Genomic DNA, 57,671 nt, shown 5'->3' with positions numbered 1-57,671 from the left:
GCACCCGGCTGCTGCGCGCCACCTACGTCGACAGCACCTCGACCACGGTCACCACCGTCGGGCTGCTCGTCACCTCGGGGGAGCCGGCGGCCATGGCCACGCTGAACCGGCGCTGGGCCGCCGAGCGGCTCGGTGAGCGCGCCGACCTGCTGCCCAGGCCGGTGGCCTTCCCCGGCACCGCCGCCGCCCGCTTCGGCGGGCACCAGCGCGGCAGCTGGGCGGTGCAGGTCTCGGCGGACCAGCCCTTCGTCGTCTACGCGGTGAGCGGCTTCGCCGACGGCCGCACCGTCGCGACCCCGCAGCCCGCCGACAGGGCCGAGGCCGCCGGCACCACCACCGCCGCCGCGCAGGCGGGGCTCGGCTTCGACGCCACCGGCCTCGCCTCCGCGGTCGACGACCGCGCCCACACCGCGGCCGAGAGCGCCCTCGGCCCCACCCCCGCCGCGAAGAAGCACTCATGACCTCCCCCCGCCGCGTGCACGGCCCCGGCCCCAGCGTCTCCGACGGCGCGACCGCCCCGATCCCCGCCCCCGCGCCCTCCGCGGCTTCGGCCCCCCGACCGTCCCGGGGCCGGGCCGGGCGTGCCGCGAGGCGGCTGCTGGCCGCGGCCGGCGCGGTGCTCGTCGCCGTCACGGGCGCGCCGCCCGCGCACGCGGACGCCGCGCGCAGTCTGGACTGGGCGCTGGGCGCGCTGCACGCGCAGCAGGCGTGGCGGACCACGCAGGGCGCGGGGGTGACCGTGGCGGTGCTCGACACCGGTGTCGACGCCACCCATCCGGACCTGACCGGCCAGGTGCTGGCCGGGAAGGACGAGGTGGGCTTCGGCGCCGAGCGCGGCGACTCGGCGTGGGCGCGGCACGGCACCGGGATGGCCGCGATCATCGCCGGGCACGGGCACGGACCGGGCGACGGCTCGGGCGTGCTCGGCATCGCGCCCAAGGCCAGGATCCTGCCGGTCCGGGTGATCCTGGAGGACAAGGACCCGCAGCGTGCGAAGGCCAGGACCAGCAGGGGCGACGCGCTGCCGGCCGGCATCCGCTGGGCGGTGGACCACGGCGCGGACGTCATCAACCTCTCGCTCGGCGACGACAGCGCGACCGCCGCGCCGGTCGCGGCCGAGGACGACGCGATCCAGTACGCGCTGGGCAAGGGCGTCGTGGTGGTCGCCTCCGCGGGCAACGGCGGCGACCAGGCCGACCGCTCCTCCTACCCGGCTGCCTACCCCGGCGTGATCGCGGTCGCCGCGGTGGACCGCTACGGGCGGCACGCGCCGTTCTCCACCAGCCGCTGGTACTCCTCGGTCGCCGCGCCCGGCGACGACGTGGTGATAGCCGACCCGAACCGCAAGTACTACACCGGCTGGGGCACCAGCGCGGCCTCCGCGTACGTCTCGGGGGCCGCCGCGCTGATCCGCTCCGCCTCTCCGCACCTGAGCCCGCTGCAGGTCAAGCAGGTCCTGCAGAGCACCACCCGGTTCAGGCCGCAGGGCGGCCGCAGCGACGACCTCGGCACCGGCATGATCGACCCCGCGGCGGCGCTCGCCGCGGCGCGCAGGCTCGCGCCCGGCCCGGTGGTCCCCGCGCCGGTGGCGTACCCGCAGCGCTTCTTCGCGCCGGGCCCGACGCCGGCCCCGCGGCCGCCGGACCGCGCCCAGGTGCTCGGCGACGGCGTGGCCGCGTGGTGCGCGGCGGCCGGCGGGCTGCTGGTGGTGCTCGCCGGGGTGCTGTGGTCCCGCTCCTTCCGCACCCGGGCGCCGCAGCCGCCGGCGGGCGCCCCGGCGGGCGGCGTGGACCGGGCGGATAGGGTTCCCGGGTGGCGCTGAAGAACATCCCCGACCCCGGTTTCTCCGACGACGACGGCTCCGCCGACCCGGCGCTCGCCGCCGCGCTCGACGGCTACGCGGCCCGGCGCGGACCCGCCACGGCGGCGGCCGTCGCCTCGGCCCTGCACGGCGCCCGGCTGCTGGTGCCGGTCGTCGCGGTCCTCGGCGAGGCCGAGACCGGCCCCGACGGGCTGCGCCGGGAGAAGAGCAGCGACATGGCCGTGCCGGTGATCGAGGCGCCGGACGGCCGCCGCGCGCTCCCCGCGTTCACCTCACTGGCGGCGCTCGCCCGGTGGCGGGCGGACGCCCGGCCGGTCGCGGTGCCGCTGCGCCAGGCGCTCCAGGCGGTCGCGCACGAGGGAGCCGACACGCTGCTGATCGACCTGGCAGGACCGGTGCCGTACGAGCTGACCGGCGCGGACCTGCGCGCCGCCGCCCTCGGCCCGGCGGGACGCGACCCGCTGGCCGACCCCGCGGTGCGCGCCGCGCTGCGGGACGCGCTCGCCGCGCAGCCGGGCGTGGTGCGCGCCCACCTGGGGCCGGGGCAGCAGGGGAGCGACGGCACGCTGGGCCTGGTGCTCGCGCCGGAGGCGGACGTGGCCGGCACCGGCGGCGCGGTCGCCGCGGCGCTGGCCGCCGACGAGGTGCTGCGGGCGGCGCTCGTCCAGGGCCTCGACCTGGCCCTGCTGCCGCCGGACGCCACCGTGCCGGGCGCGCCCTTCTTCTCCCGCTGAGCCTGCGCCCTTCTCCCGCTGAGCGCGGCACCGCGCACCGCCGCATGGCCGGACGCGGTTCGCCGCGCGGCCGGCGCGCCGGGAGACCGCCCGAGATGTGGGTCCCACCTGTGAGGCCCACAATACGAGGCAGGTGAAAGATCATTTCGTGGAGGTCCGGATGGACATGCGAACGATCACGGAGAACCGGACGGCCGCCGACCAGCGGGCGTTCGTCTGCGAATTCCTCGGCACGCTCGTGCTGGTCTTCTTCGCCGTCGGCGCGGCCGTGGTGTCGGGCCAGTACATCGGCACGCTCGGCATCGCGTTCGCCTTCGGCCTGGTGCTGCTGGCCGTCGCGTACGCCGTCGGCCCGATCTCGGGCAGCCACCTCAACCCGGCGGTCACCCTCGGCATGCTCGTCGCCCGGCGGATCACCGTGCGCACCGCCGTCGAGTACTGGATCGCGCAGGTGCTCGGCGGCATCGCGGGCGCCGCGCTGCTGCTGCTCGTCGCCAAGCAGGTCCCGGGGCTGCGGACGCACGGCGCCTTCGGCACCAACGGCTACGGCTACCGCTCCGCGGTCGGCGTCAACATCTTCGGCGCCTTCGTGGTCGAGGTGATCATGACCTTCCTGCTGGTCTTCGTCTACCTCGCGGTCACCCACCGGATCGCCGTGGTCGGCTTCGACGGGCTGCCCATCGGCATGGCCCTGGTGGTGATCCACCTGATCGGCGTGCCGCTCACCGGCACCGGCGTCAACCCGGCGCGCAGCCTGGCACCGGCGATCTTCGCGGGCAGTCCCGCGCTGACCCAGGTGTGGCTGTTCCTGGTGGCGCCGCTGGTCGGCGGCGCGCTGGCGGCGGTGGTGCACGAGGCGACGCACCCGGCGTTCGCCGCGGCCAGGGCGGCCCGCGCGGCCGCCGCCGAGATGGAGACGGCGGTGCGCGCCGACGGGCTCGGCGACCTGCGCGGCGGCGCCGCGCCGGGACCGGGCCGCGGCCCTCAGGCGTAGACGGGGCCGGTGAACTTCTCACCGGGGCCCTGGCCGGGCTCGTCCGGCACCACCGACGCCTCGCGGAAGGCGAGCTGGAGCGACTTGAGCCCGTCGCGCAGCGGCGCGGCGTGGAAGGAGCTGATCTCGGTGGCGCCGGCGGTCACCAGCCCGGCCAGCGCCTGGATGAGCTTGCGCGCCTCGTCGAGGTCCTTGTGCTGCGCGCCCTCCTCGGCCAGGCCCAGGTTCACCGCCGCCGCGCTCATCAGGTGGACGGCCACGGTGGTGATCACCTCGACGGCGGGCACGTCCGCGATGTCACGGGTCAGGTCGTCGAATCCGGGGGCGTGTCCGGGCTGCGGTGTCTCGCTCATGCGGGACACGATATGCCCCGTCCGGCCGATTACGGCCTTCGGGCAGCCGCTGGTATGCTGGGTGAACGACCGGTCGGACATCAGTGTGTCCGGCCAGCAAGTGGAGGCTCCTATCTCCCACCCGATCGGCCCGAGGGCCGACGGGTTCCGGTCAGACGGTACGCGTCAGCACCCCTGACGCCGAGCCGTCCGATGCGCCCCGCGGAATATCGCGGCGGTGCTCCCGGTTGTGAGGAGCCCCGCCTGTATCCCGTATGGGGCGTTTTCTGCGTTCCGGTACGGGGTCGGAGACGAAGACAGAGCGCGGCTGTCGGCCAGTCAGTCGCGTGGTGCAACCGAGGAGGCCCCATCAGCGCCGAGCCCCGCATCAACGACCGGATTCGCGTTCCCGAGGTGCGACTTGTCGGTCCCAGTGGCGAGCAGGTGGGCATTGTGCCGCTTGCGAAGGCACTGGAGCTTGCGCAGGAGTACGACCTCGACCTGGTCGAGGTCGCGGCGAACGCCCGTCCGCCCGTGTGCAAGCTCATGGACTACGGGAAGTTCAAGTACGAGTCGGCCATGAAGGCCCGTGAGGCGCGCAAGAACCAGGCGCACACGGTCATCAAGGAGATGAAGCTCCGGCCGAAGATCGACCCGCACGACTACGACACCAAAAAGGGTCACGTCGTCCGGTTCCTCAAGCAGGGCGACAAGGTCAAGATCACGATCATGTTCCGCGGACGCGAGCAGTCCCGGCCGGAGCTGGGCTACCGGCTGCTGCAGCGGCTCGCGGAGGACGTCCAGGACCTCGGCTTCATCGAGTCGAACCCGAAGCAGGACGGCCGGAACATGATCATGGTTCTCGGTCCGCACAAGAAGAAGACCGAGGCCATGGCCGAGGCCCGCGAGGCCCAGGCCGCCCGCAAGGCGGAGCGCCAGGGCGACGCGCACCACGACGTGGACGCCGACGACGCGACCGACGACGTCGCTGACGCGTCGGCCGACGACGCGGCGGTCGAGGCCCCGGCCGACGCCGGCTGAGACGAGAACATCCCGGAGCCCCCGGCTCCGGGTCGGTAATGCAGGACTGACGCCGTCCGTGCGCCCCCAGGGGTGTACGGGAGGGCCAGCGACGAGGAGACCACGGCGCCATGCCGAAGAACAAGACGCACAGCGGGACCAGCAAGCGCTTCAAGATCACCGGCTCCGGCAAGGTGCTGCGCGAGCGTGCCGGCAAGCGCCACCTGCTCGAGCACAAGCCGTCCAGCAAGACGCGCGCCCTGACCGGCACCGTCGAGGTGTCCCCGGCGGACGCCAAGAAGATCAAGAAGCTTCTCGGCAAGTGACCGACGCGCCCCCGCAGCGGGGCGCGCCGTCCGATCCGGGACCCATTCGCTTTCGGGCCGCGTGAACACACCCGCGGCCCCCGAGAAGGAGTTATCAAGTGGCACGCGTCAAGCGGGCAGTCAACGCCCACAAGAAGCGCCGGGCGATCCTCGAGCAGGCCAGCGGTTACCGCGGTCAGCGTTCGCGCCTTTACCGCAAGGCCAAGGAGCAGGTCACCCACTCCCTGGTCTACAACTACAACGACCGCAAGAAGCGCAAGGGCGACTTCCGTCAGCTGTGGATCCAGCGCATCAACGCCGCTGCCCGCGCCAACGGCATCACCTACAACCGCTTCATCCAGGGCCTGAAGGCCGCCAACGTCGAGGTCGACCGCAAGATCCTCGCCGAGCTGGCCGTCAACGACGCCAACGCTTTCGCGGCGCTCGTCGAGGTGGCGCAGAAGGCGCTGCCGTCCGACGTGAACGCCCCCAAGGCGGCGTGACGCCCGCGCTGTACGCAGCGCGTCTTCCCGGGCCCGCGGGTGGGTTTGTCCCCTGCGGGCCCGTGGCCTGTCCGGCGCCGGTGAGCGCGGCGCGGCGAGCACCGGGCCGCGCGCCGGCGCCGCCCACGAGCACCTCTGGAAGGTACGGATGCCCACCCCCGAGCTGACGTCGCTGCGGTCCGCGCGGGTCACCGCCGCGCACCGGCTGGCCAAGCGCAGCTTCCGCGGCAAGGAGCGCCGCTTCCTCGCCGAGGGCCCGCAGGCCGTACGGGAAGCGGTCGCGCACCCCGGCGGCCCGGCCGGCCGCACCCTGATCGAGCTGTACGCCACGCCCGAGGCGGCCGAGCGGCACGCCGGCCTGGTCGAGGCGGCCCGCGCCGCCGGCGCCCCGGTGCTCTCCGCCACGCCCGAGGTGATCGCGGAGATCTCCGACACCGTCACCCCGCAGGGCCTGGTCGGCGTCTGCCGCTTCCTCGACACCCCCTTCGACGCGGTGCTCGCCGCCCGCCCGCGGCTGGTCGCCGTCCTCGCCCACGTCCGCGACCCGGGCAACGCCGGCACCGTGCTGCGCTGCGCCGACGCCGCCGGGGCGGACGCCGTGGTGCTCACCGACGCCTCCGTCGACCTCTACAACCCCAAGGCGGTCCGCGCCTCCGCGGGCAGCCTCTTCCACCTGCCGGTGGCGACCGGCGTCCCGGTGGCCGACGCGGTCGCCGGACTGCGCGCCGCTGGCGTACGGGTACTGGCCGCCGACGGCGCGGGCGACCGCGACCTGGACGACGAGCTGGACCGCGGCGCCATGGGCGGCCCCAGCGCCTGGATCTTCGGCAACGAGGCGTGGGGCCTGCCCGAGGAGACCAGGGCGCTGGCCGACGCGGTGGTCCGCGTCCCCATCCACGGCAGGGCCGAGAGCCTCAACCTCGCCACCGCCGCCGCGGTGTGCCTCTACGCCTCCGCGCGGGCGCAGCGCGCGCCCGCAGGGTGCCGCAGCGTCACCTCCAGCTAGTAGGGTGGCGGCCCGGGCCCTGGAGGAGGGGGTGGCGGCCATGGACGTCATGCCGCAGCGAGGCACGCGCAGCACACGCACCGCGGCGCCCGCGCGCCCGGCCCCGCCGCCCGCCCACGACGCCGCCGACCCGTACGGCCTCGGCATCGACCCGGACGACCTGCCCGACGGCCTGGTGGTCGCCGACGAGCGCGGCCGGGTGATCTGCTTCAACGCCGCCGCCGCCCGGATCACCGCGACCCGCCCGGCCGACGCGCTCGGCGGCCCGCTGGAGCGGGCGCTGCCGCTGGAGGACCTGGAAGGCCGCCGCTGGTGGCAGCTCACCGACCCGTACGCGGGACTGGCCGTCCGCACCGGGCAGCCCGAGCGCAATCTGCTGCTGCCCGGCGGCCGCGAGGTGCTCGTCGCCGCCCGCTACGTGCGCGAGCGCCCCTGCGGCCCGCTGCGCCGGCTGGTCGTCACGCTGCGCGGCACCGAGGCCAGGCGGCGCACCGAGCGCAGCCACGCCGAGCTGATCGCCACCGTCGCCCACGAACTGCGCTCGCCGCTGACCTCCGTCAAGGGCTTCACCGCGACGCTGCTGGCCAAGTGGGAACGCTTCACCGAGGACCAGAAGAAGCTCATGCTGGAGACCGTCGACGCCGACGCCAACCGCGTCACCCGGCTGATCGCCGAGCTGCTCGACATCTCCCGGATCGACTCCGGCCGGCTGGAGGTGCGCCGCCAGCCGGTCGACATCGCCGCCGCGGTGCAGCGCCACGTGGACGGGCACGTGGCGGCGGGCCGCGACGCGACGCGCTTCCGGGTCGAGGTCGCGCACCCGCTGCCGGCGCTGTGGGCGGACCCCGACAAGGTGGACCAGATCCTCGGCAACCTGCTGGAAAACGCCGTGCGGCACGGCGACGGGACTGTCACCATCGAGGTGGCACCCGCCGCGGCCACCGGCGGCGACCGTACGACGGAGGGCACGGCAGTCACCGTGAGCGACGAAGGCCCCGGCATCCCCGAGGAGTCGATCGGCCGCGTGTTCACCCGCTTCTGGCGGGGCAGCAGACGCGGCGGCACCGGCCTGGGCCTGTACATCGTCAAGGGCATCGTCGAGGCGCACGGCGGGAGCATCACGGTCGGCCGCGCCCCCGGCGGCGGCGCCCAGTTCCGATTTATGCTGCCCGTCGGGGCACCCGCGTTCATGGCCTGAGCCGGCACCCGCCGCAAGGCCCCGCGGAGCAGCCACCCGGCGGGCGCACAGCCGGTCCCCACGGCGCAAGTAGACTCGGCCCTTGGCATGTGTCCGGTCGGGCAGAGCCTCACTCCCCAGCGGCGCAGCCCTGGGAGGCGCCCCCAGCAGCATCCAATCGGAACGGGAAGAGATGTCGGCACCGAACAAGTCGTACGACCCTGTGGAGGTCGAGGCGTTGCAGCCGGAGGAGATCGAGCGGATGCGCGACGAGGCGCTCGCCGCGATCGCCGCCGCCGGCGACCTCGAGGCGCTCGCCCACGCGAAGACCGCGCACAGCGGCGGCACCTCGCCGCTCGCGCTGGCCAACCGCGAGATCGGCGCGCTGCCCCCGCAGGCCAAGGCGGAGGCGGGCAAGCGGGTGGGCCAGGCCCGCGGCGCCGTCAACCAGGCGCTCGCCGCCCGGCAGGCCGAGCTGGAGGCCGAGCGCGACGCCCGGGTGCTCGTCGAGGAGGCGGTGGACGTCACCCTGCCCCACGACCGCGTCCCGGCCGGCGCCCGGCACCCGCTGTCCACGCTCTCCGACCGCATCGAGGACGTCTTCGTCGCGATGGGCTACGAGGTCGCCGAGGGCCCCGAGGTCGAGGCGGAGTGGTTCAACTTCGACGCGCTGAACATCTCCCGGGACAACCCGGTGCGCAGCGAGCAGGACACCTTCTTCGTCAGGGCCCCGTACGCCGCCGACGGCTCCGCCGACGGCCCGCAGGGCTCCGCCGAGGACAGCGGCCTGGTGCTGCGCACCCACACCTCCGGCGTGCAGATCCGCTCGCTGCTCAGCCGCGAGCTGCCGGTGTACGTCATCGCGCCCGGCCGGGTCTACCGCTCGGACGAACTGGACGCCACCCATACCCCGGTGTTCATGCAGGTCGAACTGCTCGCCGTGGACGAGGGCCTGACCATGGCGGACCTCAAGGGCACCCTCGACCACATGGTCGTCTCGCTCTTCGGCGAGGGCATGGAGACCCGGCTGCGGCCGAACCACTTCCCCTTCACCGAGCCGTCCGCCGAGATGGACATGCTCTGCTACGTCTGCCGCGGCGACTCCGTCGGCAACCCGGACCGCCCCTGCCGTACCTGCTCCTCCGAGGGCTGGATCGAGCTGGGCGGCTGCGGCATGGTCAACCCCAAGGTGCTGGTCGCCTGCGGCGTCGACCCCCAGAAGTACAGCGGCTTCGCGTTCGGCTTCGGCATCGAGCGGATGCTGATGTTCCGCCACAACGTCGAGGACATGCGAGACATCGTCGAGGGTGACGTGCGCTTCACCCTTCCGTTCGGGATGGAGATCTGATGCGGGTCCCGCTTTCTTGGCTGCGGGAGTACGTCGACCTGCCCGCCGGTGAGACCGGCCGCGACGTCCAGGCCAAGCTCGTTTCCGCCGGCCTGGAGGTCGAGACCGTCGAGCAGCTCGGCGCCGATCTGCAGGGCCCGCTCGTGGTCGGCGAGGTGCTGACCGTCGAGGAGCTCGAGGGGTTCAAGAAGCCCATCCGCTTCTGCACGGTCGACGTCGGCGACGCCAACGGAACCGGTGCGCCGCAGGAGATCGTCTGCGGCGCCCGCAACTTCGCGGTCGGCGACAAGGTCGTGGTGATCCTGCCCGGCGGCGTGCTGCCGGGCGACTTCCGCATCGCCGCCCGCAAGACCTACGGCAGGGTGTCGCACGGCATGATCTGCTCGGCCGCCGAGCTGGGCATGGGCGACGACCACGAGGGCATCATCGTGCTGCCCCCGGAGCACGAGGCCGGCACCGACGCGATCGGCCTGCTCGAACTCGTCGACGAGGTCCTCGACATCGCCGTCACCCCCGACCGCGGCTACTGCCTGTCGCTGCGCGGCGTGGCCCGCGAGACCGCCATCGCGTACGGGCTGCCGCTGAGCGACCCGGCGCTGATCGACGTGCCCGCGCCGAACTCCGCCGGCCACCCCGTGCGGATCGCCGACCCGGCCGGCTGCGACCGCTTCACCGCGCGCACCGTCACCGGCGTCAACCCCGAGGCGCGCTCGCCGATCTGGCTGCGGCGCCGGCTGCAGAAGGTCGGCATGCGGCCCATCTCGCTCCCCGTCGACATCACCAACTTCGTGATGTTCGAGATCGGGCAGCCGCTGCACGCCTACGACCGGGCCCGGCTCACCGGCCCGATCGGCGTGCGCCGCGCCGAGCCCGGCGAGAAGCTGACCACCCTGGACGACGTCGAGCGGGTGCTCGACGGCGAGGACCTGGTCATCACCGACGACTCCGGCACGATCGGCCTGGCCGGCGTGATGGGCGGCGCCCACACCGAGATCGCCGAGCACGGCGCCGACGCAGGCACCACCGAGATCGTCATCGAGGCCGCGCACTTCGCGCCGGTCGCCATCGCCCGCACCGCGCGCCGCCACAAGCTCGCCTCCGAGGCGTCCCGGCGGTTCGAGCGCGGCACCGACCCGCAGGCCACCTCGGCGGCCGCGCAGCGCGCCGTCGACCTGCTGGTGCTGCTGGCCGGCGGCACCGCGGAGCCCGGCGTCACCGAGGTGATCGCGCCGGCCGCGCCGCACACCATCGCGATGCCGGCGAACCACCCCGACACGGTGGCCGGCACCGAGTACGGCCGCGAGACCGTGGTCCGCCGCCTCCAGGAGATCGGCTGCGACGTCTACGGCTCCGACGAGCTGATCGTCACCGTGCCCAGCTGGCGCCCCGACCTGTCCGCGCCCAACGACCTCGCGGAGGAGGTCATCCGGCTGGAGGGCTACGAGAACCTGCCCTCCACGCTGCCGAGGCCGCCGGCCGGGCGGGGCCTGACCGAGTCGCAGAAGCTGCGCCGCAGGATCGGCCGCGCGCTGGCCGGCGCGGGATACACCGAGGCGCCGAGCTACCCCTTCCTCGCGGCGGAGGTCTTCGACCAGCTCGGGCTCGACGCGGACGACCCGCGGCGCCGCACCGTCGTCCTCGCCAACCCGCTGGACGACACCGAGCCGAATCTGCGCACCACGCTGCTGCCGGGGCTGCTCGCCACGCTCCGCCGCAACCACGGGCGCGGCACCCACGACCTCGCGCTCTTCGAGACCGGGCTGGTCTTCGGGCCGGCGGACCGGGCCGCGGTCCCGCCCCGGCTGCCGGTCGACCGCCGGCCCACCGACGAGGAGATCGCCACCCTCCAGGCCACGCTGCCGGTGCAGCCGCGGCACGTCGGCGTGGTCCTCGCGGGGGCCCGCGAGCGAGCCGGCTGGTGGGGGCAGGGCCGCGCGGCGACCTGGGCCGACGCGGTCGAGGCGGCGCGCGTCGTGGCCCGCGAGGCCGGCGTCGCACTGACCGTCCGCCAGGGCCGTCAGGCGCCCTTCCACCCCGGCCGCTGCGCGGAACTCGTCGCGGACGAGCAGGTCGTCGGCTACGCGGGCGAGCTGCACCCCCGGGTCACCAAGGCCCTCGGGGTGCCGGAGCGCAGCTGCGCGATGGAGCTGGACCTGGACGCCCTGGAGCGGATCGGCGGCGTCCGCGCCACCGGGCCGCGCGTCTCGACCTACCCGGTCGCGACCCAGGACGTCGCGCTCGTCGTCGACGCCGCGGTCCCGGCCGCGAAGGTCGAGCACGCCCTGCGCGACGGCGCGGGCGAACTGCTGGAGTCCCTGCGGCTGTTCGACATCTACACCGGCGCGCAGATCGGCGAGGGCCACAAGTCCCTGGCGTACGCGCTGCGCTTCCGTGCCGCCGACCGCACCCTCACCGCGGAGGAGGCCTCCGCGGCCCGCGACGCCGCGGTGTCGGCTGCCGCCGACGCCACCGGAGCCACCCTCCGCGGCGCCTGACCCCCCGGCGGCTCTCCGCCCCCCGGCAGGGGATGCGGAGAGCCGCCCCGGGCCGCGCCGGCACCCGCCGTCTACGCCGCCCCGGTCGCGGCGGCCCCGCCGCCGCAACGCCCACTGCGGCCGGCTTGCCGCTTGCCGGGGCACCGGCTGCGCCGGCCAGGTCGGGGGAGCCCGTAGCGGCCGGCCCGCGCCCCCCGCTGCGGCTGGCTTGCCGCTTGCCGGGGCACCGGCTGCGCCGGCCCGGTCGGGCAGGGCACGCAGCGGGCTGCCCGCGCTGCCCGTCGCGGCGGGCTTGCCCCGGCGGCTGCGGGGCACTGGCTGCGCCGCCGCAACGCCCACTGCGGTCGGCCCGCGCTCCTCGCCGCGCCGCCCCGGGCACGGGCGGCCCGCATTCCTCGCCGCGGCCGGCGTGCGCCCGTCGCAGCGGACATCGGCTGTGCCCGCCGCGCCGCGTCGCTCATGGCCTCGGGCCGGGGCGGGCCGCCACGCGGCGGAAGGTTCTCGCGCCTCGCACGCCCGGCCCGCGCGCCCGCCGGCTCCGCCCCGGTGGCCGGTCGCGGGGATCTGGGCGAGTGTGACCGCGAGTGCCGGGTACGCGTTCTTCTGGTCGTCCGAGGAGGAGTACGGACGTGGCTGATCAGGCAGCTGAGCACACATCCGCGGCGCGGCAGGCGACGCAGGAGCCGCCCGCGCGCGAGGGCGCGGCGCCGGCGGGACCGCAGGCGCCGCCTGCCGGCGGGGCGGGGGAGTCGCGGACACCGACCGTCATCGTGGACGGCCTGCACGTGGTGTACCGGATCTACGGCGCCGGCACCGGCCACGGAAACGCCACCTCGGCGCTGCGCCGCATGATGCTGCGCCAGGGCTCGCCGAGCGTCCACCTCGTGCACGCGGTGAAGGGCGTCACCTTCACGGCCTACCGCGGCGAGGCGATCGGCATCATCGGCTCGAACGGCTCGGGCAAGTCCACCCTGCTCAAGGCGATCGCCGGGCTGCTGCCCGCCGAGCAGGGCCAGGTCTACACCGACGGCCAGCCGTCGCTGCTCGGCGTGAACGCGGCGCTGATGAACGACCTGACCGGCGGGACGAACGTGGTGCTGGGCGGTCTGGCGATGGGCATGTCGCAGGAGGAGGTCACGGAGCGCTACCAGGGCATCGTGGACTTCTCGGGCATCAACGAGAAGGGCGACTTCATCTCGCTGCCGATGCGCACGTACTCCTCGGGCATGGCGGCCCGGCTGCGGTTCTCGATCGCGGCGGCGAAGAACCACGACGTGCTGATGATCGACGAGGCGCTCGCGACCGGCGACCGGGCGTTCCAGAAGCGCTCCGAGGAGCGCATCCGCGAGCTGCGCAAGGAGGCCGGCACGGTCTTCCTGGTCAGCCACAACAACAACTCCATCCGCGACACCTGCGACCGGGTGCTCTGGATCGAGAAGGGCGAGCTGCTGAGGGACGGCCCGACCGAGGACGTCGTCAGCGCCTACGAGGAGCACTGACCGCCGGCCCCGGCCGGCAGCAGCCGACCGGGGCCGGGGCCCGCCCTCAGTACGTGTAGAAGCCCGCGCCCGTCTTGCGGCCGAGCCGCCCCGCGTCCACCATCCGCTGGAGGATCGGCGGCGCCGCGTAGAGCGCCTCCTTGTACTCGCCGTACATCGAGTCGGCGATCGCCGCGACGGTGTCCAGCCCGATCAGGTCGGTGAGCTTGAGCGGGCCCATCGGGTGCGCGCAGCCCATCTCCATGCCGTTGTCGATGTCCTCACGGGTGGCGATCCCCGACTCGTACATCCGGATCGCCGAGAGCAGATACGGCACCAGCAGCGCGTTCACCACGAAGCCCGAGCGGTCCTGGGCGCGGATGGCGTGCTTGCCCAGCACCTCGCCGACCAGGTGCTCGGCCCGCTTGAGGGTGTCGCCCGCGGTGGTCAGCGCCGGGATCAGCTCGACCAGGCGCTGCACCGGCGCGGGGTTGAAGAAGTGGATGCCGAGCACGTGGTCGGGGCGCGAGGTGGCGACGGCGAGGCGGACCAGCGGGATGGAGGAGGTGTTGGACGCCAGGATCGCGTCCCGGCGGACCACCACCTGGTCGAGCACCCGGAAGATGTCCAGCTTGACCTGCTCGTTCTCCACCACGGCCTCGATCACCAGGTCCCGGTCGGCGAACTCGCCGAGGTCGGTGGTGAAGGTCAGCCGGCCCAGTGCCGCGTCCCGCTGCTCCCCGGTGATCTTGCCGCGCTCCGCGGCCTTGCCGAGGGAGTTCGTCAGCCGGGCGCGGCCCAGCTCCAGCGCCTCGCCGGAGGTCTCGGCGACCTTGACGTCGAGCCCGGCCCTGGCACACACCTCGGCGATGCCCGAACCCATCTGGCCCGCGCCGACCACTCCGACGTGCTGGATGTCACTCACGCTCAAGCCCCTCGCTGTTCCCGCACCGCTGGCCCGACTGCTCTTCGGCTACCGGACAGACGTTACCGCTGTCCGGTCCCGGGCCCCGCGCGGGGCGGTGCGGGAGTCCGCTCAGCCGGCGCCGCAGGCCGCGCCGTTGAGGGTGAAGGCCGTGGGCGCGGTGGCCGTGGCCGAGGACGAGCCGGTGAAGCCGACGTTCGCGGCGCCGCCGGCCGGGATGGAGGCGGCCCAGGCCGGCGCGGTGACGGTGACCGCGGTTCCGGTCTGGGTGAAGCCGCCGCTCCACAGCGAGGTGATCTTCTGGTCTCCGGCGAAGGTCCAGCCCAGCTTCCAGTCGCCCACCGCCGCCGTGCCGGTGTTCCTGATGTCGACCGACGCCTGGAAGCCTCCCGGCCACTGGTTGGTGATCGTGTAGGCGACCGTGCAGGAACCCGCCCCCGGCGGCGTGGTCGGAGGCGTCGTCGGCGGAGTGGTGGGCGGAGTGGTGGGCGGCGTCGTCGGGGGAGTGGTCGGCGGGGTCGTGCCGCCGCCGGAGTCCGAGGTGTCGCCGTAGACGATGCCGCGCCCGTTGGTGCCGACGTACACCCGGCCGAAGACCCGCGGGTCGCCGGTGATCGCGCCGCCGGTCCAGCCGTACCGGTGCGCGTCGTCGTTGATCCGCACCCAGCTCGTGCCCGCGTCGGTGGACCGGTAGATGCCGCGCACGCCGCCGATCCTCGCGCTGGTGAAGAGCGTCTGGTACGCGGCGCCCGGCGCGGCCTTGCCGAAGCCGATGTTGTCCGCCTCCTGCACGGCGGCGGACCTGGTGAAGGACGCACCGGAGTTCGTGGAGTGCCACAGGCCGTACGTGCTGCCGGCGCCGCCGGCCAGCCAGACGTCTCCCGCGGAGCCCGGCAGCGCCTTGAACGAGACCGTCCCGGAGGCGGGCAGACCGGTCGCCGCGGTGGCCGTGAAGGACGCGCCGCCGTCGGAGCTGACGTAGAACCTCCCGGCCGCGAAGGCGTAGAACCGCTTCGGGTCGACCCGGTCCGAGCCGATCACCGCGCCGGACGGGATGCCGCTGGAGGCGGTCCACGAACCGCCGAAGCCCACCGCGTACTGGACGCCGGTCCCGGCCGGGCTCCACAGGAAGCGGCTTCCGTCGGCGGCGGCCGCCACGGTGCCGCCGCCGGTGACGCCGGCCGGATCGGTGCCGGCGAACCAGTCGGCGCCGTCGTCGGTGGAGAAGGCGACGTGCGCGCCGGAGTCCTGGTTGCCGCTCCTGACCATGATGCTCGGCGTGCTCTCCGCGTAGTCCAGGCCGGTGGAGGTGGTGAAGTTCGGCTGCTGGAACATCATCGCCGGGACCTTCGTCAGGTCGGTGTGCCGGAAGCCGTCGATGTCACCGAGGGCGCTGATCAGCGGCGCGCCCGCCGGCGGGCTGATCAGGCCGTTGACCGCGGTCTCCTCCAGGCCCCGCACATTCGGCCTGATGGTGATCTTCGCGCCGGCGTCCCAGTCGGTGAGGTCGTCGGTGCCGTAGACGGTGGCACCGGTGCCGTACCACATGCGGTCGGAGTTGAAGGGGTCGATCTCCAGGGACTCCGTCATCCAGCCGAGCTTGGGCGCCTGCTCGGGCGGCGACGGGTTGGCGCCGAAGGTCAGCCACGGCACCGCACCCACGTCCATGGTGAAGCGGTCGGCGCGGTTCGGATAGCTGGAGTAGTCCCAGGCGCGGGTCCAGGTCGCGCCGCTGTCGGTGCTGCGGAAGATCTGCGTGTCCGGCCACCAGGAGCTGTAGCCGGTGGCCATCACGGTGCCCGGGTGCTGCCGGTCCACGGTCAGGCCGCTGTAGCCGAAGTAGGCGTCCGAGTCGGACATCGGGCTGATGTCCGTCCAGACCCCGGTCCTGGTCGCGTACCGCCACACCTGGCCCTTCGCGCCGTCGTACGGGCCGCCGGTGTCGCTCGTCGCGAGGTACAGGTAGCCGCCCGCGGCGTCCAGCACGCCCTTGTGCGCGATGTAGCCGGTCGGCTGGCCGGCCAGCCGGGACCAGGTCGCGCCGCCGTCGGTGGAGCGGAAGACGGTGTTGGCCTTGTCCGCCACGCCCACGTAGACGGTCTGCGTGGTGGCGCCCTTCGCCGCGCTCGTCGGGTCGAAGGCGACCCACACGACGCCCTGGTTGTCGCTGTTGTAGCCGCTGGTGTCGGAGGGGTCGGCCACGTAGGTGCCGGCGTCGGGGAAGGAGGTCACCTTCGACCAGGTGACGCCCGCGTCGGTGCTGCGCCACAGGCCGTTGCCGCTGGGCGCGCCGAGGTACAGGACGCTGTCCTTGTTCGGGTCGATGGCCAGCCGCTCGCCCATGCCGCGCCCCGGCATGTTCCCGCCGAGCTTGAACGGCAGGTCGGTGGCCTGCCAGGTGGCGCCGCGGTCGGACGAGCGCAGCACCGCCCCGGTGCCGGGGTCCCAGCTGTTGGTGTAGGTGCCGACGGCCGCGTACACCTTGTCGGGGGCCAGCGCGTCGGTGGCGAGGCTCACCACGCCGGTGCGGCCCCAGTGGTCCCAGTCCACGCCGTCCAGCAGCGGCGTCCAGGACGTCGACGCCTCGTCCCAGCGGTAGGCGCCGCCGATGTCGGTCCTGGCGTAGGCGAGGTTCTTCTCCGCCTGGTTGAAGACGATGCCGGGGACGAAGCCGCCCCCGCCGATCCGGACGTTCTTCCAGCTGTACGCGGGGGCGGCCGCCGCGCGCGCGGCCTGCGGGGTCGCGGCGCCGGCCGCCGCGGTGGCCGAGGCGACGGTCACCGCGCCGCCGATCAGGGAGAGTGCCACGACGAGCGCGGCCATGGGTCTGCGGAGCATGGGACGTCCTCTGAGGTGGGGGGAGGGACGGGGAAGCCGATCGCGAACCCGGCGAAAGGGGTGATTCCGGCAGGTCGTGGGAGTATCTCGTGGGAGCGCTCCCACGAGAGTGGTCCGATGCTAGCGCTCCGCTCGGCGGCCGGAAAGAGCCGCGTCAACGCTCCGTCGCGGACGGGCGGGCCTGGTGGAATAGACCATTCGGCGGGTTGCCAACCCCTGCCGAAGGCGCCCATCATCGGCGGGTCGTGACGGATGATCAGGAGGACGGCCATGGATCGGCTCTCGCGCAGGACCTTCACCGCGGCGGCGGCCGGTGCGCTCGCCTCGACCGCGCTCCCCGGCTCCGCCCGCGCAGCCGACGCCGGGGCCGCCGACCCGCGGGGCGCGGCGCACCCCGCGCCGGACCCGGCCGGCCCGGCCGGGCACGGCCACCGGCCGGGCCGCCGGCAGCTGCGCGGCATGTGGATCGCCACCGTGGCCAACACCGACTGGCCCTCCGCGCCGGGCCTGTCCGCCGACGAGCAGCGCCAGGAGCTGTGCGACCTGCTCGACGTGGCCGTCGAACGCCGCCTGAACGCCGTGATGTTCCAGGTGCGGCCGACCGCGGACGCCTTCTGGCCGTCCCCGTACGAGCCCTGGTCGCAGTACCTGACGGGCACCCAGGGGCAGGACCCGGGCTGGGACCCGCTGGGCACCGCCGTGCACGAGGCGCACCGCCGCGGCCTGGAGCTGCACGCCTGGTTCAACCCGTACCGGGTCTCGATGAGCACCGACGTCAGCAAGCTGACGCCCACCCACCCGGCCCGGCTGCACCCCGACTGGGTGCTGCCCTACGGCGGCAAGCTCTACTACAACCCGGGCCTGCCCGAGGTGCGCCGGTTCGTCGAGGACGCGATGCTCGACGCGGTCCGCCGCTACCCGATCGACGCGGTGCACTGGGACGACTACTTCTACCCGTACCCGGTCGCCGGCCAGACCTTCGACGACGACGACGCGTACGCGCGCTACGGCGCCGGCTTCCCCGACCGCGACGCCTGGCGCCGCGACAACTGCGACCTGCTGGTGCGCGAGACCGCGGAGCGCATCAAGCGCGTCAGGCCGGCCACCCGGTTCGGCATCAGCCCCTTCGGCGTCTGGCGCAACGCGTCCGCCGACCCGCTCGGCTCGGCCACCCAGGCGGGCGTCCAGACCTACGACGACCTGCACGCCGACACCCGCAAGTGGGTCAAGGAGGGCTGGCTGGACTACATCTGCCCGCAGGTGTACTGGAACATCGGCTTCGCCGCGGCCGACTACGGGGTGCTGGTGCCCTGGTGGTCCGACGTCGTCTCCGGCACCCGGGCCGAGCTGTACGTCGGCGAGGCGCTCTACAAGGTCGGCGCGGCCGGGCAGCCCGCCGCATGGCAGGACCCCCAGGAGCTCCTCCGCCACCTCGACCTGTGCGCCGAGCACCCGGAGGTCCGCGGCAACGTCTACTTCTCGGCGTCGCAGGTCAGGGCCGACCCGCTGGGGGCGATGACCCTCGTCCAGGACCGCTACGCGCGGCGGGGCGGCCGATCGGGCCGCTAGATCTCGCCGGGGGCGCCCCGGGCCCCGCGGCGGGGTGCCGCCGGCGTCAGCTGCGCAGGTGGGAAGGAACGCGCGGGGCCCGCAGGCCGTAGGGTGTGGGGGCGATGGAGATGTTGAAGACGGCGTGGGGCGAGGTCGAGTTGGCGCGGTATCCCGCCGACGCGCGGGAGCAGTTGCGGGCGTGGGACGCGGCGGACGCGTACGCGCTGACGCACCTGGCGGAGACCGGCGTGGACCTGGGGGGCCGGGTGGTGGTGCTCGGCGACCGCTGGGGCGCGCTGACCACCGCGCTGGCGCTGTCGTCCGCGGCGCGCCCGGGGGCGGCGGAGCCGTCCGGGCACCGGCTCACCCAGGTCTGCGACTCCTTCCTCGGCCAGCAGGCCACCCGCGCCAACCTGCGGCAGAACGCCCCCGACGCCCGGGTGCGGCTGCTGTCCACCCGGGACACCCCGCCGGAGCGGGTGGACGTGCTGGTGGTCCGGGTGCCCAAGAGCCTCGCGCTGCTGGAGGACCAGCTGCACCGGATCGCCCCGGCGCTGCACCGCGACACCCTCGTCGTCGGCGCCGGGATGGTCGCCGAGATCCACACCTCGACGCTGCGGCTCTTCGAGCGGATCGTCGGGCCGACGCGCACCTCGCTCGCGGTCCGCAAGGCCCGGCTGATCCTCAGCACGCCCGCTCCCGGCACCGCCCGCGGCCGCAACCCGTGGCCGCTGACGTACACGCTGCCCGACGGCATCGGGGCGATGTCGGGCCGTGGCGTCACCAACCACGCGGGCGTCTTCTGCGCCGACCGGCTCGACATCGGCACCAGGTTCCTGCTGCAGCACCTGCCGCAGCGGCAGGGCCACGACCGGGTGGTGGACCTCGGCTGCGGCAACGGCATCGTCGGCACGGCCGCGGCCCTGGCCAACCCGGACTCCGACGTGCTCTTCGTCGACGAGTCGCACCAGGCGGTGGCGTCGGCCGAGGCCACCTTCCGGGAGAACGCGGGAGCCGCGGCCAAGGCCGAGTTCCTGGTCGGGGACGCGCTGACCGCGGTACCCGCGCAGAGCGCCGACCTCGTACTGAACAACCCGCCGTTCCACAGCCACCGCGCGACCAGCGACGCCACCGCGCGCCGGATGTTCGGCACCGCGCGGGCGGCGCTGCGGCCCGGCGGCGAGCTGTGGGTGATCGGCAACCGGCACCTCGGCTACCACCTGCGGCTGCGCCGGCTCTTCGGCGGCTGCGACGTGATCGCGTCCGACCCCAAGTTCGTGGTGCTGCGCGCCGTCAGGCGCTGACACGGCGCCGCCCCGGCCGGCGGGTGGCCGGCCAGGGCGGGAGCCCGGGGTGCGCGGGGGCGCCGTCGGGCGGTCAGGCCAGCGAGGCCAGCGCCTGGTTGAGGGTGGCCGACGGGCGCATCACGGCCGCCGCCTTCGCCGGGTCGGGCTGGTAGTAGCCGCCGATGTCGGCGGGCTGGCCCTGCACGGCGATCAGCTCGTCGACGATGGTCCGCTCGGCCTCGGCCAGCGTCTTGGCCAGCGGCCCGAACGCCTCCGCGAGCTGCGCGTCGTCGCCCTGACCGGCCAGCTCCTGCGCCCAGTACAGCGCCAGGTAGAAGTGGCTGCCGCGGTTGTCGATGCCGCCGAGCCGGCGGCTGGGCGACTTGTCCTCGTTGAGGAAGGTGCCGGTGGCGCGGTCGAGGGTGTCGGCCAGCACCTGGGCGCGGGCGTTGCCGGTGGTCTGCGCGAGGTGCTCGAAGCTCACCGCGAGCGCCAGGAACTCGCCGAGGCTGTCCCAGCGCAGGTAGTCCTCCTTCACCAGCTGCTGGACGTGCTTGGGCGCGGAGCCGCCGGCGCCGGTCTCGAAGAGGCCGCCGCCGTTCATCAGCGGCACCACCGACAGCATCTTGGCGCTGGTGCCCAGCTCCAGGATCGGGAACAGGTCGGTGAGGTAGTCGCGCAGCACGTTGCCGGTGACCGAGATGGTGTTCTCGCCGCGGCGGATGCGCTCCAGCGACAGCCTGGTGGCCGCGACCGGGTCGAGGATCTCGATCCGCAGGCCCTCGGTGTCGTGCTGCGGGAGGTACTCCCTGACCTTCCTGATCAGCTGCGCGTCGTGCGCGCGGCTCTCGTCCAGCCAGAACACCGCCGGGTCGCCGGTGGCGCGGGCGCGGGTGACGGCGAGCTTCACCCAGTCCTGCACCGGCAGGTCCTTGGTCTGGCACATCCGGAAGATGTCGCCCGCGCTGACGACCTGTTCGAGCACCACGTCGCCGGCCTCGTCCAGCACCCGGACGGTGCCGGTGGCGGGGATCTCGAAGGTCTTGTCGTGGCTGCCGTACTCCTCGGCCTTCTGCGCCATCAGGCCGACGTTCGGCACCGAGCCCATGGTGGCCGGGTCGTACGCGCCGTGCGCGCGGCAGTCGTCGAGGACGGCCTGGTAGACGCCCGCGTAGCTGCTGTCCGGCAGCACCGCGAGGGTGTCGGCCTCCTGGCCGTCCGGGCCCCACATGTGGCCGGAGGTGCGGATCATGGCCGGCATCGACGCGTCGACGATGACGTCGCTCGGCACGTGCAGGTTGGTGATGCCGCGGTCGGAGTCGACCATCGCCAGCGCCGGGCCCTCGGCCAGCTCGGCCTCGAAGGACGCCTTGATCGCCGGGCCCTCGGGGAGCGACTCGACGCCGCTGAGGATGCCGCCGAGGCCGTCGTTCGGGGTGAGGCCGGCGGCGGCGAGCACCGCGCCGTGCGCGGCGAAGGTCCTGGGGAAGAAGGCGCGCACCGCGTGGCCGAAGATGATCGGGTCGGAGACCTTCATCATGGTGGCCTTCAGGTGCACCGAGAACAGCACGTCCTCGGCCTTGGCCCGGGAGACCTGGGCGGTGAGGAACTCGCGCAGCGCGGCGACGCGCATCACCGAGGCGTCCACCACCTCGCCGGCCAGCACCGGGACGGACTCGCGCAGCACCGTGGTGCTGCCGTCGTCGCCGGCCAGCTCGATGCGCAGGCTGCCGGCCTGCTCCAGCACGGCGGACTTCTCGGTGCTGCGGAAGTCGTCGGCGCCCATGGTGGCGACGTTCGTCTTCGACTCGGCGGTCCAGGCGCCCATCCGGTGCGGGTGCGCCTTGGCGTAGTTCTTGACCGCGGGAGCGGCGCGCCGGTCGGAGTTGCCCTCGCGCAGCACCGGGTTGACCGCGCTGCCCTTGACCTTGTCGTAGCGGGCGCGGATGTCGCGCTCCTCGTCGGACTTCGGGTCGTCGGGGTAGTCCGGCAGCGCGTAGCCCTGCTGCTGGAGCTCCGCGACGGCGGCCTTGAGCTGCGGGATCGACGCCGAGATGTTGGGCAGCTTGATGATGTTCGCCCCGGGCGTCTTCGCCAGTTCGCCCAGCTCGGCGAGCGCGTCGTCGATGCGCTGGCTCTCCTGGAGGTACTCGGGGAAGCCCGCGATGATGCGGCCCGCCAGCGAGATGTCACGGCTCTCGACGGTGATCCCGGCCGTCGAGGCGTACGCCTCGATCACCGGCAGGAACGAGTACGTCGCCAGGGCCGGGGCCTCGTCGGTGTGCGTATAGATGATGGTCGAGTCAGCCACCGGTTACTCCGCTCCAGTCTCCAACATTGCTTGATATCAAGATATCCCGTCGGGCGGCCTGCGGCGGTGGCGGGGGTGCGGTGGCGCAGTCCCGGGGTGGGGACGCCGAGGCGGGGGCGCGCGGCATGGCGGCGGTCAGCCGCCGGAGGGAGTGACCGCGGGCCCGGTGGCGGACGGATGCACCTCGAAGGGCGCGTCGCCCACGGACTCCTGCCGGCAGGGCCGCGTCCTGCCGCTCACACCCGGTCCGACGTCCGCGAAGTGGACGTCCAGCATGACGTCCCCGTAGTCGAGGCCCCGCGGCGCGTCGGCGTTGAGGCGAAAGCGCATCCGGTACGCGATCCTCGCCCCCGGCCGCAGCCCGCGGACCACCGCGATCGGGGGCGCGAGGGCGGGCGCGGGCCGCCACCCGTCGGCCCCCGGGGTGCGGACCTCCAGCGAGGAGTACGGGCCGAGCGGGGGGTCGCCGTCGCCGAGCGTCTGCCGCGTCGGATAGGCCGAGACGAAGGCCACCGGCAGCCTGCGGCCGGAGACGTTGGTCATCGAGGCGGTGAGCTCGTGCCAGCCGTCGCCGGGCCCGATGTTCCGCGGCAGCCCCCGCATCGACACCTGGAGTGAGTCCCTGCCCACGTCCGCGCGGGAACAGGCGGGCAGTGCCGTCAGCTCCGCCGCGGTCGGCGCGTGCGGCGACGGCCCGCGGGCGGTGAGGACCAGGGCCGCGGCCGCGCCGGCGGCCAGCAGGGCCGCGGCCGACGCGACCACGTTGCGACGGCGGAATCCCACGTGGCCCCCTGGGGGTGACGTCCGGCGAACGGCGGCCGCCGTTCCCCCGGGAGACGATCGGCGGCGCCCTGAGGTTGCGGTCCGCGGCCGGCGGACCGGTCGGGACGCCTCGACGGCGTTCCTGATCCGCCGCGCGGCGCGCCCGCCGCCCTGCTCCTCGCTCCTTGCCCGATATCCCGTGCGCGGCCCCCGGCCGCGGTCCGCGCCGCCTAGGCTTCGCGGGCACCGGCCCCCGACTCCAGGAGCGCTCACCGTGTCAGAGCCCGTACGCGAACCCGCCGCCGCGCCCGTCCCCGTACCCCTCCCCGAGCACCCCCTCCCCGAGCACCCCTACCCCGACGCCCACCGGCCGGACGGCGATCCCGCGCCGCACCCCCTGCTCGCGCCCGTGGCCGGTCTGCTGGGGAGCTGGCTCGGCCGGGGGCGCGGTGAGTACCCGACGATCGCCGAGGACTTCACGTACGCGCAGGAGGTCACCTTCAGCCACGACGGCAGGCCGTTCCTGCGCTTCGAGTCCCGCGCCTGGCTGCTCGGCCCGGACGGCGCCCCGCTGCGCCCGTCGGCGCGGGAGAGCGGCTGGTGGCGGCTGCAGCCCGACGGCAGGGTGGAGGCGCTGATCACCCAGCCCACCGGGATCGCGGAGATCGCGGTCGGCCTCGCGGCGGCCGGCACGGTCGACCTCGCCTCCCACACGGTGGCCCGCACGCCCACCGCGAAGGAGGTCGACGCCACCCGCAGGCGCTACGTGCTGACCGGCGACGGCGACGAGCTGACCTTCACGCATGACCTCGCGGCCGTCGGGCAGCCGCTGCAGCACCATCTCGCGGCGCGCCTGCGGCGGCAGCGGTAGCCAGGGCTTTGCATAAAAGTGCGGCTCCCCGTATAGTCATGCCGTCGTGAAGGAGGAGTCGTCGATGACGGTGCGAGTGGCGGTGGCCGGGGCCAGCGGATACGCCGGCGGTGAGGTGCTCAGACTGCTCGTCGGGCACCCCGGGGTCGAGATCGGCGCGGTGACCGGCAACGCCAACGCCGGGCAGCCGCTGGGCGCGCTCCAGCCGCACCTCGTGCCGCTGGCCGGACGGGTGCTGGAGAAGACCACGCCCGAGGTGCTGGCCGGGCACGACGTGGTGTTCCTCGCACTGCCGCACGGCCAGTCCGCCGCCGTCGCCGAGCAGCTCGGCGACGAGGTGCTCGTGGTCGACATGGGCGCCGACTTCCGACTCAGGGACGCGGCCGACTGGGAGAGGTTCTACGGATCGCCGCACGCGGGCACCTGGCCGTACGGCCTGCCCGAGCTGCCGGGCGGCCGCGCCGCGCTGGAGGGGTCCAAGCGCGTCGCGGTCCCCGGCTGCTACCCCACCGCCGTCTCGCTCGCCCTCGCCCCGGCCTACGCCGCCGGGCTGGTCGAGCCCGAGGCGGTGATCGTCGCGGCGTCCGGCACCTCCGGCGCGGGCAAGGCCGCCAAGCCGCACCTGCTGGGCTCCGAGGTGATGGGCTCGATGAGCCCGTACGGCGTCGGCGGCGGCCACCGGCACACCCCGGAGATGATCCAGAACCTCAGCGCCGCGGCGGGCCGCCGGGTGGGCGTGTCCTTCACGCCCACCCTCGCGCCGATGCCCCGCGGCATCCTCGCGACCTGCTCGGCGAAGGCACTGCCCGGCGTGACCGCGGCGGACGTCAGGACCGCGTACGCGAAGGCGTACCAGGACGAGCCGTTCGTGCACCTGCTGCCGGAGGGCCAGTGGCCCGCGACCGCCTCGGTCTACGGCTCGAACGCGGTCCTGCTCCAGGTCGCCCACGACGAGGCGGCCGGACGCGTCCTCGCCGTCTCGGCGATCGACAACCTCACCAAGGGGACCGCGGGCGGCGCGGTGCAGAGCATGAACATCGCGCTCGGCCTTCCCGAGACGACGGGGCTGCCCACCGTCGGAGTCGCGCCGTGACCGGCGCCGGCCCCCGGCGCGGGCAGGCGCCCCGGTACCGGGAGGCGTCGGGGTACGCACGGGCACCGCGGTACGCGCAGGCAGCGCGGTGCGCACACGCAAGGAAGCACGGACAGGCCAGGAGGAGCGAACGGTGACCGTCACGGCAGCCAAGGGGTTCACGGCGGCGGGCATCGCCGCCGGGATCAAGCAGAGCGGACAGCCCGACCTGGCCCTCGTGGTCAACACGGGACCGCGCCGCGCCGCCGCCGGCGTCTTCACCTCCAACCGGGTGAAGGCCGCGCCGGTCCTGTGGTCGGAGCAGGTCGTCAAGGGCGGCGCGGTCACCGCGGTGGTCCTCAACTCGGGCGGCGCCAACGCCTGCACCGGCCCGCAGGGTTTCCAGGACACCCACGCCACCGCGGAGAGGGCCGCCGAGGTGCTCGGCCACAGCGCCGGCGAGATCGCCGTCGCCTCCACCGGCCTGATCGGCGTCCTCCTGCCGATGGACCGGCTGCTCAGCGGGATCGGCGCGGCCGCGGCCGAACTGTCCCCGTACGGCGGCGAGAAGGCCGCCCTGGCCATCAAGACCACCGACTCCGTGCACAAGACCGCGGTGGCGACCGGCGCCGGCGGCTGGACCGTCGGCGGCATGGCGAAGGGCGCGGGCATGCTCGCGCCGGGCCTCGCCACCATGCTCGTCGTGCTGACCACCGACGCCGACGTGGACGCCGGCGCTCTCGACAAGGCGCTGCGCGACGCCACCCGGCAGACCTTCGACCGGATCGACTCCGACGGCTGCATGTCCACCAACGACACCGTGCTGCTGCTCGCCTCCGGGGCCGCCGAGGTCAGCCCGGAGTACGGCGAGTTCGCCGACGCGGTCCGCACGGTCTGCGCCGACCTGGCGCGCCAGCTGATCGGCGACGCCGAGGGCGCGAGCAAGGACATCAGGATCGAGGTGGTCGGCGCCGCCAGCGAGCAGGACGCGGTCGAGGTCGGCCGGTCGATCGCCCGCAACAACCTGCTCAAGTGCGCGATCCACGGCGAGGACCCCAACTGGGGCCGGGTGCTGTCCGCGATCGGCACCACCGGCGCGGTCTTCGAGCCCGACGCGCTGAACGTCGCCATCAACGGCGTCTGGGTCTGCCGCGGCGGCTCGGTCGGCGAGGACCGCGACCTGGTCGACATGCGGTTCCGCGAGGTGGTCGTCACCGCGGACCTCGCCGCGGGCGACGCCTCCGCGGTGATCTGGACGAACGACCTGACCGCCGACTACGTCCACGAGAACAGCGCGTACAGCTCATGACCGCATCCGGCGAGCAGGACCGGACCCGGCCGCAGGCCCCGGCGGGGCAGCAGGCGGAGCCCGCCAGGCCCGGGACCGCGCCGCGCAGGCACACCGCGCTGGCCAAGGCGCAGGTCCTCGTCGAGGCGCTGCCCTGGCTGACCCGGCACCACGGCAGGACCGTCGTCATCAAGTTCGGCGGCAACGCCATGGTGGACGACGCGCTGAAGGCGGCGTTCGCCCAGGACGTGGTGTTTTTGCGGCACGCCGGCCTCAAGCCGGTGGTGGTGCACGGCGGCGGCCCGCAGATCAACGCGCAGCTCGCACTGCACGGCCTGGTCAGCGAGTTCAAGGCCGGCCTGCGGGTGACCACGCCCGAGGCGATGGACGTGGTCAGGATGGTGCTGGCCGGCCGGGTGCAGCGTGAACTCGTCGGCCTGCTCAACCAGCACGGCCCGCTGGCGGTCGGCATGACCGGCGAGGACGCCCACACCATCACCGCGGTCAAGCACTACCCGCGGATCGACGGCGAGGCGGTGGACATCGGCCGGGTCGGCGAGATCACCGCCATCGACACCGGGGCGATCCAGGCGCTGCTGGACGACGGCCGCATCCCGGTCGTCTCCTCCATCGCGCGGGCCGCCGACGACGGCCACATCTACAACGTCAACGCCGACACCGCGGCCGCGGCGCTCGCCGCCGCCCTGGGCGCGGAGACGCTGATGGTCCTCACCGACGTCGAGGGCCTGTACGAGGACTGGCCGCACAGCGACGAGGTGATCAGCCGGCTGACCGCGGGCGAGCTGGAGAAGCTGCTGCCCGAGCTGTCCAGCGGCATGGTCCCGAAGATGGAGGGCTGCCTGCACGCCGTGCGCAACGGGGTGCGCACCGCCCGCGTCATCGACGGGCGGGTCCAGCACTCGATCCTGCTGGAGATCTTCACCGACGAGGGCGTCGGCACGATGGTCGTGCCCGACGACGCACCTGACGAAGGAGGGGCGACGTGAGCACCGCGACCGGCAACCAGGAGCTGACCCGGCGCTGGCAGGGGTCGCTGATGGACAACTACGGCACCCCGCGGGTGCCGCTGGTCCGCGGCGAGGGTGCGACATTCTGGGACGCCGACGGCGCCGCCTACACCGACTTCGTCGGCGGTATCGCGGTCAACGCGCTCGGCACCGCCCACCCGGCGGTCGTCGAGGCGGTCAGCCGGCAGGTCGCCTCGCTCGGCCATGTCTCCAACCTGTTCGTCGCCGAACCGCCGGTGGCGCTGGCCGAGCGGTTGCTGCAGCTCTTCGGGCGGCCCGGCCGGGTGTTCTTCGCCAACTCGGGCGCCGAGGCGAACGAGGCCGCGTTCAAGATCGGCCGGCTCACCGGCAGGACCGGCATGGTCGCCACCGAGGGCGCCTTCCACGGGCGCACCATGGGCTCGCTCGCGCTGACCGGGCAGCCGAAGAAGCGCGCCGCGTTCGAGCCGCTGCCCGGCGACGTGACCCATGTGCCGTTCGGCGACGCCGAGGCGCTGCGCGCCGCGGTCACCACCGACACCGCGCTGGTGATCCTGGAGCCGATCCAGGGCGAGAACGGCGTCGTCGTACCGCCTCCCGGCTATCTGCGGGCGGCCCGCGAGATCACCGCGGCCACCGGCACCCTGCTGGTCCTCGACGAGATCCAGACCGGCGTCGGCCGTACCGGGCACTGGTTCGAGTGCCTGGCGCAGGGCGTCGAGCCCGACGTGGTGACGCTCGCCAAGGGACTGGGCGGCGGCCTGCCGCTCGGCGCCGCCGTCGCCTTCGGCCCGGCCGCCGACCTGCTCACCCCCGGTGCGCACGGCACCACCTTCGGCGGCAACCCGATCGCCTGCGCCGCCGGGCTCGCGGTGCTCGACACCATCGCGGCCGACGGGCTGCTCGACCACGTCAAGCGGCAGGGCGAGAAGCTGCGGGAGGGCATCGAGTCGCTGCGGCACCCGCTGGTCGATCATGTGCGCGGTGCCGGCCTGCTGATCGGTATCGTGCTCACCGAGCCGCTGTCGGGACCGGTCCAGCAGGCGGCTCAGGACGCGGGCTTCCTGGTGAACGCCGCTGTGCCCGGCACGGTGCGGCTGGCGCCTCCGCTGATCATCGGCGACGATCAGACGGACGCGTTCCTCCAGGCGCTGCCGGGCGTCCTCGACCGGGTGCGGCGGGACGTCCGGGCGGCCGAGGAGCGAGACGGAGAATGACGAGACGATGAGCGAGGCGCAGGCGCAGACGCAGGGCGGCGGCCAGGCCGTACCGCAGACACGAACGGCGCGGCACCGCAGGATCGTGGACATCCTCGGCCGGCTGCCGGTGCGTTCGCAGAGCCAGCTCGCCAAGGCGCTCGCCGACGACGGGCTGAACGTCACGCAGGCGACGCTCAGCCGCGACCTCGACGAGCTGGGCGCCGTCAAGATCCGCACCAACGACGGCGAGCTGATCTACGCGGTCCCCTCCGAGGGCGGTTTCCGCACCCCCCAGGCCCCGCTGGGCGAGTCGGTCAAGGAGGAGCGGATGCGGCGGCTCGCCGCCGAGCTGCTGATCTCCGCGGAGGCGTCCGCCAACCTGGTGGTGGTGCGCACCCCGCCCGGCGCCGCGCAGTTCCTCGCCTCCGCCATGGACCAGGCCGAGGTGCACGACATCCTCGGCACCATCGCGGGCGACGACACCGTCGTGCTGATCAGCCGGGACCCGGCCGGCGGCCAGAAGCTCGCCGACCACCTGCTGCGCCTCGCCCAGGGCGAGGGCTGACACCGGCCGCGGCCCCCGGAGGTTCCCGGGGGCCGCGGCCGGTCTCCGCCCTCGCCGCTCCCCGCGCCTCTCCGCCACGCCGCTGACCTGCCGCGTTGACGAAGCATGCAGTGGAGTGCATACTTATACGAGTCAGTGTATGCATCGTAAGGAGAGACCCGTGACCGAGCGCGTCGTACTCGCCTACTCGGGCGGACTTGACACCTCCGTCGCCATCGGCTGGATCGCCGAGGAGACCGGCGCCGAGGTCATCGCGGTCGCGGTGGACGTCGGCCAGGGCGGCGAGGACCTGGACGTCATCCGCAAGCGTGCGCTCGCCTGCGGCGCGGTCGACGCCGAGGTCGCGGACGCCAGGGACGAGTTCGCCGAGGAGTACTGCCTCCCGGCGATCCAGGCCAACGCCCTGTACATGGACCGCTATCCGCTGGTCTCCGCGCTCTCCCGGCCGGTCATCGTCAAGCACCTGGTGGCCGCCGCCAGGAAGCACGGCGCCGGCACCGTCGCCCACGGCTGCACCGGCAAGGGCAACGACCAGGTCAGGTTCGAGGCCGGCATCTCCGCGCTCGCCCCCGACCTCACGTGCATCGCACCGGTCCGCGACTACGCCATGACCCGCGACCGGGCCATCGCGTTCTGCGAGGAGAAGAACCTCCCGATCACCACCAGCAAGAAGTCCCCGTACTCCATCGACCAGAACGTCTTCGGCCGCGCCGTCGAGACCGGCTTCCTCGAGGACATCTGGAACGCCCCGATCGAGGACGTCTACGAGTACACCGCGAACCCGGCCACCCCGCGCGAGGCCGACGAGGTCGTCATCACCTTCCGGCAGGGCGTCCCGGTCGCCCTCGACGGCAGGCCGGTCAGCGTGCTGCAGGCCGTCCAGCAGCTGAACGCGCGGGCCGGCGCCCAGGGCGTCGGCCGGATCGACATGGTCGAGGACCGGCTGGTCGGCATCAAGTCCCGGGAGATCTACGAGGCCCCCGGCGCGATCGCCCTGATCACCGCCCACCAGGAGCTGGAGAACGTCACCGTCGAGCGCGAACTCGCCCGCTACAAGCGGCAGGTGGAACAGCGCTGGGGCGAGCTGGTCTACGACGGCCTGTGGTTCTCGCCGCTCAAGCGGGCCCTGGACGGCTTCATCGCCGAGGCCAACCAGCACGTCACCGGCGAGATCCGGATGGTCCTGCACGGCGGCCGGGCCGTCGTCACCGGCCGGAAGTCCGACACCTCGCTCTACGACTTCCACCTCGCCACCTACGACACCGGCGACACCTTCGACCAGTCGCTGTCCAAGGGGTTCATCGAGATCTTCGGCATGTCCGGCAAGATCGCCGCCCGGCGTGACCTGCGGACCGCGCACGACGTGGACGTCGCCCAGTGAGCGCGGACGGCGCGGGCGCGCCCAAGGACGTCAAGCTCTGGGGCGGCAGGTTCGCCGACGGACCCTCCGCCGCCCTGGAGCGGCTCTCCGCCTCGGTGCACTTCGACTTCCGGCTGGCCCCGTACGACATCGCCGGCTCGCGGGCGCACGCCCGGGTGCTGCACCGGGCCGGGCTGCTCACCGCCGAGGAGCTCGACCGGATGATCGGCGGCCTCGACACCCTCGAAGCCGACGTCGCCGCGGGCGACTTCCGCGGCACCATCGCCGACGAGGACGTGCACACCGCGCTGGAGCGCGGCCTGCTGGAGCGGCTCGGCCCCGACCTCGGCGGCAAGCTGCGGGCCGGCCGCTCCCGCAACGACCAGGTGGCCACCCTCTTCCGGATGTACCTGCGCGACCACGCGAGGATCATCGGCGGCCTCGTCGCCGACCTGCAGGACGCGCTGGTCGGCCTCGCCGAGGCGCACCCGGACACCGCGATGCCCGGCCGCACCCACCTCCAGCACGCCCAGCCGGTGCTCTTCGCGCACCATGTGCTGGCGCACGTCCAGGCGCTGTCCCGGGACGCCGAGCGGCTGCGGCAGTGGGACGAGCGGACCGCGGTCTCCCCCTACGGCTCCGGCGCGCTGGCCGGCTCCTCGCTCGGCCTCGACCCCGAGGCGGTGGCCAGGGACCTCGGCTTCGAGCACGGCAGCACCGGCAACTCCATCGACGGCACCGCCTCGCGGGACTTCGCCGCCGAGTTCGCCTTCGTCACGGCGATGATCGGCGTCAACCTGTCGAGGATCGCCGAGGAGGTCATCCTGTGGAACACGAAGGAGTTCTCCTTCGTCACCCTCCACGACGCCTTCTCCACCGGCTCCTCGATCATGCCGCAGAAGAAGAACCCGGACATCGCCGAGCTGGCCCGCGGCAAGTCCGGCCGGCTGATCGGCAACCTCACCGGGCTGATGGCCACCCTCAAGGCGCTGCCGCTGGCCTACAACCGGGACCTCCAGGAGGACAAGGAGCCGGTCTTCGACTCCTGCGACCAGCTGGAGGTGCTGCTCCCGGCGTTCACCGGGATGATGGCCACCCTCACGGTGCACCGCGAGCGGATGGAGGAGCTGGCGCCGGCCGGCTTCTCGCTCGCCACCGACATCGCCGAGTGGCTGGTACGGCAGGGCGTGCCGTTCCGCGTCGCGCACGAGGTCGCGGGGGAGTGCGTCAAGGTCTGCGAGGCCGAGGGCATCGAGCTGCACCAGCTGACGGACGAGCAGTTCGCCAAGATCTCCGCGCACCTGACCCCCGAGGTGCGCGGCGTGCTCGACGTGCCCGGCGCGCTGGCCTCGCGCGACGGCCGCGGCGGCACCGCGCCCAGCGCGGTCGCCGTCCAGCTCGCCGAGGTCAAGGCGGACCTCGCGGTCCAGCACGCCTGGGCCGACGCGAAGAAGTAGTCCGCGCACCGGCCCGAGCCCTCGGCGGCGACGGCGCCCGGCGGTCGTCCGCCGGGCGCCGCGCCGATCCCGGCGCGTCAGTCCCGGTACGCCGTGTCAGTCCCGGTACGACGCGGCCGGCGGGGGGATGAACTGGCCGGCGGAGGAGCCCAGCCAGCGCTTCTCCAGCGCGACCAGCGAGCCGTCCTGCCGCATCTGCTCCAGCACCCCGTTGACGAACCGCACCAGGTCGGTCTGGTCGCGGCGCATCGCGATGCCGTGCGGCTCGCGGGTGAACCGCGGCCCGATCAGCCGGGTGTCGGGGTCCTGCGCCTGCAGCCCGATCAGGATGGTGTCGTCCGTCGAGGCCGCGTCCACCTTTCCCAGCTGCATCAGCATCAGGCAGTCCGTCCAGTCCGCGACCGCCACCGGGATCACGGGGTGCTTCCTGATGTCCTCCAGCGTCTGGATCGACGTGGTGCCGCCCGCCGCGCACACCTTCCTGCCGCCGAGGTCGTCGATCGACCGGGCCGGGGAGGACCGCGGCACCAGCACCCGCTGCCCGGCGTCCATGTAGTCGCTGGAGAAGGCCACCTGCTTCCACCGGTCGCAGTTGATGGTCATCGAGTCCACCACGATGTCCACCGAGTGCTCGGTCAGCACCGGGATGCGCCGGGCCGAGGTGATCGTCCGGAACTGGATGCGGTCCGGGCTGCCGAACAGCGCCGTGGAGATCCGCCGCAGCAGCTGGATCTCGAAGCCGTCCAGCTGCCCGGTGAGCGGGTCGCGGTAGCCGAAGAGGTACGAGTTCTGGTCGACGCCGGCGATCAGCCGGCCGCGGGCGACGATGTCCGCCATGGTGGAGTGCGCCGGCATGTGGCCCGGCTGCGGCAGCGGCCCCTGCGGACGGTAGCTCTCCAGCGGGTGGCACGACTCGTCGGCCGGGGCGCGCCGCGGCAGGTCCGCCTGCTGAAGGGCCGTCACCCGCTGACCCGGCGGCCGCGCCGGCGCGGCCCCTCCGGTCCCCGACGCGGTCACCACCACCGCGGAGAGCGCCGCGGCCCAGGCGGCATGCCGCAGGGCCCGGTTCCGTAACCTCGCGCGCGGACCGGCCGCACGCCTCCCGTCCCCGCCGCCCTCGGCTCCACGGACCACGCGACCCCCTCGGCACTGCGCCCGGTATCCGGATGGGCACAGCATGTCACCCACCCGTCGACGGCGTAGACGGATCGCGGCAGGTCGCCGGTTCCACCGACGGCGGTCCGGCAGGCAGCGGGCGGCGGTGAAGCGGAGGAGGGGCGGCGGAGAATCGGTGCGGGAGCGCCGGCGGGAGAGCCCGGCCGGCGTCCTCGGCGGTGCGAGGGTCAGGCGGCCTTCGCCTTGGTGGCGTAGATGTCCACGTACTCCTGGCCGCCAAGGCGCATGACGTGGCTCATCACCTCGTCGGTGACGGCGCGCAGCACATAGCGGTCGCGGTCCATGCCCTCGTAGCGGGCGAAGTCGAGCGGGGCGCCGAAGCGGACGGTGACCGGGGCGATCCTGGGCATGCCCTTGCCGCCGGGCTGCACCTTGTCGGTGCCGATCATCGCGAACGGCACCACGGGCGCGCCCGTCATCATCGCCAGCCGGGCGATGCCGGTACGGCCGCGGTACAGCCGGCCGTCAGGGGAGCGGGTGCCCTCCGGGTAGATGCCGAAGATCCTGCCCTCGTCCAGCACCCGGCGGCCCGTCATCAGCGCGGCGACACCGCCGCGGGCGCCGTCCCGGTCGACCGGGATCATGCCGCAGGTGGTGAAGAACCAGGCCATCAGGCGGCCCTTGACGCCCTTGCCGGTGACGTACTCGTCCTTGCCGATGAAGTACACCTGCCGCTCCACCACCAGCGACAGGAACATCGAGTCGATGAAGGTGACATGGTTGCCGGCCAGGATCACCGGGCCCTCGCCGGGGATGTGCTCGATGCCCTCGACGACCGGCCGGTACAGCACACGCATCAGCAGACCGAGGATCACCTTGAGCACGCTGCGGGACAGGCGGGAGAACAAGGGACCCCTCCGGGCGGTGACGGTCATGACGGCGACGGGTTCGCGTACGACCTTACCGGCCCGTACACCACGACGATACTTCCGCAAGCGGCACCCGCGCGCGCCGGGTTCACCCACCGGATACACAGTGTTGACGCAGGCGGCGGCGGGGGTCGCGCGCCGGCCACCCCATCGGGTGAAGATCGTCGCGCCGGGCATCCCGGCGGCGCCCGCGGCGCGCGCCGCCGGATATGCACGTCACCATGAGCGAACCGGACCGCTACGACCGCTACGCGCGGCTGCGTCCCCTGCTGGCCGCGGAGGTCGCCGCCGAGGCGCCCCCGGACGCCGGGATCGAGCACGCCGACGTCGAACAGGCGGTCTGGCTGCGGCTGCTGGAGCTGGCCGCGCCACCCGCCGAGCCCCTCCGCTGGCTGCGCACCGCGGTGCGCGCCGAAGTGCGCGCGGCGTCCCGGGCGGCCCGCGGCGTCCACCCGTACGACGCCTTCGGCTACCACTTCGGGTCGGGGCCCGCGGCCAGGAACGCGCCGGGCGTCGAGGACGAGGTGCTGGACGACGAGCGCAGCCGGGCGGTGCGCGCCGCGATCGGCCGGCTGCCCGGCCGCTGCCCGCAGGTCGTCTCGGCCCTCATGTCCCGTTCCGACCTCACTTACCGGGAAATCTCCCGGGAGTTGGGAATCTCACAGGGCAGCCTCGGGCCGCTCCGCTCGCGGTGCCTGGGATGTCTGCGAACTCTCCTGAAATCGAGGGTTGGATCCCCCGTGGGACGGGGTAATGCACGGTAAACAGTCAGCGGCAGTGGGCACCTTCGGCGCACCCGGACAGGACTGGGACGGGTAGCGCGGGGGCGGTACCCGGCCGGAATGTTTGTGCGATCATCGGCGCCACGGAGGCGGCGCACACCCGCACCAACTCCGCTCCAGCACACGTCCCGGGCGCCTTCACCCACCCTCAAACTGCCCGGACGGATTCGAAGGGGAGGCCAGCGCGCATGGGCATGAGCGTGACCATCTCTACGGCGGACCACAGTGACGCCGAGAAGATCCTGAAACTCCAGTACCTCTGCTATCAGGGCGAAGCCGAGCTGTACGGCGACTACACCCTGGAGCCGCTCACCCAGACCCTCGACGAACTCCGGGCGGAACTCGCCCACGGTGTCGTGCTGGTCGCACGGCTCGGCGAGGAAGTCGTCGGCTCGGTCCGCGGCGCCGTCGACGACGACGGCACGGCCCGCATCGGCAAGCTCATCGTCCACCCGCGACTGCAGCGGCACGGCCTCGGCGGGCGGCTGCTGGCCGCCCTCGAAGGCCGGCTGACGGCCGAGGCGGAGGCCAAGCGCTACCGCCTCTTCACCGGCCACCGCAGCGAGGTCAACCTGCGGATGTACCGCAAGCTCGGTTACGAGCAGGTGGGCGCCGCCGAACCCGTCAGCCGCCGGCTGAGCCTGGTGCACATGGAGAAGACCGCACCGGTGGAGCCGTCGGCGATCACCTACGCGGCCAGCGCCTGAGCCGGCCCCGGCCGCTTCGCGCGCGAACCCTTCACGCGTCGCCGGACCGCTGTGCCGCCGCCTGCGCCCCGCCCGCCTCGCGGGCACGGGCCGAGCGGCGCAGCCACAGCAGTCCGGCGACCGGCAGCCCCAGCGGCAGCAGCAGGTAGTCGGCGCCGTAGTACGACCAGACCGTCGAGTCGGCGAAGGCCGAGGAGTCCGCGATGGTCAGGGTGCCGACGGTGAGCACGCCGAGCAGCTCGCCCGAGCAGCAGACCATGGCGATCCTGCGCGCCGACTCGCCGCCCTTGACCAGGGCCACCAGGATCACCGCGTAGACCACGCCGGCGACCGCGGAGAGCAGGTAGGCCAGCGGCGCGTGGTGGAACTCGGTGCAGATCTGCACGATCGACCGGGAGAGCGCGGCCACCGTGAACATCCCGTACAGCCAGAGCAGCAGCCGGCCGGGACCCGTCCCGATGCCGCCCGCCGGCGCCGCCGCGTCCGGTGCTTCCGGGTCCGTCGTCGTCACGTCGCCCGCCCTCGTCACGTCCGTCCCAGCCGTGCCCGTCTCAGCCATGTCCGCCTCCCCAGATCTCGTGCAGGCGCAGTTCGAGCACCGCGACGATCACGCCGCCGGCCGCCACGATCGCCGAGCCCCAACGGGTGCGCTCGGCAAGGGACATGAAGGCCGCCGCCGGGATCGTGCAGACCGCGCCGATCAGATACGCCAGGAACACCGCCATGCCCTGGTCCGGCCGGTCGCCGTGGGCCAGCTGGGCCACCGAGATCACCAGCTGGACCAGTGTGGCCAGCGTCACCACGGCCATCCCGGCGAAGTGCCAGTCCTTCGTCGGGGAGTCGCGGTAGGCCGCGTAGCCGCACCACGCCGCCAGCAGCAGCGCCGTGACGGAGACCGTGATGATGACCGCGTCGAGCATGCGAAGACTGTATTACGGGCGGTCACCCCCGCTTCCCGCCGCCCCCCGCCCCGGCCGTCCCGCCCCGTTTCCGCGGTTGTCATGACAGGGAGCGGATTGTCCCCGTTTCGGTACCGCGACCGGCTCTGCTTTACTGGGACACATGACCACGACGAACCGCCGCTGCCGCGCGACCGAGGCGACCACGCCCGGTATCCGTCGTGCCTGTCGAATGTGTCGCTGACCGAGGGCCCGCACCCACCACGTCCCGCGCCCCGAAGCGAGACCCGCGCCGCGGCCGCACCAGGCCGCCGCCGCCCCGTGTCACCCGTTCCGCAGGGCAGATCCCGCAGTGGACGACGGCGCCGCCGCACGCCCCGCGCGCCCAGCCCCCACCCTGCCCCGAACCTCCCGTGCCCTCCCTCGCCCACAAGAAAGGCGGACGTCTGGTGGAATCCGGCACCGTCGTGGACCTGACCTTCCACGGCGACAGCACGACCCGTCCGGTGATCTCCCGGCTCGCGCGCACCTACAACATCGACATCTCGATCCTGAGGGCCGCGATGGAGACCCGCGACGGCCGGCAGGTCGGCCGGATGCGGATCGAGCTCCCCGGGCGCTTCGAGGACAACGTGGTGCCCATCGGCTTCCTGCGCGAGCAGGGCATCCAGGTCGAGATCGCGCCGCCCGAGCGCCCGGCGCCGGCCCCGCAGCCCGGCCTCGTCACCGCCGAGGCCGCCGGCTGACCGCCGGCTGAGCGTCGGCTGACCGCCGGCCGAGCGTCGCTGACGGCGCCGCCGGGCTCAGCCGCGCCGCAGCACGTACACGTCCGTCGTGTACGGCAACTCCATCGCACCGTCCTCGCCCGCCACCCGGTGGCGGGCGAGGACCGCCTCCACCTCGGTGCGGACCCGGTCCTGCGCCGCCGCGTCCAGCACGGCTATGTGGCTCGACGACATCATCCGCTCCACCACGTCCACGACCGTCGTCGAGTGCGGGTTGGGCCAGTGCCGCTCCTCGATCGCGCTCCAGCCGGCCCGGCCGGCGAACACCTCGCGCCAGCCGCCCGGATCGCCCGGCCGTGACGCGAGCGGCGGGCTCGGCAGGTCCTTGGGCGCCAGCCGGAAGTAGATGTCCTGGAAGTCCCGCACCCACGGCACCGACGTGTCGTACGTGTTCCACACCAGCACCAGCGCACCGCCCGGCCGCAGCAGCCGCTCGACCTCCGGCAGCGCCTCGCCGGTCCTGAACCAGTGCCAGGACTGCGCCGCCACCACCGCGTCCGCGCAGCCGCCGGGCAGCCCGGTCGCCTCCGCGGTGCCTGCGGTCACCGCCACCCCCGGCAGCAGCTCGGCGAGCCGCTCGCGCATCTCACGGACCGGCTCCACGGCCAGCACCTCGGCGCCGGTCAGCGCCAGCAGCCGGGTGAACTTGCCGGTCCCCGCCCCGAGATCGACCACCGTGCGCCCCGCCTCCAGCGGCAGCGTGTCCGCGAGCGCGGCGAGCGCCGAGAGCGGATAGGAGGGCCGGGAGCGCTCGTAGACCCCCGCGGCCCGCTGGTAGCCGACTCCTGCTGCGTGGTGCACCGTCACGCGGGCAGACGGTAGCAGGATCGGGTGACGTCCACGGATACCCGTCCTGACCGGCATCCGCCCTACTCTGGAAGGGCGTTCGACGCAGCGTCCCGCGGCCGCCCGGAACCGCCGGGGCACCCCGCCCCCGGCGACCCTGCCCCGCGGACGCCGCGCCTGATGCTGCATGCTGTGCAATCCACACGTGCCCTGGTTACGGAGCAGCGAATGACAGCCACCTTCCCGGACATCACCCTCAGCACCGAACGGCTGGTGCTGCGCGCGTACGAGGAGGCGGACGTCCCCGCGCTCACCGAGATGATGAACGACGAGCTGGTCACCGCCTGGACCGCCGTCCCGCATCCCTACACGGCCGACGACGCCCACGCCTACGCCACCGCCGGCGCGGCCGCCGAACGCACCGAGGGCCGCGGGCTGGTGCTCGCCGTCACCGAGTTCCTCACCCAGCGGCTGGTGGGCACCGTCACGCTGCAGCACACCGACTGGCGCGTCCGCGGCACCGAGATCGGCTACCTCACCGCCGCCTGGGCGCGCGGTGAGGGCTACGCCAGTGAATCGGTGCTCGCGGTGTGCCGCTGGCTCTTCGACGAGCAGGGCTTCGAGCGGGTGGAGCTGCGCACCGCCGCCGACAACACCGCCTCCCAGCAGGTCGCGCAGAAGGTCGGCTGCGTCAGCGAAGGGGTGCTGCGCGGCGCCGGGCTGGTCCGGGTGCGGCCCGAGGACGGCCGTACCGCGGCCGCCGGCCACGGCGGCGCGGGCGACGGCTGGGCCGAGACCCGTACCGACCTGCTGGTGTGGAGCCTGCTCCCCGAGGACCTCGACGACGACGAGGCCGGATCGGGCGCCGGCGAGGAGGCGTACGAGGTCTACACCGACTACAGCGCCTACGCCGACCGCCGCTGAGCGCACCCTGGGGTCCGCCGCGCCGCGCGCCGGGTTAGGGTTCTTGCCCCGGGGCCGACCCGGTCCCGCACCGATCCCCGCACACACGCGACCTGGAGGCAGACGACGATGGCCGACCGGGTCACCGTGATCGGATGGGACGGCTCGCCCCCGTCCGACGCCGCACGAGCCGCGCTCGGCGCCGCCACCCTTGTCGCCGGCACCCGGCACCACCTCGCGCTGCCCTACGTCCCCGAGGACGCCGAGCAGATCGTGCTCGGCAGCATCGACATCGCCGCCCGCCGGATCGCCAAGCACCGCGGCAGCGCCGTCGTACTCGCCGACGGCGACCCCGGGTTCTTCGGCGTGGTCCGCGCGCTGCGCGCACCCGAGCACGGCCTGGAGATCGAGGTCGTGCCCGGCGTCTCCTCGGTGGCCCAGGCGTTCGCGCGGGCCGGCATGCCCTGGGACGACGCCCGGGTGGTCGTCGCCACCAGCCGTACGCTGCGCCGCGCCGTGAACGTCTGCCGCGCGCACCCCAAGGTCGCGGTGCTCACCGCGCCCGGCGCGGGCCCCGCCGAACTCGCCCTGCTGCTCACCGGAGTGCACCGCACCTTCCTCATCTGCGAGGCCCTCGGCACCGAGCAGGAACAGGTCACCGTCCTCACCTCCGACAAGGTCGCCGACCACATCTGGCGCGACCCCAACGTGGTCCTGGTGGTCGGCGGCGTCTCCGCCGCCGCGGACACCGCCGGGCCCGGCGGCCCGCCCGCGCAGTCCGCCGGCAGCTGGATCGCCGGCCGCGACCCGGGCCTGGTCCGCGGCTGGGCGCTGCCCGCCTCCGAGTACGGCGGCAACCTGCCCGCGCAGGTCCGCGCCTTCCAACTGGCCCGGCTGGGCCCGCGCACCGGCGACCTGCTGTGGGACATCGGCGCGGCGGACGGCGCGGTCGCCGTGGAGGCGGCCAGGTTCGGCGCGGCCGTCATCGCGGTGGACCGCGACGCCGACGCCTGCGACTGGATCACCGCCACCGGCCGCCGCGCCGGCGTCCAGCTGCACGTCGTGCACGGCGCCGCACCGCAGGTGCTCGACGACCTCCCGGAGCCCGACGTGGTGCGGATCGGCTGCACCGACGCCGAGGTGACCGCCGCCGTCGCGGCCCGCCGCCCGGAGCGCATCGTCACCGCCGCCGCCAACCGCGACGAGGCCGAGGCGGTCAGCAGGGCGCTGGAGGAAGGCGGTTACGCCGTGGAGCGCTCGCTGGTCCAGTCGGTCGAACTGGACGGCGAATGGGCCGAGCGCGACAGGTCGGTGACCTTCCTGCTGACCGGTACCCGCCGCTGACCGGCCGGCGCCGTCCGGCACGCCCCGCAGACCCCCCGCGCACCATGGTCAACAAGGCCGTCCGCTACCACGTTTCCGCTGGTGGCGCGGGCGCGTACGGCACCCATGTGAGATACGTCCCGAGGTGCGGACCGATGGCCGGGCGGCCGCCCACCGCGGGGTAGGCTGGCGGACCGTTGTGCTGTCGTCGTGCGCTGACGGGGCGTTCGTCTGTTCGAGACGCCCGGCGCCCACGTGCCGCATCCCGGGCACACTCGTTGTTCGTTCGGGACGCGGCACGCGGTGGGGATATGGGCGCGCGGCGGCTGGAAGGAGCGAAACCGATGGGCGAGGGGCACGCATGACGGACACCGGTCGGATCCCCGGCGAGGGGCTGCCGGAGAACGGCGTCGCAGACGCGTCTCCCGCACCGCACCGCGGCCTTCCCGGCAGCGGCGCGCAACTCCCCGCCAACGGCGCGCCGCAGCAGCCCGGTTGGGGTGGCGACCCGCTCACCGACCCGCTGCCCGCGTACGAGTACCTGGAGCAGCCGGCCGCGCCCGGCGCGGGTCTCGACGACGAGGACGACGTGCTGCTGATGCCCGGCCCGCAGGGCTCGTGGAGCGACCCGCAGCCGGTGCCGCCGCCGCCCGCGCTGCTGCACCCGGTCGCGCACATCTCCGTCGAGGTGCCCACCGAGGTGCCGGTGGAGAACCCCGCGCCGATGGTCCCGCCCGCGCCGCGCCGCCCGCTCCACATGGGTCCGCCGATGCCGGAGACCGCCACCGGCGGCGTCTCGGTCCGCTCCCTCGCCGACCGCGGCCCCGCCGTCGCCGGCCCGCCCACCTCCGGACCCGAGTACCTCGACGTGCCGCGCGACGAATCCTCCGGCATCCCCGCGCAGCAGACCGCGGAGCCCGGCTGGCCCGCGCCGGCCGAGGACACCCCCTCGCAGCACTCCCTCATCCCGCACGCCGACAGCGTGATCCCGGCACAGACCTTCGCGGCCGCGCCGCCCGCGCCGGTGGCCCCCGCGCCGCCCGTGGCGCCGGTCGTCGCCGCCGTCCCCGCGCAGGGCTCCGCGCCCGCGGCCTCGCAGGGCGTCGGCTTCGCGACACACGTCGCGGCGGAGGGACCGCAGTTCGCGGCGGCCGTTCCGGCCGGCGGCGTCGCGGCGGACGCGGCGGACGTCGCCCTGGGCCGGATCCGGCCCGCCGACACCGCACCGCACGCGGGCGGTACGGCTCCGGCGCAGCATGACGTCTCCGCGCAGCCGGATGGCACGGCCCAGCCGGATGGCACCGTGCAGCCGGATGGAACCCCGCAGTCGGACGTCACCGTGCAGCCTGATGTCGCGGCGCAGCCTGATGTCGCGGCGCAGCCGGATGGAACCGCGCAGCCGGATGGAACCGCGCAGCCGGACGCCTCCACGCGGCCCGACGCGTCCACGCAGTCCGAGGTGACGGCGACGGGCCATGTCGCCGCGCAGCCCGTGGCCGCGGCCCAGAGTGCCGCGGTGGCCGCGGCGGCACCGGGTCCGGTGACCCTCGGCGGTGGCGCGGGCGTGAACCTCGCGGCAGCGGTGGACGCCCCGGCACCGGCGGCGCCCGCGTCCGTGCCGCTGCCCGCGGCCGTCGGTGAGCCGGCCGACGCGTCCGGCCTGGTGCCCTTCGACGCGCCGTCGACCGCCCAGCCGGCGCCGCAGGCGGCCGAGCAGGCCGCGCCCGCCCCGGTGGAGCCCACGCGGGCGGCTGTCGACGCGCCTGGCGCGGCGGACGGTTCGGCGCAGGGGACCGGCGTCGTCGAGGCGCCCGTCGCCGCCGTGTCCGCCGCCGCGCAGACGCCTGCCGCGGATGTGCCCGCCGCACCCGAGCAGGCCGCCCCCGACGCGTCGTCGGTGGAACTCCCGGCGCAGCCCCAGCCGGTGCCGGCACCGGTGGCCGTGCCCGTACCGTCCGCGCAGGGCGGTCCTGGCGCGCCCCCCGCGTCCGGCGCGGCGACAGAGGCCGCGGCGCTCCAGGACGCCCCCGCGGACACCGCCGCTTCCGTACCGGCCGCCGGGGCCGACGTCCCGCAGCCGGTCGAGGTCGTGCCGCCCGCCGCGGAGCCCGTGCTCGCGCTGGCCGAGCCGGCCGGCCGGGCGCGGCACAGCGCGGGCCCGGAAGGCGCGGACGCGACTCCCGCCGCCGGTACGCCCGTTGTTCCGGTGGCGCCCGGCGAGGGCGCGGATGCGGCGGACGCCGCGGAGGCCGCCGACGGCGTGGACGCCGCGGCCGCCGCACCGGCCAGGCCCCGCCGCGGCGGCCGCAGGCGCGGCGCGGCCGCGACCGAACCCGTTGTCGTCGCGGAGCCGGAGGCGGCCCAGCCGGAAGCCGTGCAGCCGGAGCCGGTCCAGTCGCAGGCACCTCAGCCGCAGGCGGCCCCCGTCGACGCGGCCGCTGCCGAGCCGGTGACCCCCACCGAGGCGTTGCCCATCACCGAGGCGGTGGCCCCTGCCGAGGCCGCCCCCGCCGAGCCCGCCCCCGCCCGGCAGGAGCCGGCCGCCGAGCCGTACGAGCCCTCCGTGCGCGACGCCGTGCACCGGGTGATCCGGGAGCGGCGGGACATCCGCAACGGCTTCCGCTCCGACCCGATCCCGCACGACGTGCTGCTGCGCGTGCTGGAGGCGGCGCACACCGCGCCGAGCGTCGGCCACTCGCAGCCCTGGGACTTCGTCGTCATCCGCTCGGAGAAGACCCGCGAGAAGATGCACGAGCTGGCCATGCGGCAGCGCGAGGCGTACGCCAAGTCGCTGCCCAAGGCGCGGGCCCGGCAGTTCCGCGAGCTGAAGATCGAGGCGATCCTCGACACCCCGGTGAACATCGTCGTGACCGCCGACCCGACCCGCGGCGGCCGCCACATCCTGGGCCGGCACACCCAGCCGCAGATGGCCCCGTACTCCTCCGCGCTCGCCGTCGAGAACCTGTGGCTCGCGGCCCGCGCCGAGGGCCTCGGCGTCGGCTGGGTCAGCTTCTTCGACGAGCGCCAGATGGTCACCGAACTCGGCCTGCCCGAGCACTTGGAGGTCGTCGCGTACCTGTGCGTCGGGTATGTCGACGAGTTCCCCGAGGAGCCCGAGCTGATGGAGGCGGGCTGGTCCCAGCGCCGGCCGCTGTCCTGGGTGGTGCACGACGAGGAGTACGGCAACCGGGCGCTGCCCGGCGAGGAGCCGCACGACCTGCTGGAGGAGACGCTGCGCGGCATCCGCCCGCTGGACGCCAAGGCGCTCGGCGAGGCGTGGGAGCGGCAGAAGCGGATGACCAAGCCGGCCGGTGCGCTCGGCATGCTGGAGATCATCTCCGCGCAGCTCAGCGGGCTGTCGCGGCAGTGCCCGCCGCCGATCCCGGAGCCCGCGGCGGTGGCGATCTTCGCCGGCGACCACGGCGTGCACGCCCAGGGCGTGACCGCGTGGCCGCAGGAGGTCACCGCGCAGATGGTCGCCAACTTCCTCGGCGGCGGCGCGGTGTGCAACGCGTTCGCCAACCAGGTCGGCGCCGAACTGTGCGTCATCGACGTCGGCGTCGCGTCCGAACTCCCCAGCACCCCCGGGCTGCTGCCGCGCAAGGTGCGTCCCGGCACGGCGGACTTCACCACCGGGCCGGCGATGACCCGCGAGGAGGCGCTGCGCGCCATCGAGGTGGGCATCGAGACCGCCCGCGACCTCGTCGCGGCCGGCAACAAGGCGCTGCTCACCGGTGAGATGGGCATCGCCAACACCACCACGTCCGCGGCGATCATCGCGGTCTTCACCGGGGTCGACCCGGCGGAGGTCACCGGCCGCGGCACCGGCATCAACGACGAGATGCACGCCCGCAAGGTGGACGTCGTGCGCCGCGCGCTCGACCGGCACCGGCCCGACCCGGCCGACCCGATCGGCGTGCTCACCGCGATCGGCGGCCTCGAACACGCCGCGATGGTCGGCCTGCTGCTGGGCGGCGCGGCCCTGCGCACCCCGGTGATCCTGGACGGCGTCAGCGCCGGTGCGGCCGCCCTCGTCGCGCGGGCCATCGCGCCCGAGGTGCTCGCCGCGTGCATCGCCGGGCACCGCAGCGCGGAGCCCGGCCACGTGGCCGCGCTCACCACCCTCGGGCTCAGGCCGCTGGTCGACCTCGACCTGCGGCTCGGCGAGGGGACCGGGGCGCTGCTCGCGCTGCCGCTCGTGCAGAGCGCCGCGCGGGTCATGCACGAGGTCGCGACCTTCGACGCCGCGGGCGTCACGGAGAAGGGCTGAGGTCGCTGCCGCTCCCCGGCGGACGCCTCCGTTGCGCCGGCCGCGTGAGCGCTGTCCGGGGCGACCGGCCGGTGGGCGGTGGCCCGCGCCCCTGAGCGGGCGCCGGTCGCCAGGCCGTCTTCTCCAGGGGCACGGGGAGCCGCGCGGCCGGACCGCGTGAGGGGGGTACGGGGCCACCGGCCCCGAGGGGCAGCTGCCGTCCGTCGCCGGGCCACCGGCCCGAGGGGGCTGCCGTGCGCGGCCCGGCCGCCGGCCGGCGCGTGGGGGGTGGACGCAAGGCGACCTCCCCGGGCAAGCCCGTAGGGTGAACGCTGGCGACGACGTATGGAGGAGCAACCGTGCAGGGAGACGTGCCGGCGTATCCGGTCGGGCTGCGGCTGCGGGGCCGCCGCGTGGTGGTGCTCGGCGGCGGGCAGGTGGCCCAGCGCCGGCTGCCCGCGCTGGTGTCCGCCGGCGCGGACATCGTGCTGGTCGCGCCGGCGGTGACCCCGTCCGTGGAGGCCATGGCGACCGCCGGCGAGCTGCGCTGGGAGCCGCGCGGCTACCGGGAGGGCGACCTCGCGGACGCCTGGTACGCGCTGATCGCCACCACCGACGCCGCGGCGAACGCCGCCGCGTCCGCCGAGGCCGAGGCCCACCGGGTGTGGTGCGTGCGCAGCGACGACGCCGAGGCGGCCACCGCGTGGACGCCGGCCACCGGCCGCACCGACGGCGTGACCGTCGCGGTGCTGACCGGACGCGACCCGCGCCGCTCCGCCGCCGTGCGCGACGCCGTGGTCGAGGGTCTGCGCGAGGGGACCCTGGTCGCGCCCCACCACCGGACCAGGACCGCGGGCGTCGCCCTCGTCGGCGGCGGCCCCGGCGACCCCGACCTGATCACCGTGCGCGGCCGCAGGCTGCTCGCCGAGGCGGACGTGGTGATCGCCGACCGGCTCGGCCCGCGCGACCTCCTCGACGAGCTGCCCCCGCACGTCCAGGTGATCGACGCGGCGAAGATCCCGTACGGCAGGGCTATGGCGCAGGAGGCGATCAACGCCGCGCTGATCGAGCACGCCAAGGCCGGCAAGGCCGTGGTGCGGCTGAAGGGCGGCGACCCGTACGTCTTCGGCCGGGGCATGGAGGAGGCCGAGGCGCTGGCCGCGGAGGGCATCGCGGTGACCGTGGTGCCCGGTGTCACCAGCGCCATCAGCGTGCCGGGAGCGGCCGGCATCCCCGTCACGCACCGGGGCGTGGCCCACGAGTTCACCGTGGTCAGCGGCCATGTGGCGCCCGGCGACCCGCGGTCGCTGGTCGACTGGGCGGTGCTGGCCCGGCTGCGCGGCACCCTGGTGCTGCTGATGGCGGTGGAGCGCATCGGCGCCATCGCCGCGACGCTGGTCGCCGGCGGCCGGGACGCGGCGACGCCCGTCGCGGTCGTCCAGGAGGGCACGACCGCCGCGCAGCGCCGCGTCGACGCGACCCTGGCGACGGTCGCCGACGTCGTCGCCGCGCAGGGCGTGCGGCCGCCCGCCGTCGTCGTCATCGGCGACGTGGTGACGGTGGGCCCGGCGGCCGCCGATGGCTGAGGCGCTGGTCGTCGGCGACCCCGGCGACCCGCGGCTCGCCGACTACACCGCGCTGACCGACGTCGAGCTGCGCCGCCGCCGCGAGCCCGCGGAGGGCCTGTTCATCGCCGAGGGCGAGAAGGTCATCCGCCGTGCGCTCGCCGCCGGTTACCGGATGCGGTCCATGCTGCTGTCCGAGAAGTGGCTGGAGGCGATGCGGGACGTCATCGAGGCGGCCGACGCCCCCGTGTACGCGGTGACGCCCGCGCTGGCCGAGCAGGTCACCGGCTACCACGTGCACCGCGGCGCGCTCGCGTCCATGCAGCGCGAGGAGCTGCCCGGCCCCGAACGCCTGCTGGCCGGTGCGCGGCGGGTGGTGGTGATGGAGGCGGTCAACGACCACACCAACATCGGCGCGATCTTCCGCAGCGCGGCAGCCCTCGGCATGGACGCCGTGCTGCTCTCCCCGGACTGCGCGGACCCGCTGTACCGCCGCTCGGTGAAGGTGTCGATGGGGGCGGTGTTCTCGGTGCCGTACGCCCGGCTGGCGCGCTGGCCGCAGGACCTGGACGCGGTGGTGCGCGCCGCCGGCTTCCACCTCGCCGCGCTCACCCCGGCCCCCGACGCCGTCGACCTCGGTGCGCTGCCCCGCCACGAGCGGCTCGCGCTGCTGCTCGGCGCGGAGGGCCCGGGGCTGACCCGGCGCGCCCAGCAGGCCGCCGACACCCGGGTGCGCATCCCGATGGCGCACGGCGTCGACTCGCTGAACGTCGGCGCCGCCGCCGCGGTCGCCTTCTACGCGGTGGCGGGGTCCGGCCCGGAGCCGGGCGTCACCAGCCCGGTCTCGTAGGCGACGACCACCGCCTGCGCCCGGTCGCGCAGCCCCAGCTTGGCGAGGATCCGCGCGACGTGCGTCTTCACGGTGGCCTCGCTGAGCCGGAAGGCGGCCGCCAGTTCCGCGTTGCTCATCCCGCGGGCCAGCAGCTGCATCACCTCCCGTTCGCGCGGCGTCAGCGACGCCAGATCGCGGTGCGGCGCCTGCGCCCGTCCGTCACGGTCGGCGAACCGCTCGACCAGCCGCCGGGTGATCGCCGGCGCGAGCAGCGCGTCCCCGGCCCGCACCAGCCGCACCGCGGCGACCAGGTACTCCGGGGTGACGTCCTTGAGCAGGAAGCCGCTCGCGCCCGCGGCGAGCGCCGCGTACACGTAGCTGTCGAGGTCGAAGGTCGTCAGGATCAGCACCCGGGGCCGCGCGGGCGCGCCGGTCAGGATCAGCCGGGTCGCCTCCAGCCCGTCGAGCACCGGCATCCTGATGTCCATCAGCACCAGGTCGGGGGCGTGCCGCCGGACCGCCTCGACCGCCTGCACCCCGTCCGCGGCCTCCGCGACGACGTCGATGCCGTCGGCCGCCAGGATCATCCGGAAGCCGGTGCGCACCAGCGCCTGGTCGTCGGCGATCACCACCCGAAGCTGCTCGCTCAACCGTCCTCCACCGGGATCACCGCGGTGACGCGGTAGCCGCCGCTGACGCCCGGCCCCGCGTCGAGGGTGCCACCATAGACGGCCAGCCGTTCGCGCAGCCCGATCAGGCCGCGGCCCGCGCCGCCGGCCGCCGGCGCCGAGCGGACGCCGCCGGAGTCGGCGACCGCGATCCGCACCTCGCCCGGCCGGTGGTCCACCGCGATCCGCACCCGCGCGCCCGACGCGTGCTTGACGGTGTTGGTCAGCGCCTCCTGCACCACCCGGTACGCGGCCAGGTCCACGCCGGGCGGCAGCGGCGCGGGCGCGCCGCTGACCGCCAGCTCCACCGGCACGCCGGTGTCGCGGACCCGTGAGGCGAGCGTGTCGACCTGGGCCAGGCCCGGCTGCGGGGCGAGTTCGGGCGCCTCCGGCCCCTCGGGCCCGGTCGCCATCGTCAACAGGCCCATCACATGCCGCAGTTCGGACATCGCCGCGCGGCCGCCCGCCTCGACCGCGAGCAGCGCCTCCTCGGCGAGCGCCGGCGCCGTGGCCATCACCTTGCGGGCGGCGCCCGCCTGCACCGTCATCATGCTGACGTTGTGCGTGACCACGTCGTGCAACTCTCTGGCGATCCTGGCCCGTTCGCGCTGCACCGCCAGCCGGGTGGCGGCCTCCCGCTCGGCCTCCAGGGTGCGGACGCGCTGCCGCCAGGCGTGCACGGTGTTGGCCGCGAGACCGATCGGCACCAGCAGCAGGAACGGCACGAAGCCCGGCGTGAGGGTGGGAATAACCCTGTTGTGGAAGATCGCGAGCAGCAGCGCGCCGGCCACCATGCTCGCCACGATGAGCCGCCGGTGCCTTCCGTACACCGCGGCGCTGTAGGCGGCGATCAGACAGCCGACGAAGGTGAAGAACGCGGTGTCGTCGATGCCCTCCACGGGACGCTCCGCGAGGTGGTAGACGAGCGACGTGGCCAGCACCGCCCAGAACGCGCTCAGCGGGAAGCGGCGGCGCAGCGCCAGCGGCAGCCCGGACAGCGCGGCCACCGCCAGCAGCCACAGCGGCGTCGAGACCGCCACCATGCCGAAGAACCGGGCGCCGCCCGGGCCCTGGCCGAACGGCGGCACCGGCGGGATCTGCGGCGGCGGCACCCCGTCCGGCACGAGCAGGTACTTCACGGCCGAGCCGCTGCCGGCCGGGCCCGGCACGAAGCGCACGCTCTGCCAGTCGGCGACCACCGTGCTCGCCGACAGCACGACGGCGAGGATCACGTCCGCGGTCCACGCCCACCGCGACAGGCGCTGCGGCTCGCCCGGCGCGGCGGCGAGCCGGGCGCGCAGACGCCGGAAGTTCGCAGGGCTGTTCACCGGCCCAGTGTCGCAAGGCGCCGGGCCTGCCCGCATCCGACCTGACGGTGGCGTGACGACCGCTGGTGTACACCCCGGTCGTACATCGCAGGGATGACTCCGCGGCGGGTGCGCCCGGCACGGTAGCGCAGGTCGGCACGGCGGCCGACGCGCGCCGGGACCGGGCGTCCCTAGCGTCGGCCCGTACCGTCCGGCACCGGCCAGGGAGGCCCCGCGTGACCACCACCGTCATCGACATCCACGACGTGAGCAAGAGATACGACGAGGGGCCGCCGGCCCTGACCGGGCTCTCACTGGACGTGGCCGAGGGCGAGGCGCTGGCCGTGCTCGGGCCGTCGGGCAGCGGCAAGTCCACCCTGCTCAACATGATCGCCGGCCTCGACCGGCCCACCGAGGGGACCGTCACCGTCGCCGGCACCCGCGTCGACGTGCTCGACGAGACCGCCTCCGCCCGCTACCGGCGCAGCCGGATCGGCATGGTCTTCCAGTTCTTCAACCTGCTGAACGACCTGACCGTGCTCGACAACGTGCTCCTCCCGGCCCAACTGCTCGGGACGCCGCGGGCCGAGGCGCGTCAGCGGGCCGGGCAGCTGCTCGACGGCCTCGGCATCGCGCGGCACGCCGGCGCCTACCCCGGCCGGCTCTCCGGCGGCGAACGCCAGCGGGTCGCGGTGGCCCGCGCGCTGGTCAACCGGCCCGCGCTGCTGCTCGCCGACGAACCCACCGGCGCGCTCGACACCGCCTCAGGCGCCGACGTGCGCCGGCTGCTCGCCGACCTCAACGCCGACGGCCAGACCATCGTGCTGGTCACCCACGACCTCGCGCTCGCCGCGTCCTGCGCGACCCGCACCATCGAACTCGTCGACGGCCGGATCGCCCGCGACGAGCGGACAGCGGCCCGATGAGCGCCCTGGGCAGGGTGGTGCGGGCCGGCGTCGGACGCCGCCGGGTGCAGAGCGTCGTGATGGCGCTGACCACGATGACCGCGGTCGCCGCCTCGATCATGGCCGGGGCGCTCGTCATCGTCTCGCAGGCGCCCTTCGACCACGCCTTCGGGCGGCAGCACGGCGCCCACCTCACCGGCTCGTTCGACGGCCGCAAGGCCACCTTCGCGCAGGTCGCGGCCACCGCGCACGCCGCCGGGGTGACCGCCGCCGCGGGGCCGTACGCGGTGGTCTCCACCACGCCCCGGATCGACGCCGACGGGCTGCGGCTGCCCGAGGGCGGCGCGCCGCTCGCCGTCACCGGCCGCGCCGACCCGCACGGCCCGGTCGACGACCTCACCGTCACCTCGGGACACTGGGCGACCGGCCCCGGGCAGATCGTGCTCGACGCCGACCACTGGACCGCCCCCGGCATCCTCGGCGGCCGGCTCACCTTCCCCGGCCTGCCCGGCAGCCCGCGGCTGACCGTCGTCGGGCTGGCCCGCTCCCTCACCTCCTCGGCCGGCGCCTGGGTCGCCCCGGCCCAGATCGCCGCCCTCACCGCGCCCGGCGCGACCCCGTCGTACGAGATGCTCTACCGCTTCTCGAAAGCCGGCAGCAGCCGCCAGATCGCCGCCGACCGCGCCGCGGTGAAGGCCGCCGTGCCGGCCGGCGCGCTGACCGGCGCGCAGTCGTATCTGGTCACCCGGCAGACGGTCAACCGGGAGACCGCCACCTTCGTGCCGTTCGTCGTCGCCTTCGGCGTGCTCGGCCTCGTCATGTCGGTGCTGATCGTCGGCATCGTGGTCAGCGGCGCGGTCAGCGCCGGCACCCAGCGCATCGGCGTCCTGAAATCCCTCGGTTTCACGCCGGGACAGGTCGGCCGGGCCTACGTGGGCCAGGCACTGATCCCCGCGCTGGTCGGCGCCGCGGCCGGCGTCGTCCTCGGCGACCTCGGCTCGGTGCCGCTGCTCGGCCAGGCGGAGAGCGCCTACCGGACCGGGCCGATGGCTGTCTCCGGCCGGATCGACGTCGCCGTGCCGGCCGGCGTGCTCGCCCTGACCGTGCTCAGCGCGCTCACCCCGGCGCTGCGCGCCGCCCGGCTGCGCACGGTCGAGGCGCTCGCCGTCGGCCGCACCCCGCGGGTCGGCCGGGGCAGGACCGCGGCCCTGCTGGCCGCCCGGCTGCCGCTGCCGCGCGCGGTGACCCTCGGCCTCGCCGGGCCGTTCGCCCGCCCGGTCAGGTCCGCGACGATCGGCGCGGCCATCGTGCTGGGCGCCCTCGGCGTGACCTTCGCCTACGGGCTCGGCGCGACGCTCGACGGCATCCAGAAGGGCATCGACCGCGACGCCCCCGGCCAGGTGCAGGTGCTGTCGGGGCTCGCGCCGCCGCCGCCCGGCAGCGGCCGGCCGGCGCCGAGCGGACCGCCGAGCCCGCCCGACTCCGCCGCGGTCGGCCGCCTCATCGCCGAACAGCCGGGCACCCGGGCGTACTTCGGCAGCGGCTCCACCCGCGCGCGGTTCGCGGGCATCGCCGGCGACGTCGAAGCCGTCGCCTACCAGGGCACCTACGGCTGGGGCGCCTACCAGATGGTCTCCGGGCACTGGATCGAAGGACCCGGCCAGATCGTGGTCGCCCACCGCTTCCTGCAGGCCGCGGACGCCCGTGTCGGCGACAGCGTCACCCTCCTCGGGGACGGCCGCACCGCGCGGGTCAGGATCGTCGGCGAGGCGCTGACCACCGGCGACGGCGGCATGCGCGTGCTGACCGACGCGGCGACCCTGACGGGCGTCGGAGTCCAGGCGCACACCGACGAGTTCAGTGTCGAACTCAAGGACGGCACGGACCGCGCGGGCTATCTCACCGCGCTCAACCGCGCGCTGCGGTCCGTCGGCGGCGAGGCGCTCGCCAACAGCGCCGACACCAGCTCCACGGTCGTCGCCATGGACGCGATCACCGTGACGCTGACGTTGATGCTGATCCTGGTGGCGGGGCTCGGTGTCCTCAACACCGCGGTCCTCGACACCCGCGAGCGGGTGCACGACCTCGGCGTGCTCAAGGCGCTCGGCATGGCGCCGCGCCAGACCGTGGCGATGGTGCTGACGTCGGTCGGGTGGATCGGCACGGTGGCCGGGCTGCTCGGGGTGCCGACCGGGATCGCCCTGCACGCCTACGTGCTGCCCGTCATGGGGGAGGCAGCCGGCACCCGTATCCCCTCCGTCGACCTGGCGGTCTACCACCCGGCGCAGGTCGCTTCGCTGGCCTGCGGGGGCCTGCTCATCGCCCTCCTCGGGGCCGTCCTGCCCGCCGGCTGGGCCGCCCGCACCCCCACCGCCACCTCGCTCCGCACGGAATAGGCCCGGCGCCCGGATCACGCCGGGCCCGCACCCCCTCCCCGGCCGGCGCGACGGCTGCGCCGGGCTCGCGGTGGGCGTCGCGCCCCGCCCCCCGGGCTCGCGCCCGGACTGCGGTGGGCGTCGCGCCCTGCCGGGGGCGAGGGGAACTGCGCGGGCGACCGGCCGCCGGGCGGTGGTCCGGTCGGCGACGGCAATTGCCCCTTTGGGCCGGTGGCGACCCGCACCCCGTGCGGTGGCTGGCCGCGCCGCTCCCCGCGCCCCTGGAAGAACGGGCTCGCGCCCCGGCGCGCGCAACGGAAAACGGGGTGACACCCAGCGGCGAGCGTCAGGGCGGCGGGCGTCAGGCGGGGAGGGCGAGGAGAGGCGCCAGGGCGGCGCGGTGGGCGCCGGGGGTGCCCAGCGCGATCTGGTCCGCCTTCGCCCGCTTGAGGCGGAGGTGGAGCGGATGCTCCCACGTCATACCGATCCCGCCGTGCAACTGCACGGCCTCCTCCGCGGCGTGCACCGCCACCTCACCCGCGTACGCCTGCGCCACGTGCACCGCGACAGCCGCGTCGTGACCCGCGGCGTCCCCGGACGCCATCGCGTCGGCCGCGGCGCGCGCGGCGGCGCGCAGCGAGACGACCTCGAGCCACAGGTCCGCCAGCCGGTGCTTGATCGCCTGGAAGCCGCCCACGACCCGCCCGAACTGGTGCCGCTGACCGAGGTAGCGGACGGTCTCGTCCAGGCACCACTGCGCCAGCCCGAGCTGCTCGGAGGCCAGCAGTCCGGCCCCGGCGAGGAGCGCCGCGTCGAGCGCGGCGGCCGCGTCGGCGGCCGGCAGCGGGCGGGCGGCGGCCTCCGCCAGGACGACGTCGGCCGGCGGCCGGGTCAGGTCGAGCGCCACGAAGGGCGTGATCGCCGCGTCCGCCGCGGCGACCTCGTACAGCCCCGGGCCGTCCGGGCCGACCGCGGGCACCACCAGCACGTCGGCGGTGGACGCGTCCGCCACGGTGGTGACGGCGCCGGTGAGCCGTCCGGCGGCGTCCACCCGTACCGACGCGGGGAAGGCGTCGCCCGCCGCCGTGGACAGCGGCACCGCGAGCGCCGCGGTGGCCTCGCCCGAGGCGAGCCGTCCCAGCAGGGCGGCCACCGCGGCGTCCGCGGTGCCGCAGCCGAGCAGCGCGGAGGTCGCCAGCACCGCGCTGCCGAGGAACGGCGTCGGCGCGACCGCCGCGCCCAGCTCCTCCAGCACCACCGCGGCCTCCCGCGCGGACCCGCCCTGGCCGCCGAGCTTCTCCGGCACCAGCAGCCCGGCCAGGCCGAGTTCGGCGGCGAGCACCCGCCACAGCGCCGGGTCGTACGGCTCCCCGCCCTCCACCCGGGCGAGCACCGCGGCCGGCGGGCAGCGGTCGGCGAGCACGTCGCGGACCGCCGCGCGCAGGTCGTCCTCGACCTCGGAGTACAGCAGATGCGGCTGACGGCTCATCGGGGCAGGTCCTTCCAGGCGACGTCCTTGTCGTTGCGGGGCTCCGAGGGCAGTCCGAGGACCCGCTCGGCGATGATGTTGCGCAGGATCTCCGAGGTGCCGCCCTCGATGGAGTTGCCCTTCGCGCGCAGATAGCGGTAGCCGGCGTCGCGACCGTAGAAGTCCACGCTCTGCGGGCGGACCATCGTCCAGTCGCCGTAGCGGAGGCCCTGCTCGCCGAGCAGCTCCACCTCCAGGCCGCTGATCTGCTGGTTGAGCCGGGCGAAGGCGAGCTTGAGGCCGCTGCCCTCAGGGCCGGGGGCGCCGACGGCGAGCTGCTGCCTGACCCGTTCCGCGCTGAGTCTGGCCACCTCGGCCTCCACCCACAAGGTGAGCAGCCGGTCGTGCAGCGCGGGCGTGCGCAGCTCCGGCCGCTCCCGCCAGGCGGCCGCGACCGGCGCGATCATGCCGCCCTCGCGGGGCAGCGCGAGACCGCCGATGGCCACCCGCTCGTTCATCAGCGTGGCCTGCGCGACCCGCCAGCCCTCGCCGACCGCGCCGAGCCGGTGCGCGTCGGGAATCCGCACGCCGCTGAGGAACACCTCGTTGAACTCGGCCTCACCGGTGATCTGCCGCAGCGGCCTGACCTCCACGCCGGGGTCGGTCATGTCGCACAGGAAGTAGGTGATGCCCTGGTGCTTGGGCAGGTCGGGGTCGGTGCGGGCGATGAGGATCGCCCAGCGCGCGTTGTGGGCGCTCGACGTCCACACCTTCTGGCCGTCCACGACCCAGCCGTCGCCGTCCCGTACCGCGCGGGTGCGCAGCCCGGCCAGGTCCGAGCCGGCGCCGGGCTCGGAGAACAGCTGGCACCAGACCTCCTCGCCGGTCCACAGCGGGCGCAGGAAGCGCTGCTTCTGCTCCTCGGTGCCGTAGCGCAGGATGGTCGGCGCGGCCATGCCGAGGCCGATGCCGATCCGCCGCGGATCGTTGTCCGGCGCGCTCACGGCGGCCAGTTCGGCGTCCACGACGCGCTGCATGGCGCGGGGCGCGCCGAGGCCGCCGAGGCCCTCGGGGAAGTGCACCCAGGCGAGGCCCGCGTCGAAGCGGGCGCGCAGGAAGTCCGCGGGGTCGGCCGCGGCGGGGTCGTGGGCGTCGAGGAGGGCGCGCACCCGGGCGCGCAGGTCCTCTTCTGTGGTGGGGCCGGTCGTCATGGGACGCGGAGTCCTTCCGCTCGGGCAGCCGTCTAAGCAAGCGCTTGTTCAAGCTAGCCCACCGTCCGCCCGGACGCCAGCCCCCGCCCGCACCGGCGGCGCCTCGGCCCGCGCCGCCCCGGCCGCCGCCGGCATGCGCACGCCGGCCCCGGACGCGGACCGGCACCGGGGCCGGACCGCGTCCGGGGCGGATCGCGGGGGGAGGGGGCGGCCCGGGGGCGCGGGCCGGGGCGCCACGGCCGGGCGGCCGCGGCCGCGGGCCGGCGGAGCGCCGACCGTCAGAAGTGGTGGCAGCCCTGGAGCGCGGCGATGCACACCGCCGCGATCAGGGTGACGAAGACGAACACGAACAGCCGCTGCCGCAGCAGCCGGCGCTTGGCGCCGCCCGGCCGCGCCACCGGCGTCCGGCCGGCGGTGCGGACCGCGGTGCGCGCCGCGGGCGGCCGGGGCGCCGGGGTGCGCACCCCGCGCCCGGCGCCGGTCTGCCGCGCCGCCGAGGACCGCGCGCCGGTCGGCGACGACCCCGGCCCGGTCCGCCGCTCGGTCCGCTGCTGCGCGTACTCCTCCGCCCTGCGGCCCACCGGGCGCTCGGGCCGCGGGCCCGCCGCCTTCGGGATGCCGTCGGCGCGCGGCACCCGCGGCGCCCCGATGCCGCGCGCCTCGCGGGCCGCGATCTCCGCCAGCCGCTCGGAGAGCTGCACCGTCGACGGCCGCTCGTGCGGGTCCTTCGCGAGACACGCGGAGACCAGTGGAGCGAGCGCGTCAGGCACCCCGCCGAGGTCCGGCTCCTCGTGCACCACGCGGTACAGCATCACCTCGGAACTTCCCTGCCCGAAGGGGGAGTCGGCGGTCGCCGCGTACGCCAGCGTGGCGCCGAAGGCGAAGACGTCGGTGGCCGGCGTCACGGCCGCGCCGCGCACCTGCTCCGGCGCGAGGAACCCCGGCGAGCCCACCGCGGTGCCCACATGGGTCAGGGTGCTCGCGCCGGTCGCCCACGCGATGCCGAAGTCGATGATGCGCGGGCCCTTGGGGGAGAGCAGGATGTTCGACGGCTTCAGGTCCCGGTGCACCACCCCGGCCTCGTGCACCGCCACCAGCCCGTCGGCCAGCGCCGCGCCGATCGAGGCGACCTCGGCGGCCGGCAGCACGCCGTTCTCCGCGACCTTGTCGTGCAGCGACGGTCCCGGCACGTACTGCGTGGCGAACCACGGGCGTTCGGCCTCCAGGTCCGCGGCGACGAGCCGGGCGGTGCAGCCGCCGCGGATCCGCCGGGCCGCCGACACCTCGCGCGCGAACCGCGAGCGGAACTCCTGGTCCTCGGCCAGCTCCGGCCTGATCACCTTCAGCGCCACCCGCTGGCCGCGCTTGTCCGCGCCCAGGTACACCACGCCCATGCCGCCCGCGCCCAGCCGCCGGTGCAGCCGGAACGCGCCGACGACCCGCGGATCCTCGCGCCGGAGCCGCATCATCGCCATCTTGAAGTCCGTCCCCTGCCTCCGGTGGTGGGGAGGCCCCACTCCGCTGTCTGGCCGGTGCGGCCGCCCACAGCTTACGGACTCAACTCCCCGCGCGCGCTGAAGGCCCGCAGGCGGCGAGCAGTGAATTGTCAGTGCGGGGTGGGAATCTGGAGTGTGGGAGCGGGCCCGCGGTGCGGGGGTCCCGGCTCTCCGTTTCACCAACGGTCCGTCCGACGAGGGGGAGTGACGCCGTGAAAGGTGATCGTGTGGAGATAGTCGTCGACGCGGGGGACACCACCCGCACGTACGAGGTGATCGCCACCCGCGCGGGCCGCCGCGTGGAGACGGCGGTGCGGCGCGGCGTGGTCGAAGTGAGCGAGGTCACGCGCAGCGGGACCGTGGTGCGCACCGCGCGCTTCATGGCCACCCGGGTGCTCGCCCTGGTCGAGCAGCCGATCCCGCGGGACGACGAACAGGCCGGCTGAGCCGGACGGCCTGGGGGATCACCCTGGGGTCCGGCGTCGCCACCTCCACCCAGGGGTGTACGAGACCGGCCGTCCGTCATCCTCCGGGAGGCATGCAAAGGGGTCCGATGGCATGACGTGCGGCCTCCCGGCCGCACCTAGTGTGGAGATCGAGCGGCGGGCGAAGCACTCGTCCCCCGAGGTCAAGCGCCCGTCGCTCCCCAGACGTCGTCCGTGGCCGGCTCACTGGGGCGTGTCACAGCGCTTCATGGTCCGGAAGAGCGGTCCGGACCGGGGACACACCGGTACCACCCCGTGGGGACGGGGGTACGGCGGACGACTGCGCAATGCCCGGGTATCACCGATACCCGGGCATTGCGCTTCCCCGGCCGCGTCCGTCCCGCAGGTACGCCCGGCCGCCCCCCACCCTGCCGTCAGCCGCCCTCCCGCGACCCGAGGACGGCACGCGCTGCGCCCGCCACCCGGGCGTACCTGCGGCACGCGGCGCCGCGCCTGCTCCGCCCCCGCGGGCGGGGCCCCGCACGGCGTCACGGGAGCCGCCGGGGCAGGAGGCGCGGGGAGACACGGCGCGGTGCGGCGAGGACAAGGAGGGCCGAAGGGCGGGGGCCGGGGGACGATCGAAGGGTGCCCACACCTGAACTCGCGACTCAGACGGCGGACGCCGCCACGCCCCGGCCGCCCGCCGCCCTCGTGGCGCGCCTCGCCGCCATCGCCTCGGCCGCGGACGCGGCCGCGCGGACCCCGGCCGGCGTGACGCATCCCGCGCCGCCCGGCGCGCGCAGCGCCCAGGCGGCGCCGCCGGACGGCGGGCACGTCGTGCTGGCGGAGCGCTCCGACGCCACCGTCGTCCGGGTCGGCGACACCGTGGCCAAGGCGCATCCCGCGGACACGGTGGCGGCCGACCTCGCGGTGCGGCTGGAGGTCGCCACCCACCCGAGCCTGCGGTCGATCCTGCTGCCCCCGCACCCCGTACGGACGCAGGTGCAGGGGCGGCCGGTGACGGTGTGGCCGTACGGCGCGCCGGTGGACGCCGGGGACGCGGGCGCCGCGCCCTGGGAGGAGGCGGCCGGACTGCTCGCCCGGCTGCACGCGGCGCCGTACGACGCGCTGCCCGGCCCGCTGCCGGCGATGCGCGGCCCGGCGAAGGCCGCCGCCGCGGTCGCCCGGCTGGACGGAGTGCCCGACTCCGCGGCCACCGCGACCGTGCGGCGCG

General features: G+C 74.8%; 48 protein-coding genes and 1 pseudogene (2 of these 49 running past the window's edge). 34 read left to right on the top strand and 15 right to left on the bottom strand.

What is annotated here, in order from left to right; all coding sequences use genetic code 11:
* The 4 genes from V2S66_RS13580 to V2S66_RS13565 form a co-directional block, all read left to right on the top strand.
* Positions 1–461, top strand: the 3' portion of a protein-coding gene (locus V2S66_RS13580) for a hypothetical protein (protein ID WP_330795020.1). Its footprint begins 376 nt before the window's first position; 461 of the gene's 837 nt are visible here — the last part of the coding sequence; its start codon lies beyond the left edge, outside the window; the stop codon is at positions 459–461.
* On the top strand, positions 458–1,822 hold the full coding sequence (gene mycP / locus V2S66_RS13575) for a type VII secretion-associated serine protease mycosin (RefSeq protein ID WP_330795018.1): 1,365 nt from the start codon (positions 458–460) through the stop codon (positions 1,820–1,822). Before V2S66_RS13580 ends, mycP begins: the two co-directional genes overlap by 4 nt.
* Positions 1,813–2,556 carry an SseB family protein gene (locus V2S66_RS13570; RefSeq protein WP_330795016.1) on the top strand — a complete coding sequence of 248 codons (744 nt, stop codon included), beginning with the start codon at positions 1,813–1,815 and terminating at the stop codon, positions 2,554–2,556. Before mycP ends, V2S66_RS13570 begins: the two co-directional genes overlap by 10 nt.
* Positions 2,557–2,722: 166 nt before the next feature.
* Complete coding sequence (locus V2S66_RS13565) at positions 2,723–3,550, top strand: MIP family channel protein (RefSeq protein ID WP_413966388.1); 828 nt, start codon at positions 2,723–2,725, stop codon at positions 3,548–3,550.
* Here the strand turns inward: V2S66_RS13565 and V2S66_RS13560 are convergent.
* Entirely contained in the window at positions 3,541–3,903 is a 363-nt protein-coding gene (locus V2S66_RS13560) for a DUF1844 domain-containing protein (RefSeq protein WP_330795012.1), read from the bottom strand. The genes V2S66_RS13565 and V2S66_RS13560 overlap by 10 nt on opposite strands.
* 348 nt (positions 3,904–4,251) lie before the next feature.
* Between V2S66_RS13560 and infC the strand changes: the two genes are divergently transcribed.
* From infC to V2S66_RS13520, 8 genes are all read left to right on the top strand, one after another.
* Positions 4,252–4,923 carry a translation initiation factor IF-3 gene (infC, locus tag V2S66_RS13555; RefSeq protein ID WP_330795058.1) on the top strand — a complete coding sequence of 224 codons (672 nt, stop codon included), beginning with the start codon at positions 4,252–4,254 and terminating at the stop codon, positions 4,921–4,923.
* Between the two features lie 110 nt (positions 4,924–5,033).
* Positions 5,034–5,228, top strand: coding sequence for a 50S ribosomal protein L35 (gene rpmI / locus V2S66_RS13550; protein WP_330795010.1), 195 nt, complete (start codon positions 5,034–5,036; stop codon positions 5,226–5,228).
* Between the two features lie 98 nt (positions 5,229–5,326).
* Positions 5,327–5,710 (top strand): 50S ribosomal protein L20, encoded by a 384-nt coding sequence (gene rplT / locus V2S66_RS13545; RefSeq protein ID WP_006141703.1) that lies wholly within the window; start codon positions 5,327–5,329, stop codon positions 5,708–5,710.
* A gap of 148 nt (positions 5,711–5,858) precedes the next feature.
* Entirely contained in the window at positions 5,859–6,716 is an 858-nt protein-coding gene (locus V2S66_RS13540; protein ID WP_330794953.1) for a TrmH family RNA methyltransferase, read from the top strand.
* Positions 6,717–6,765: 49 nt separating this feature from the next.
* On the top strand, positions 6,766–7,914 hold the full coding sequence (locus V2S66_RS13535; RefSeq protein ID WP_413966387.1) for a sensor histidine kinase: 1,149 nt from the start codon (positions 6,766–6,768) through the stop codon (positions 7,912–7,914).
* A gap of 172 nt (positions 7,915–8,086) precedes the next feature.
* Positions 8,087–9,241 carry a phenylalanine--tRNA ligase subunit alpha gene (gene pheS / locus V2S66_RS13530; protein WP_330794949.1) on the top strand — a complete coding sequence of 385 codons (1,155 nt, stop codon included), beginning with the start codon at positions 8,087–8,089 and terminating at the stop codon, positions 9,239–9,241.
* Complete coding sequence (gene pheT, locus V2S66_RS13525; RefSeq protein ID WP_330794947.1) at positions 9,241–11,736, top strand: phenylalanine--tRNA ligase subunit beta; 2,496 nt, start codon at positions 9,241–9,243, stop codon at positions 11,734–11,736. The genes pheS and pheT overlap by 1 nt, the downstream gene beginning before the upstream one ends.
* Positions 11,737–12,365: 629 nt before the next feature.
* Positions 12,366–13,235, top strand: a complete 870-nt coding sequence (locus tag V2S66_RS13520) for an ABC transporter ATP-binding protein (protein WP_413966381.1) — start codon at positions 12,366–12,368, stop codon at positions 13,233–13,235.
* A 46-nt stretch (positions 13,236–13,281) separates the two neighbouring features.
* On the opposite strand, the gene V2S66_RS13515 is transcribed toward V2S66_RS13520, so the two are convergent.
* Complete coding sequence (locus V2S66_RS13515; RefSeq protein WP_330794945.1) at positions 13,282–14,139, bottom strand: 3-hydroxybutyryl-CoA dehydrogenase; 858 nt, start codon at positions 14,137–14,139, stop codon at positions 13,282–13,284.
* 111 nt (positions 14,140–14,250) lie between these two features.
* Positions 14,251–16,977, bottom strand: a complete 2,727-nt coding sequence (locus V2S66_RS13510; RefSeq protein WP_330794943.1) for a cellulose binding domain-containing protein — start codon at positions 16,975–16,977, stop codon at positions 14,251–14,253.
* A gap of 270 nt (positions 16,978–17,247) precedes the next feature.
* Here V2S66_RS13510 and V2S66_RS13505 point away from each other — a divergent pair, with 270 nt between their 5' ends.
* Together V2S66_RS13505 and V2S66_RS13500 are read left to right on the top strand one after the other, a co-directional pair.
* A complete protein-coding gene (locus tag V2S66_RS13505; RefSeq protein ID WP_330794942.1) occupies positions 17,248–18,546 on the top strand; it encodes a glycoside hydrolase family 10 protein in 1,299 nt (432 codons plus the stop codon).
* A 104-nt stretch (positions 18,547–18,650) separates the two neighbouring features.
* Positions 18,651–19,832 (top strand): methyltransferase, encoded by a 1,182-nt coding sequence (locus tag V2S66_RS13500; protein ID WP_330794940.1) that lies wholly within the window; start codon positions 18,651–18,653, stop codon positions 19,830–19,832.
* Between the two features lie 73 nt (positions 19,833–19,905).
* On the opposite strand, the gene V2S66_RS13495 is transcribed toward V2S66_RS13500, so the two are convergent.
* Positions 19,906–22,125: an NADP-dependent isocitrate dehydrogenase gene (locus V2S66_RS13495; RefSeq protein ID WP_330794937.1), complete on the bottom strand. Its 2,220-nt coding sequence runs from the start codon at positions 22,123–22,125 to the stop codon at positions 19,906–19,908.
* 135 nt (positions 22,126–22,260) lie between these two features.
* Complete coding sequence (locus tag V2S66_RS13490) at positions 22,261–22,908, bottom strand: hypothetical protein (protein WP_330794934.1); 648 nt, start codon at positions 22,906–22,908, stop codon at positions 22,261–22,263.
* A 253-nt stretch (positions 22,909–23,161) separates the two neighbouring features.
* Between V2S66_RS13490 and V2S66_RS13485 the strand changes: the two genes are divergently transcribed.
* From V2S66_RS13485 to argH, 8 genes are all read left to right on the top strand, one after another.
* On the top strand, positions 23,162–23,758 hold the full coding sequence (locus tag V2S66_RS13485) for a heme-binding beta-barrel domain-containing protein (protein WP_330794931.1): 597 nt from the start codon (positions 23,162–23,164) through the stop codon (positions 23,756–23,758).
* Between the two features lie 64 nt (positions 23,759–23,822).
* The gene (gene argC, locus V2S66_RS13480; protein WP_330794930.1) at positions 23,823–24,851 is read left to right on the top strand and encodes an N-acetyl-gamma-glutamyl-phosphate reductase; all 1,029 of its coding nucleotides are present in this window, start codon (positions 23,823–23,825) and stop codon (positions 24,849–24,851) included.
* A 133-nt stretch (positions 24,852–24,984) separates the two neighbouring features.
* Positions 24,985–26,139, top strand: coding sequence for a bifunctional glutamate N-acetyltransferase/amino-acid acetyltransferase ArgJ (gene argJ, locus V2S66_RS13475; RefSeq protein ID WP_330794928.1), 1,155 nt, complete (start codon positions 24,985–24,987; stop codon positions 26,137–26,139).
* Positions 26,136–27,125 carry an acetylglutamate kinase gene (gene argB / locus V2S66_RS13470; RefSeq protein WP_330794927.1) on the top strand — a complete coding sequence of 330 codons (990 nt, stop codon included), beginning with the start codon at positions 26,136–26,138 and terminating at the stop codon, positions 27,123–27,125. Before argJ ends, argB begins: the two co-directional genes overlap by 4 nt.
* Positions 27,122–28,342 carry an acetylornithine transaminase gene (locus V2S66_RS13465; RefSeq protein WP_330794924.1) on the top strand — a complete coding sequence of 407 codons (1,221 nt, stop codon included), beginning with the start codon at positions 27,122–27,124 and terminating at the stop codon, positions 28,340–28,342. Before argB ends, V2S66_RS13465 begins: the two co-directional genes overlap by 4 nt.
* Positions 28,343–28,349: 7 nt before the next feature.
* A complete protein-coding gene (locus V2S66_RS13460; protein ID WP_330794922.1) occupies positions 28,350–28,889 on the top strand; it encodes an arginine repressor in 540 nt (179 codons plus the stop codon).
* Between the two features lie 160 nt (positions 28,890–29,049).
* Entirely contained in the window at positions 29,050–30,270 is a 1,221-nt protein-coding gene (locus tag V2S66_RS13455) for an argininosuccinate synthase (RefSeq protein ID WP_330794920.1), read from the top strand.
* The gene (argH, locus tag V2S66_RS13450) at positions 30,267–31,706 is read left to right on the top strand and encodes an argininosuccinate lyase (protein ID WP_330794918.1); all 1,440 of its coding nucleotides are present in this window, start codon (positions 30,267–30,269) and stop codon (positions 31,704–31,706) included. Before V2S66_RS13455 ends, argH begins: the two co-directional genes overlap by 4 nt.
* Before the next feature lie 96 nt (positions 31,707–31,802).
* On the opposite strand, the gene V2S66_RS13445 is transcribed toward argH, so the two are convergent.
* Entirely contained in the window at positions 31,803–32,669 is an 867-nt protein-coding gene (locus V2S66_RS13445; RefSeq protein ID WP_330794916.1) for a glutamate ABC transporter substrate-binding protein, read from the bottom strand.
* 380 nt (positions 32,670–33,049) lie between these two features.
* Positions 33,050–33,757: a lysophospholipid acyltransferase family protein gene (locus tag V2S66_RS13440; protein ID WP_413966380.1), complete on the bottom strand. Its 708-nt coding sequence runs from the start codon at positions 33,755–33,757 to the stop codon at positions 33,050–33,052.
* Between the two features lie 215 nt (positions 33,758–33,972).
* On the opposite strand from V2S66_RS13440, the gene V2S66_RS13435 reads away from it, so the two are divergent.
* Positions 33,973–34,515 (top strand): sigma-70 family RNA polymerase sigma factor, encoded by a 543-nt coding sequence (locus tag V2S66_RS13435; protein ID WP_330794915.1) that lies wholly within the window; start codon positions 33,973–33,975, stop codon positions 34,513–34,515.
* A 206-nt stretch (positions 34,516–34,721) separates the two neighbouring features.
* Complete coding sequence (locus V2S66_RS13430; RefSeq protein ID WP_330794913.1) at positions 34,722–35,240, top strand: GNAT family N-acetyltransferase; 519 nt, start codon at positions 34,722–34,724, stop codon at positions 35,238–35,240.
* Positions 35,241–35,271: 31 nt separating this feature from the next.
* Here V2S66_RS13430 and V2S66_RS13425 read toward each other — a convergent pair whose 3' ends face one another.
* Together V2S66_RS13425 and V2S66_RS13420 are read right to left on the bottom strand one after the other, a co-directional pair.
* On the bottom strand, positions 35,272–35,799 hold the full coding sequence (locus tag V2S66_RS13425; RefSeq protein WP_330794911.1) for a hypothetical protein: 528 nt from the start codon (positions 35,797–35,799) through the stop codon (positions 35,272–35,274).
* Complete coding sequence (locus tag V2S66_RS13420; protein WP_330794909.1) at positions 35,792–36,160, bottom strand: hypothetical protein; 369 nt, start codon at positions 36,158–36,160, stop codon at positions 35,792–35,794. Before V2S66_RS13420 ends, V2S66_RS13425 begins: the two co-directional genes overlap by 8 nt.
* A 416-nt stretch (positions 36,161–36,576) precedes the next feature.
* On the opposite strand from V2S66_RS13420, the pseudogene V2S66_RS13415 reads away from it, so the two are divergent.
* Positions 36,577–36,885: pseudogene (locus V2S66_RS13415) on the top strand (NIL domain-containing protein); the annotation flags it as partial.
* A 57-nt stretch (positions 36,886–36,942) separates the two neighbouring features.
* On the opposite strand, the gene V2S66_RS13410 reads toward V2S66_RS13415, so the two are convergent.
* On the bottom strand, positions 36,943–37,731 hold the full coding sequence (locus V2S66_RS13410) for a class I SAM-dependent methyltransferase (protein WP_330794907.1): 789 nt from the start codon (positions 37,729–37,731) through the stop codon (positions 36,943–36,945).
* A gap of 207 nt (positions 37,732–37,938) precedes the next feature.
* On the opposite strand from V2S66_RS13410, the gene V2S66_RS13405 reads away from it, so the two are divergent.
* From V2S66_RS13405 to V2S66_RS13385, 5 genes are all read left to right on the top strand, one after another.
* The gene (locus V2S66_RS13405; protein WP_330794904.1) at positions 37,939–38,634 is read left to right on the top strand and encodes a GNAT family N-acetyltransferase; all 696 of its coding nucleotides are present in this window, start codon (positions 37,939–37,941) and stop codon (positions 38,632–38,634) included.
* Positions 38,635–38,742: 108 nt separating this feature from the next.
* Positions 38,743–39,957: a precorrin-6y C5,15-methyltransferase (decarboxylating) subunit CbiE gene (cbiE, locus tag V2S66_RS13400; protein WP_330794902.1), complete on the top strand. Its 1,215-nt coding sequence runs from the start codon at positions 38,743–38,745 to the stop codon at positions 39,955–39,957.
* Positions 39,958–40,297: 340 nt separating this feature from the next.
* Positions 40,298–44,206, top strand: a complete 3,909-nt coding sequence (cobT, locus tag V2S66_RS13395; RefSeq protein WP_330794901.1) for a nicotinate-nucleotide--dimethylbenzimidazole phosphoribosyltransferase — start codon at positions 40,298–40,300, stop codon at positions 44,204–44,206.
* Positions 44,207–44,544: 338 nt separating this feature from the next.
* A complete protein-coding gene (cobA, locus tag V2S66_RS13390; protein WP_330794899.1) occupies positions 44,545–45,771 on the top strand; it encodes a uroporphyrinogen-III C-methyltransferase in 1,227 nt (408 codons plus the stop codon).
* Complete coding sequence (locus V2S66_RS13385) at positions 45,764–46,600, top strand: TrmH family RNA methyltransferase (protein WP_330794896.1); 837 nt, start codon at positions 45,764–45,766, stop codon at positions 46,598–46,600. Before cobA ends, V2S66_RS13385 begins: the two co-directional genes overlap by 8 nt.
* On the opposite strand, the gene V2S66_RS13380 is transcribed toward V2S66_RS13385, so the two are convergent.
* Positions 46,546–47,232: a response regulator transcription factor gene (locus tag V2S66_RS13380; RefSeq protein ID WP_330794894.1), complete on the bottom strand. Its 687-nt coding sequence runs from the start codon at positions 47,230–47,232 to the stop codon at positions 46,546–46,548. The two genes, V2S66_RS13385 and V2S66_RS13380, sit on opposite strands and share 55 nt — an antisense overlap.
* Complete coding sequence (locus V2S66_RS13375) at positions 47,229–48,578, bottom strand: sensor histidine kinase (protein ID WP_330794893.1); 1,350 nt, start codon at positions 48,576–48,578, stop codon at positions 47,229–47,231. Before V2S66_RS13375 ends, V2S66_RS13380 begins: the two co-directional genes overlap by 4 nt.
* Positions 48,579–48,793: 215 nt before the next feature.
* Between V2S66_RS13375 and V2S66_RS13370 the strand changes: the two genes are divergently transcribed.
* Together V2S66_RS13370 and V2S66_RS13365 are read left to right on the top strand one after the other, a co-directional pair.
* Positions 48,794–49,483, top strand: coding sequence for an ABC transporter ATP-binding protein (locus tag V2S66_RS13370; RefSeq protein WP_330794891.1), 690 nt, complete (start codon positions 48,794–48,796; stop codon positions 49,481–49,483).
* Positions 49,480–51,858, top strand: a complete 2,379-nt coding sequence (locus V2S66_RS13365) for an ABC transporter permease (RefSeq protein ID WP_330794890.1) — start codon at positions 49,480–49,482, stop codon at positions 51,856–51,858. Before V2S66_RS13370 ends, V2S66_RS13365 begins: the two co-directional genes overlap by 4 nt.
* Before the next feature lie 340 nt (positions 51,859–52,198).
* On the opposite strand, the gene V2S66_RS13360 is transcribed toward V2S66_RS13365, so the two are convergent.
* The 3 genes from V2S66_RS13360 to V2S66_RS13350 all read right to left on the bottom strand — a co-directional run bounded on the left by V2S66_RS13360 (position 52,199) and on the right by V2S66_RS13350 (position 55,991).
* Positions 52,199–53,326: an acyl-CoA dehydrogenase family protein gene (locus tag V2S66_RS13360; protein ID WP_330794889.1), complete on the bottom strand. Its 1,128-nt coding sequence runs from the start codon at positions 53,324–53,326 to the stop codon at positions 52,199–52,201.
* Complete coding sequence (locus V2S66_RS13355; RefSeq protein WP_330794888.1) at positions 53,323–54,516, bottom strand: acyl-CoA dehydrogenase family protein; 1,194 nt, start codon at positions 54,514–54,516, stop codon at positions 53,323–53,325. Before V2S66_RS13355 ends, V2S66_RS13360 begins: the two co-directional genes overlap by 4 nt.
* 278 nt (positions 54,517–54,794) lie before the next feature.
* Positions 54,795–55,991, bottom strand: a complete 1,197-nt coding sequence (locus V2S66_RS13350) for a serine/threonine-protein kinase (protein WP_330794886.1) — start codon at positions 55,989–55,991, stop codon at positions 54,795–54,797.
* Positions 55,992–56,224: 233 nt separating this feature from the next.
* Here V2S66_RS13350 and V2S66_RS13345 point away from each other — a divergent pair, with 233 nt between their 5' ends.
* Positions 56,225–56,458 carry a hypothetical protein gene (locus V2S66_RS13345; RefSeq protein WP_330794885.1) on the top strand — a complete coding sequence of 78 codons (234 nt, stop codon included), beginning with the start codon at positions 56,225–56,227 and terminating at the stop codon, positions 56,456–56,458.
* 690 nt (positions 56,459–57,148) lie between these two features.
* Positions 57,149–57,671, top strand: the 5' portion of a protein-coding gene (locus V2S66_RS13340; RefSeq protein ID WP_413966386.1) for a phosphotransferase family protein. Its footprint extends 437 nt past the window's final position; the window shows 523 of its 960 coding nt (coding positions 1–523); it begins with the start codon at positions 57,149–57,151; the stop codon falls past the right edge of the window.

Source organism: Actinacidiphila polyblastidii, assembly GCF_036353415.1.
Lineage (GTDB): Bacteria > Actinomycetota > Actinomycetes > Streptomycetales > Streptomycetaceae > Actinacidiphila > Actinacidiphila polyblastidii.
Note: the sequence above shows the minus strand (reverse complement) of the source record. Positions and strands in the feature narration are given on the sequence as shown.

What these genes read in the sequence shown, in the direction of transcription:
- mycP (WP_330795018.1), top strand. Translation starts at nt 458, where the DNA reads ATGACCTCCCCCCGCCGCGTGCACGGCCCCGGCCCCAGCGTCTCCGAC.
- V2S66_RS13565 (WP_413966388.1), top strand. Translation starts at nt 2,723, where the DNA reads ATGCGAACGATCACGGAGAACCGGACGGCCGCCGACCAGCGGGCGTTC.
- V2S66_RS13560 (WP_330795012.1), bottom strand. Translation starts at nt 3,903, where the DNA reads ATGAGCGAGACACCGCAGCCCGGACACGCCCCCGGATTCGACGACCTG.
- rpmI (WP_330795010.1), top strand. Translation starts at nt 5,034, where the DNA reads ATGCCGAAGAACAAGACGCACAGCGGGACCAGCAAGCGCTTCAAGATC.
- V2S66_RS13540 (WP_330794953.1), top strand. Translation starts at nt 5,859, where the DNA reads ATGCCCACCCCCGAGCTGACGTCGCTGCGGTCCGCGCGGGTCACCGCC.
- V2S66_RS13535 (WP_413966387.1), top strand. Translation starts at nt 6,766, where the DNA reads ATGCCGCAGCGAGGCACGCGCAGCACACGCACCGCGGCGCCCGCGCGC.
- pheS (WP_330794949.1), top strand. Translation starts at nt 8,087, where the DNA reads ATGTCGGCACCGAACAAGTCGTACGACCCTGTGGAGGTCGAGGCGTTG.
- pheT (WP_330794947.1), top strand. Translation starts at nt 9,241, where the DNA reads ATGCGGGTCCCGCTTTCTTGGCTGCGGGAGTACGTCGACCTGCCCGCC.
- V2S66_RS13510 (WP_330794943.1), bottom strand. Translation starts at nt 16,977, where the DNA reads ATGCTCCGCAGACCCATGGCCGCGCTCGTCGTGGCACTCTCCCTGATC.
- V2S66_RS13505 (WP_330794942.1), top strand. Translation starts at nt 17,248, where the DNA reads ATGGATCGGCTCTCGCGCAGGACCTTCACCGCGGCGGCGGCCGGTGCG.
- V2S66_RS13500 (WP_330794940.1), top strand. Translation starts at nt 18,651, where the DNA reads ATGGAGATGTTGAAGACGGCGTGGGGCGAGGTCGAGTTGGCGCGGTAT.
- argC (WP_330794930.1), top strand. Translation starts at nt 23,823, where the DNA reads ATGACGGTGCGAGTGGCGGTGGCCGGGGCCAGCGGATACGCCGGCGGT.
- argB (WP_330794927.1), top strand. Translation starts at nt 26,136, where the DNA reads ATGACCGCATCCGGCGAGCAGGACCGGACCCGGCCGCAGGCCCCGGCG.
- V2S66_RS13460 (WP_330794922.1), top strand. Translation starts at nt 28,350, where the DNA reads ATGAGCGAGGCGCAGGCGCAGACGCAGGGCGGCGGCCAGGCCGTACCG.
- V2S66_RS13440 (WP_413966380.1), bottom strand. Translation starts at nt 33,757, where the DNA reads ATGACCGTCACCGCCCGGAGGGGTCCCTTGTTCTCCCGCCTGTCCCGC.
- V2S66_RS13435 (WP_330794915.1), top strand. Translation starts at nt 33,973, where the DNA reads ATGAGCGAACCGGACCGCTACGACCGCTACGCGCGGCTGCGTCCCCTG.
- V2S66_RS13430 (WP_330794913.1), top strand. Translation starts at nt 34,722, where the DNA reads ATGGGCATGAGCGTGACCATCTCTACGGCGGACCACAGTGACGCCGAG.
- V2S66_RS13425 (WP_330794911.1), bottom strand. Translation starts at nt 35,799, where the DNA reads ATGGCTGAGACGGGCACGGCTGGGACGGACGTGACGAGGGCGGGCGAC.
- V2S66_RS13420 (WP_330794909.1), bottom strand. Translation starts at nt 36,160, where the DNA reads ATGCTCGACGCGGTCATCATCACGGTCTCCGTCACGGCGCTGCTGCTG.
- V2S66_RS13405 (WP_330794904.1), top strand. Translation starts at nt 37,939, where the DNA reads ATGACAGCCACCTTCCCGGACATCACCCTCAGCACCGAACGGCTGGTG.
- cbiE (WP_330794902.1), top strand. Translation starts at nt 38,743, where the DNA reads ATGGCCGACCGGGTCACCGTGATCGGATGGGACGGCTCGCCCCCGTCC.
- cobT (WP_330794901.1), top strand. Translation starts at nt 40,298, where the DNA reads ATGACGGACACCGGTCGGATCCCCGGCGAGGGGCTGCCGGAGAACGGC.
- V2S66_RS13385 (WP_330794896.1), top strand. Translation starts at nt 45,764, where the DNA reads ATGGCTGAGGCGCTGGTCGTCGGCGACCCCGGCGACCCGCGGCTCGCC.
- V2S66_RS13365 (WP_330794890.1), top strand. Translation starts at nt 49,480, where the DNA reads ATGAGCGCCCTGGGCAGGGTGGTGCGGGCCGGCGTCGGACGCCGCCGG.
- V2S66_RS13360 (WP_330794889.1), bottom strand. Translation starts at nt 53,326, where the DNA reads ATGAGCCGTCAGCCGCATCTGCTGTACTCCGAGGTCGAGGACGACCTG.
- V2S66_RS13355 (WP_330794888.1), bottom strand. Translation starts at nt 54,516, where the DNA reads ATGACGACCGGCCCCACCACAGAAGAGGACCTGCGCGCCCGGGTGCGC.
- V2S66_RS13350 (WP_330794886.1), bottom strand. Translation starts at nt 55,991, where the DNA reads ATGGCGATGATGCGGCTCCGGCGCGAGGATCCGCGGGTCGTCGGCGCG.